This window comes from Williamsia sp. D3 (assembly GCF_000506245.1).
GTDB lineage: Bacteria > Actinomycetota > Actinomycetes > Mycobacteriales > Mycobacteriaceae > Williamsia > Williamsia muralis.
Genome location: NZ_AYTE01000003.1, coordinates 115,343 through 171,896, shown reverse-complemented (window position 1 = coordinate 171,896; position 56,554 = coordinate 115,343). Strand labels below are relative to the sequence as shown.

The 56,554-nt window shown below is 65.1% G+C and carries 54 protein-coding genes and 5 pseudogenes (2 of these 59 cut by a window edge); 32 read left to right on the top strand and 27 right to left on the bottom strand.

What is annotated here, in order from left to right; translation table 11 throughout:
* Window positions 1-873: the 5' portion of a Rieske 2Fe-2S domain-containing protein gene (locus W823_RS33085; RefSeq protein WP_023954443.1), read on the bottom strand. It extends 291 nt beyond the left edge of the window; only the first 873 of its 1,164 coding nucleotides appear in the window; its start codon is at window positions 871-873; the stop codon falls past the left edge of the window.
* Window positions 874-1,048: 175 nt separating this feature from the next.
* Between W823_RS33085 and hsaA the strand changes: the two are divergent.
* Window positions 1,049-2,216 (top strand): annotated as a pseudogene (gene hsaA / locus W823_RS33080) (3-hydroxy-9,10-secoandrosta-1,3,5(10)-triene-9,17-dione monooxygenase oxygenase subunit).
* Window positions 2,217-2,233: 17 nt separating this feature from the next.
* Here the strand turns inward: hsaA and W823_RS33075 are convergent.
* Window positions 2,234-3,777, bottom strand: a pseudogene (locus tag W823_RS33075) (FAD-dependent oxidoreductase).
* A 161-nt stretch (window positions 3,778-3,938) separates the two neighbouring features.
* Here W823_RS33075 and W823_RS33070 point away from each other — a divergent pair.
* The 6 genes and pseudogenes from W823_RS33070 (at window position 3,939) to W823_RS33045 (ending at window position 10,460) form a co-directional block, all read left to right on the top strand.
* Window positions 3,939-4,553 carry a TetR/AcrR family transcriptional regulator gene (locus W823_RS33070; protein WP_030165775.1) on the top strand — a complete coding sequence of 205 codons (615 nt, stop codon included), beginning with the start codon at window positions 3,939-3,941 and terminating at the stop codon, window positions 4,551-4,553.
* A gap of 144 nt (window positions 4,554-4,697) precedes the next feature.
* Entirely contained in the window at window positions 4,698-5,861 is a 1,164-nt protein-coding gene (locus W823_RS33065; protein WP_023954439.1) for a steroid 3-ketoacyl-CoA thiolase, read from the top strand.
* A 52-nt stretch (window positions 5,862-5,913) separates the two neighbouring features.
* Window positions 5,914-8,103, top strand: a complete 2,190-nt coding sequence (locus W823_RS33060; protein WP_023954438.1) for an acyl-CoA dehydrogenase — start codon at window positions 5,914-5,916, stop codon at window positions 8,101-8,103.
* Window positions 8,104-8,137: 34 nt separating this feature from the next.
* Window positions 8,138-9,006, top strand: a pseudogene (locus W823_RS33055) (MaoC/PaaZ C-terminal domain-containing protein).
* Window positions 9,003-9,647, top strand: a complete 645-nt coding sequence (locus tag W823_RS33050; RefSeq protein WP_023954437.1) for a PaaI family thioesterase — start codon at window positions 9,003-9,005, stop codon at window positions 9,645-9,647. Before W823_RS33055 ends, W823_RS33050 begins: the two are co-directional and overlap by 4 nt.
* A gap of 25 nt (window positions 9,648-9,672) precedes the next feature.
* Window positions 9,673-10,460: pseudogene (locus W823_RS33045) on the top strand (SDR family NAD(P)-dependent oxidoreductase).
* A gap of 133 nt (window positions 10,461-10,593) precedes the next feature.
* Here the strand turns inward: W823_RS33045 and W823_RS33040 are convergent.
* Entirely contained in the window at window positions 10,594-12,255 is a 1,662-nt protein-coding gene (locus W823_RS33040) for a class I adenylate-forming enzyme family protein (protein ID WP_023954435.1), read from the bottom strand.
* Window positions 12,256-12,445: 190 nt separating this feature from the next.
* Between W823_RS33040 and W823_RS33035 the strand changes: the two genes are divergently transcribed.
* From W823_RS33035 to W823_RS32995, 9 genes are all read left to right on the top strand, one after another.
* Window positions 12,446-13,639 carry an NADH:flavin oxidoreductase gene (locus W823_RS33035; RefSeq protein ID WP_023954434.1) on the top strand — a complete coding sequence of 398 codons (1,194 nt, stop codon included), beginning with the start codon at window positions 12,446-12,448 and terminating at the stop codon, window positions 13,637-13,639.
* Window positions 13,640-13,722: 83 nt separating this feature from the next.
* The gene (locus W823_RS33030; protein ID WP_031331182.1) at window positions 13,723-15,351 is read left to right on the top strand and encodes an AMP-binding protein; all 1,629 of its coding nucleotides are present in this window, start codon (window positions 13,723-13,725) and stop codon (window positions 15,349-15,351) included.
* A gap of 52 nt (window positions 15,352-15,403) precedes the next feature.
* The gene (locus tag W823_RS33025) at window positions 15,404-16,570 is read left to right on the top strand and encodes an acyl-CoA dehydrogenase family protein (protein WP_023954432.1); all 1,167 of its coding nucleotides are present in this window, start codon (window positions 15,404-15,406) and stop codon (window positions 16,568-16,570) included.
* Window positions 16,567-17,502, top strand: coding sequence for a bifunctional MaoC family dehydratase N-terminal/OB-fold nucleic acid binding domain-containing protein (locus tag W823_RS33020; RefSeq protein ID WP_023954431.1), 936 nt, complete (start codon window positions 16,567-16,569; stop codon window positions 17,500-17,502). Before W823_RS33025 ends, W823_RS33020 begins: the two co-directional genes overlap by 4 nt.
* Complete coding sequence (locus W823_RS33015; RefSeq protein ID WP_023954430.1) at window positions 17,502-18,605, top strand: acyl-CoA dehydrogenase family protein; 1,104 nt, start codon at window positions 17,502-17,504, stop codon at window positions 18,603-18,605. The genes W823_RS33020 and W823_RS33015 overlap by 1 nt, the downstream gene beginning before the upstream one ends.
* Window positions 18,602-19,006, top strand: a complete 405-nt coding sequence (locus tag W823_RS33010) for a MaoC/PaaZ C-terminal domain-containing protein (protein WP_023954429.1) — start codon at window positions 18,602-18,604, stop codon at window positions 19,004-19,006. The genes W823_RS33015 and W823_RS33010 overlap by 4 nt, the downstream gene beginning before the upstream one ends.
* Complete coding sequence (locus tag W823_RS33005; protein WP_023954428.1) at window positions 19,006-20,181, top strand: lipid-transfer protein; 1,176 nt, start codon at window positions 19,006-19,008, stop codon at window positions 20,179-20,181. Before W823_RS33010 ends, W823_RS33005 begins: the two co-directional genes overlap by 1 nt.
* Window positions 20,181-21,017, top strand: a complete 837-nt coding sequence (locus tag W823_RS33000; RefSeq protein ID WP_023954427.1) for a MaoC/PaaZ C-terminal domain-containing protein — start codon at window positions 20,181-20,183, stop codon at window positions 21,015-21,017. Before W823_RS33005 ends, W823_RS33000 begins: the two co-directional genes overlap by 1 nt.
* 80 nt (window positions 21,018-21,097) lie before the next feature.
* Window positions 21,098-22,153, top strand: coding sequence for a ferredoxin--NADP reductase (locus W823_RS32995; RefSeq protein ID WP_031331181.1), 1,056 nt, complete (start codon window positions 21,098-21,100; stop codon window positions 22,151-22,153).
* Between the two features lie 12 nt (window positions 22,154-22,165).
* Here the strand turns inward: W823_RS32995 and W823_RS32990 are convergent, their stop codons facing one another.
* The 4 genes from W823_RS32990 to W823_RS32975 are packed head-to-tail and all read right to left on the bottom strand — an operon-like array spanning window position 22,166 to window position 25,491.
* Window positions 22,166-23,005: a mycofactocin-coupled SDR family oxidoreductase gene (locus W823_RS32990; protein WP_023954425.1), complete on the bottom strand. Its 840-nt coding sequence runs from the start codon at window positions 23,003-23,005 to the stop codon at window positions 22,166-22,168.
* 46 nt (window positions 23,006-23,051) lie between these two features.
* Entirely contained in the window at window positions 23,052-23,795 is a 744-nt protein-coding gene (locus W823_RS32985; protein WP_023954424.1) for an SDR family NAD(P)-dependent oxidoreductase, read from the bottom strand.
* Window positions 23,792-24,673, bottom strand: coding sequence for a TIGR03619 family F420-dependent LLM class oxidoreductase (locus W823_RS32980; protein WP_023954423.1), 882 nt, complete (start codon window positions 24,671-24,673; stop codon window positions 23,792-23,794). The genes W823_RS32985 and W823_RS32980 overlap by 4 nt, the downstream gene beginning before the upstream one ends.
* 5 nt (window positions 24,674-24,678) lie before the next feature.
* Window positions 24,679-25,491, bottom strand: coding sequence for an SDR family oxidoreductase (locus tag W823_RS32975; protein WP_038252145.1), 813 nt, complete (start codon window positions 25,489-25,491; stop codon window positions 24,679-24,681).
* A 232-nt stretch (window positions 25,492-25,723) separates the two neighbouring features.
* On the opposite strand from W823_RS32975, the gene W823_RS32970 reads away from it, so the two are divergent.
* Complete coding sequence (locus tag W823_RS32970; RefSeq protein WP_023954421.1) at window positions 25,724-26,485, top strand: SDR family NAD(P)-dependent oxidoreductase; 762 nt, start codon at window positions 25,724-25,726, stop codon at window positions 26,483-26,485.
* Window positions 26,486-26,783: 298 nt separating this feature from the next.
* Here the strand turns inward: W823_RS32970 and W823_RS32965 are convergent, their stop codons facing one another.
* The 11 genes from W823_RS32965 to W823_RS32915 form a co-directional block, all read right to left on the bottom strand.
* Entirely contained in the window at window positions 26,784-27,323 is a 540-nt protein-coding gene (locus W823_RS32965) for a DinB family protein (protein WP_023954419.1), read from the bottom strand.
* 76 nt (window positions 27,324-27,399) lie between these two features.
* Entirely contained in the window at window positions 27,400-27,819 is a 420-nt protein-coding gene (locus tag W823_RS32960; RefSeq protein WP_369792564.1) for a PaaI family thioesterase, read from the bottom strand.
* 97 nt (window positions 27,820-27,916) lie between these two features.
* A complete protein-coding gene (locus W823_RS32955; protein ID WP_038252095.1) occupies window positions 27,917-29,341 on the bottom strand; it encodes an MFS transporter in 1,425 nt (474 codons plus the stop codon).
* A gap of 26 nt (window positions 29,342-29,367) precedes the next feature.
* The gene (locus W823_RS32950; RefSeq protein WP_023954413.1) at window positions 29,368-30,483 is read right to left on the bottom strand and encodes a DNA alkylation repair protein; all 1,116 of its coding nucleotides are present in this window, start codon (window positions 30,481-30,483) and stop codon (window positions 29,368-29,370) included.
* 44 nt (window positions 30,484-30,527) lie between these two features.
* Window positions 30,528-32,405: a propionyl-CoA synthetase gene (locus W823_RS32945; RefSeq protein ID WP_023954411.1), complete on the bottom strand. Its 1,878-nt coding sequence runs from the start codon at window positions 32,403-32,405 to the stop codon at window positions 30,528-30,530.
* Between the two features lie 51 nt (window positions 32,406-32,456).
* Window positions 32,457-33,332, bottom strand: a complete 876-nt coding sequence (locus W823_RS32940) for a metal ABC transporter permease (protein WP_023954409.1) — start codon at window positions 33,330-33,332, stop codon at window positions 32,457-32,459.
* Complete coding sequence (locus W823_RS32935; RefSeq protein WP_023954407.1) at window positions 33,329-34,117, bottom strand: metal ABC transporter ATP-binding protein; 789 nt, start codon at window positions 34,115-34,117, stop codon at window positions 33,329-33,331. Before W823_RS32935 ends, W823_RS32940 begins: the two co-directional genes overlap by 4 nt.
* Window positions 34,114-35,043, bottom strand: a complete 930-nt coding sequence (locus W823_RS32930) for a metal ABC transporter substrate-binding protein (protein WP_051406312.1) — start codon at window positions 35,041-35,043, stop codon at window positions 34,114-34,116. The genes W823_RS32935 and W823_RS32930 overlap by 4 nt, the downstream gene beginning before the upstream one ends.
* A gap of 55 nt (window positions 35,044-35,098) precedes the next feature.
* The gene (locus tag W823_RS32925; RefSeq protein ID WP_023954403.1) at window positions 35,099-35,908 is read right to left on the bottom strand and encodes an alpha/beta fold hydrolase; all 810 of its coding nucleotides are present in this window, start codon (window positions 35,906-35,908) and stop codon (window positions 35,099-35,101) included.
* Window positions 35,909-35,921: 13 nt separating this feature from the next.
* Window positions 35,922-36,347: a hypothetical protein gene (locus W823_RS32920; RefSeq protein WP_030165686.1), complete on the bottom strand. Its 426-nt coding sequence runs from the start codon at window positions 36,345-36,347 to the stop codon at window positions 35,922-35,924.
* 61 nt (window positions 36,348-36,408) lie between these two features.
* Window positions 36,409-37,317, bottom strand: coding sequence for a LysR family transcriptional regulator (locus W823_RS32915; RefSeq protein WP_023954399.1), 909 nt, complete (start codon window positions 37,315-37,317; stop codon window positions 36,409-36,411).
* A gap of 83 nt (window positions 37,318-37,400) precedes the next feature.
* On the opposite strand from W823_RS32915, the gene W823_RS32910 reads away from it, so the two are divergent.
* Entirely contained in the window at window positions 37,401-38,513 is a 1,113-nt protein-coding gene (locus tag W823_RS32910; RefSeq protein WP_023954397.1) for a TDT family transporter, read from the top strand.
* Window positions 38,514-38,642: 129 nt separating this feature from the next.
* On the opposite strand, the gene W823_RS32905 is transcribed toward W823_RS32910, so the two are convergent.
* The 4 genes from W823_RS32905 to W823_RS32895 all read right to left on the bottom strand — a co-directional run bounded on the left by W823_RS32905 (window position 38,643) and on the right by W823_RS32895 (window position 42,619).
* Complete coding sequence (locus W823_RS32905; RefSeq protein ID WP_031331176.1) at window positions 38,643-39,857, bottom strand: HNH endonuclease signature motif containing protein; 1,215 nt, start codon at window positions 39,855-39,857, stop codon at window positions 38,643-38,645.
* A 312-nt stretch (window positions 39,858-40,169) separates the two neighbouring features.
* Window positions 40,170-41,708: an L-aspartate oxidase gene (gene nadB, locus W823_RS0127550; RefSeq protein WP_038252092.1), complete on the bottom strand. Its 1,539-nt coding sequence runs from the start codon at window positions 41,706-41,708 to the stop codon at window positions 40,170-40,172.
* 18 nt (window positions 41,709-41,726) lie between these two features.
* Window positions 41,727-42,203, bottom strand: a complete 477-nt coding sequence (locus tag W823_RS32900; RefSeq protein WP_023954393.1) for a helix-turn-helix domain-containing protein — start codon at window positions 42,201-42,203, stop codon at window positions 41,727-41,729.
* Window positions 42,204-42,259: 56 nt separating this feature from the next.
* Entirely contained in the window at window positions 42,260-42,619 is a 360-nt protein-coding gene (locus tag W823_RS32895) for a VOC family protein (protein ID WP_023954391.1), read from the bottom strand.
* Window positions 42,620-42,680: 61 nt separating this feature from the next.
* On the opposite strand from W823_RS32895, the gene W823_RS32890 reads away from it, so the two are divergent.
* Window positions 42,681-43,340 carry a hypothetical protein gene (locus W823_RS32890; protein ID WP_023954389.1) on the top strand — a complete coding sequence of 220 codons (660 nt, stop codon included), beginning with the start codon at window positions 42,681-42,683 and terminating at the stop codon, window positions 43,338-43,340.
* Between the two features lie 12 nt (window positions 43,341-43,352).
* Here W823_RS32890 and W823_RS32885 read toward each other — a convergent pair whose 3' ends face one another.
* Window positions 43,353-44,021 carry a TetR/AcrR family transcriptional regulator gene (locus W823_RS32885; RefSeq protein WP_023954387.1) on the bottom strand — a complete coding sequence of 223 codons (669 nt, stop codon included), beginning with the start codon at window positions 44,019-44,021 and terminating at the stop codon, window positions 43,353-43,355.
* Window positions 44,022-44,204: 183 nt separating this feature from the next.
* On the opposite strand from W823_RS32885, the gene W823_RS32880 reads away from it, so the two are divergent.
* The 7 genes from W823_RS32880 (at window position 44,205) to W823_RS59455 (ending at window position 49,994) form a co-directional block, all read left to right on the top strand.
* Window positions 44,205-44,822 (top strand): hypothetical protein, encoded by a 618-nt coding sequence (locus W823_RS32880; RefSeq protein ID WP_235189344.1) that lies wholly within the window; start codon window positions 44,205-44,207, stop codon window positions 44,820-44,822.
* The gene (locus tag W823_RS32875; protein ID WP_023954383.1) at window positions 44,819-45,628 is read left to right on the top strand and encodes an SDR family NAD(P)-dependent oxidoreductase; all 810 of its coding nucleotides are present in this window, start codon (window positions 44,819-44,821) and stop codon (window positions 45,626-45,628) included. Before W823_RS32880 ends, W823_RS32875 begins: the two co-directional genes overlap by 4 nt.
* The gene (locus W823_RS32870) at window positions 45,625-47,046 is read left to right on the top strand and encodes a cytochrome P450 (protein WP_023954381.1); all 1,422 of its coding nucleotides are present in this window, start codon (window positions 45,625-45,627) and stop codon (window positions 47,044-47,046) included. Before W823_RS32875 ends, W823_RS32870 begins: the two co-directional genes overlap by 4 nt.
* Window positions 47,047-47,204: 158 nt before the next feature.
* Window positions 47,205-47,504, top strand: coding sequence for a metal-sensitive transcriptional regulator (locus tag W823_RS32865; RefSeq protein WP_023954379.1), 300 nt, complete (start codon window positions 47,205-47,207; stop codon window positions 47,502-47,504).
* Between the two features lie 13 nt (window positions 47,505-47,517).
* Window positions 47,518-47,721 carry a heavy-metal-associated domain-containing protein gene (locus W823_RS32860; protein ID WP_023954377.1) on the top strand — a complete coding sequence of 68 codons (204 nt, stop codon included), beginning with the start codon at window positions 47,518-47,520 and terminating at the stop codon, window positions 47,719-47,721.
* A gap of 87 nt (window positions 47,722-47,808) precedes the next feature.
* Window positions 47,809-49,473, top strand: coding sequence for a heavy metal translocating P-type ATPase (locus W823_RS32855; RefSeq protein ID WP_369792568.1), 1,665 nt, complete (start codon window positions 47,809-47,811; stop codon window positions 49,471-49,473).
* A complete protein-coding gene (locus tag W823_RS59455; protein ID WP_369792563.1) occupies window positions 49,455-49,994 on the top strand; it encodes an HAD-IC family P-type ATPase in 540 nt (179 codons plus the stop codon). The genes W823_RS32855 and W823_RS59455 overlap by 19 nt, the downstream gene beginning before the upstream one ends.
* A 14-nt stretch (window positions 49,995-50,008) precedes the next feature.
* On the opposite strand, the gene W823_RS32850 is transcribed toward W823_RS59455, so the two are convergent.
* The gene (locus W823_RS32850; protein ID WP_023954375.1) at window positions 50,009-50,443 is read right to left on the bottom strand and encodes a MarR family winged helix-turn-helix transcriptional regulator; all 435 of its coding nucleotides are present in this window, start codon (window positions 50,441-50,443) and stop codon (window positions 50,009-50,011) included.
* 147 nt (window positions 50,444-50,590) lie between these two features.
* Between W823_RS32850 and W823_RS32845 the strand changes: the two genes are divergently transcribed.
* Complete coding sequence (locus W823_RS32845; RefSeq protein ID WP_235189343.1) at window positions 50,591-51,019, top strand: hypothetical protein; 429 nt, start codon at window positions 50,591-50,593, stop codon at window positions 51,017-51,019.
* Between the two features lie 25 nt (window positions 51,020-51,044).
* Here W823_RS32845 and aqpZ read toward each other — a convergent pair whose 3' ends face one another.
* Window positions 51,045-51,815 carry an aquaporin Z gene (gene aqpZ, locus W823_RS32840; protein ID WP_023954371.1) on the bottom strand — a complete coding sequence of 257 codons (771 nt, stop codon included), beginning with the start codon at window positions 51,813-51,815 and terminating at the stop codon, window positions 51,045-51,047.
* Between the two features lie 209 nt (window positions 51,816-52,024).
* On the opposite strand from aqpZ, the gene W823_RS32835 reads away from it, so the two are divergent.
* Both W823_RS32835 and W823_RS0127540 read left to right on the top strand, forming a co-directional pair.
* Window positions 52,025-52,999, top strand: a complete 975-nt coding sequence (locus W823_RS32835) for a pirin family protein (protein ID WP_031331171.1) — start codon at window positions 52,025-52,027, stop codon at window positions 52,997-52,999.
* A 41-nt stretch (window positions 53,000-53,040) separates the two neighbouring features.
* Window positions 53,041-53,394, top strand: a complete 354-nt coding sequence (locus W823_RS0127540) for a GNAT family N-acetyltransferase (RefSeq protein ID WP_031331169.1) — start codon at window positions 53,041-53,043, stop codon at window positions 53,392-53,394.
* 29 nt (window positions 53,395-53,423) lie between these two features.
* On the opposite strand, the gene W823_RS32830 is transcribed toward W823_RS0127540, so the two are convergent.
* Together W823_RS32830 and W823_RS32825 are read right to left on the bottom strand one after the other, a co-directional pair.
* Window positions 53,424-53,750 (bottom strand): AzlD domain-containing protein, encoded by a 327-nt coding sequence (locus W823_RS32830; protein WP_023954367.1) that lies wholly within the window; start codon window positions 53,748-53,750, stop codon window positions 53,424-53,426.
* Window positions 53,747-54,458, bottom strand: a pseudogene (locus W823_RS32825) (AzlC family ABC transporter permease). Before W823_RS32825 ends, W823_RS32830 begins: the two are co-directional and overlap by 4 nt.
* A 100-nt stretch (window positions 54,459-54,558) precedes the next feature.
* Here W823_RS32825 and W823_RS32820 point away from each other — a divergent pair.
* The 3 genes from W823_RS32820 to W823_RS32810 all read left to right on the top strand — a co-directional run.
* Complete coding sequence (locus W823_RS32820; RefSeq protein ID WP_023954365.1) at window positions 54,559-55,110, top strand: helix-turn-helix domain-containing protein; 552 nt, start codon at window positions 54,559-54,561, stop codon at window positions 55,108-55,110.
* Between the two features lie 79 nt (window positions 55,111-55,189).
* On the top strand, window positions 55,190-56,053 hold the full coding sequence (locus W823_RS32815; protein WP_023954363.1) for an LLM class flavin-dependent oxidoreductase: 864 nt from the start codon (window positions 55,190-55,192) through the stop codon (window positions 56,051-56,053).
* Between the two features lie 75 nt (window positions 56,054-56,128).
* Window positions 56,129-56,554: the start of an FAD-binding protein gene (locus W823_RS32810; RefSeq protein WP_023954361.1), read on the top strand. 1,026 nt of this gene lie beyond the right edge of the window; the window shows 426 of its 1,452 coding nt (coding positions 1-426); it begins with the start codon at window positions 56,129-56,131; its stop codon lies beyond the right edge, outside the window.

The following is a 56,554-nucleotide window of genomic DNA, read 5'->3' as shown; positions in this document are numbered from 1 at the left end:
GGCCATCTCGTCTGCGGCGGCTCCTTCGAGCCGCTTGGATTTCTTGACGATCATGCCGTACTGCAGCACGAACTGGTTGGCACTCACCGGGTAATGGCAGTTGATCAGGATGGACTCGACGTCATGGTCCTCGTACTGGTACACGAGGTCGTCGATCATGAAGGAGGGGCCGAAGTACGTGGCATCCGAACGACTCCCGAGCATCTTCGGTTGTCCAGAGGCGTGAGGACGCATGTCCTCACGGGCCTCGCCACGCATGAACTGGCTGGCCACATGCCCTTCGAACACGTTCTTGAAGTAGGTGGGAAACGAGTAGTGGACGTAGAAGAAGTGGGCCATGTCGACGATGTTGTCGACCACCTCGCGGCAGTTGGTGTCGACGGTGACCTGGTACCAGACCCAATCCGACCACTCATCGCTGAGCGCTCCCTCGATTCGGGGAATGGTCACATCTGCCGGCGGTGGCTTGCCTTCGGGATCGTTCCAGACGAACAGCATGCCGTCCTGGTCGAGCACCTTCCAGCTGCGCGTCTTCGCGACCGGGGGCACACGGCGCGCGTACGGGATCTTCTTGCACCGACCGCCCGCGCCCCATCGCCAGTCGTGGAACGGGCACGCCACCTCGTCGCCCTTGATGGTGCCCTGACTCAGGTCACCACCCATGTGCCGGCAGTACCCGTCGAGGACGGCCAATTTCCCTGAGCTGTCGGCGAATACCACGAGTTTGGTGCCAAATGCCTGGACGGAATGGGGCCGACCATCCTTGAAGGATTCGGAGAGGCCGAGGCAGTGCCAGCCGCGGGCGAATCGTGTGGGTGGGGCCCCCGTGTCGATCTCACGGATCTCACCTGTTTCGGACTGCGAGGTGGTCACGATGCGTCCGTCCTTTCCTTGAGGAGTTGCGGCAGAACAGTTGTGACCCGAACGCTAGGTGACCACGGCCACATTCACGGCGGAGGTCTCACTAACCGAGACCTGGTCAATGCGGCGCCCGGGCCCGTCGGCCTACCATCGCGAAACCACTGCGCTGCATCGATGGGGTTCGAAAATGACAAAGGAGACGCTGCACTCGGTCCGAGACCTGCTGCCCGGCATCGCCGACCAAGCGCGGGTGGTCGACGAGACACGTCGGGTGTCCGACGACGTGATCGAGGATCTGCAGAACACCGGCGTGCTGAGGATGTTGCAGCCCAAGCGGTATGGGGGATCGGAGATCGATCCGGTCGAGTTCTACGAAGTGGTGCGCGCCATTTCGGGGGCCTGTGGTTCCACGGGCTGGATCGTGTCGGTACTGGGTGTGCACCCGTGGCACCTGGCCCTGTTCGACCAGCGCGCACAGGAGGACGTCTGGGGCCACAACCGGCTCGAACTCGTGTCGTCGGCCTACGCGCCGATGGGCCAATTGCTGCCGGTGGAGGGTGGATACGAGCTCTCGGGTACCTGGAAGTTCTCGTCGGGATGTGACCATGCATCGTGGGCGCTGCTCGGTGCCCTGCAGTTCGGGGCAGAGGGCCGGCCGGTCGACTTCATGACCGTGCTCGTGCCACGCGCCGACTACACCGTCCAGGACGTCTGGGACGTGGTGGGAATGCGGGGCACCGCGAGCAACGAGATCACCGTGACCAAAGCCTTTGTGCCCGAATACCGGACGATCCGCAACTACGAGACGGCCCAACTGCGGGGCCCTGGCCAGAAGATCAACTCAGGTCCGCTGTACCGGCTGCCGTTTGCCACGATCTTCACCTCCGCCATCGCGGCGCCGATCGTGGGTGTGGTCGCGGGGTCTCACGAATCCTACGTGAACGTGATGCGTGAGCGGGTGCGGCTCAGTCTCGGCGGCGGACGATTCGCCGAAGACCACGTCGCCCAGGTGTCGGTGGCCCGCGCTGCATCCGAGATCGACGCCGCGACACTGCAGATGGATCGCAACGTCCGCGACATGTGGGACCTCGCACGCGCCGGGGGAGGATGTGCCTATGTGGATGCGACTGCGGGCCCGCCGCGATCAGGTGCGAGCCACCGAGCGCGCGCTCGAGGCGATCGACCTGCTGTTCAAGACCGCGGGAGGCAATTCGCTGACCCGCGGCAACCCCATCGAGCGAGCATGGCGGGACGCCCATGCCGGCAGCGTCCACGTCGCCAACGAGCCAGAACGTGCACTGGCCCTATACGGCCGCGGCGCATTTGGGCTGCCCGTCGAGGACAATCTCGTCTGAAGCCGGCGTGGGATCGGTTATCGGATCATGTGCTGGACGGCCCGATAGGCGAACGCCATCGCGGTCCCGAGAGGTACTCCGGGTCCCGGATAGAACCGGCCGCTGAGTGAAGCACTCGTGTTACCGGCCGCGTAGAGGCCGTCGATGGCAGTGCCATCCTGACGTAGCGCGCGGCCGTCGACATCGGTTCGCACACCTCCCTTGGTGCCGAGGTCGCTGAGGATGATCCGGGCCGCATAGAAGGGTCCGGTGGAGATCGGCCGCAAGGCCGCGTTGGGTGCTTCTGCAGCCTTGCTCGGTCGGCAGAAGAACGTGTCGTAGGGGTCTTCGCCGCGTCGGAACTGCTCGTCGACCCCGGCCTTGGCGTAGCCGTTGAACTGCTCGACCGTGCGGCGCAGCGTGCCGGAGGGAACGCCGATCTTGTCTGCGAGCGCCTCGATCGTGTCCGCCTGGACCCAGGTGCCGGCGTCGAGATGTTCTGCGGCCGATGCCTGGGGGATCGAGATGGCCGGCAGCACCGGGCCACCTTCGGCGGAGTCGAAGACGAAATACGAGGGGATGGCGGAGTCGGCGCCCCGGGCGATCATGGCCCGACCGAATTGGTCGTAGGGGAGTGACTCGTTGAGGTACCGTTCGCCCGATCCGTCGACCAAGATGCCGCCGCGGACGCAGACCATGAAAGCGCCGGAGCCGTCCGGCATCTCGACGCCCGGGCACCACCACGCCTCGTCGAGAAGGGCGGTGTCGGCGCCCGCATCCACTGCCGCCCGGATGAGGTCACCCGTGTTGGCACCGTTGGGGCCCATCGTCCATGCGGCGCGGCCGGGTGTGCCGTTGGCCGCTCGCAATTCCGCATTGCTCTCGATGCCGCCGGCAGCGAGGAGGACGCCGCGGTCGGCGCGGATGGAGAAGGTCTCGCCGGTCGCGGTGACGGCCTCGACCCCGACGACCCGTCCATCGTCGACGATGAGTCGGCGGGCCGCGGTGCCGGTACGGAGATCGGCGTGGCCGGTCCCTCGCAACGCCAGGAGCAAACGGCCGATGAGTGCACGTCCACCGATCAGGGTTTCGTCGGGATGTGATCGGCCGGCCCGATCGACATCGGGTTCGGGCCGGATCAATTCACGTAGGTCGCCGATCTCGGCGCTGGGCAGATCGAGGGGATTGATCGCCCGGCCGGCGTCCATCCTGCCCGGGGCGCGGTAGTAGTCGGGGAAAGCCCGCCATTCGAACTCGATGTTCGGGTCGCTCTCGAGGAAGTCGACGAGGGTCGGAGCGGTGGCCAGGTAGGCCTCCTGGCGATCGACGTCGTTGTCTCCGACCACGGCGCGCAGATAGGTGCGCGCCTTCTCTGGGGTGTCGCCGATCCGGGCCCGTTCCTGCACGGCCGTTGCCGGCAGCCACACAGCGCGCCCGAATAGGCAGATGTGCCACCGAACAGGCTGGTCTTCTCCAGGACGACCGTGTCGAGGCCCTGTGCCGCCGCCGTGTATGCGCCGGTCAGGGCGCCGCCGCCGGAACCGACGACCAGTACGTCGCATCGGATGGTCCAGTCCTGCATCGTCATTGCCTCCATCGGGTCTGTCGTTCGTTTTCACGCAATCCCAATACGCGGGGCATTGCTCCGCAGGTCCCACTCACCGGGAAAAGTGCGCAATTTCCTACGGTGATGAGAGAGTCAGTCACCACATGATGTTGGTGTCGCACGACGGGAGATGGACGTTGCCGAGAATTGGCGAGGCGAGGGACGCGGCGGAACCCAGTTCCGACGATCAGCGGGCCCGTCATGTGCGGATGCTGGAGGCCGCGGCCGAACTCGCGACCGAGAAAGAGCTGGCGCGGGTTCAGATGCACGAGGTGGCCAAGCGTGCGGGTGTCGCGATCGGCACGCTCTACCGGTACTTTCCGTCCAAGACACATCTGTTCGTCGCCGTCATGGTGGAGCAGATCGATCAGATCAGGGACAACCTCGACAGGCGACCACCCGCGGGTCAGGGTCCGGATGCGATCTACGAGGTACTGGTCCGAGCGACCCGTGCGCTGCTTCGCCGCCCCGCGCTCTCCACTGCGATGATCCAGTCGAACAGCACGGCCAACGCCGCCACCGTGCCGGACGCGGGGAAGGTGGACCGCGTGTTCCACCAGATCCTGCTCGAGGCCGCGGGCATCGAGAATCCGTCCGAGGACGATTCCACCGCGGTCCGGTTGATGATGCAGCTCTGGCTGGGCGTCATCCAGTCGTGCCTCAACGGCCGCATCTCCATCCCGGATGCCGAGTCGGACATTCGTACCGCGTGCGACCTCCTGCTGACGCGGTTGTCCACGAACTTGTACTGAAATACATTCTTGCTCGCCGCGCGCCGCGGTAGGGGGCTCTCCAGGAATGCAGGCGATTGTGCGCATTGCTGAATCGTCGGAACTAGAATACATTCTAGAAATCTGACGCCGCTCGTTCGGCTCAGGCCAGTCGAAGGAGCCAGAATGAGCAACGTTGTCATCGTGGAAGCAGCCCGCACGCCGATCGGCCGACGCCGGGGAGCGTTGTCGGGGGTGCACCCGGCCGTCTTGCTGGGCGCAGCTCAGCAGGCGGTACTCGACCGGACCGGCCTGCCCGCCGGCGACATCGGCCAGTTGGTCGGCGGCTGCGTCACCCAGGCCGGGGAACAGTCCAACAACGTCACCCGTCAGGCGTGGCTGCACGCCGGCCTGCCGTACACCACGGCCGCGACCACGATCGATTGCGCGTGCAGCTCCTCGCAGCAGGCCGTCCACATCGTCGCCGGACTGATCGCCTCCGGCCAGATCGACGCGGGGATCGCCTGTGGCGTCGAGGTGATGAGTCGGGTCTTCCTCGGGCAGGCCAACACTCCCGAAACGGGCAACCCGTACCCCGATGACTGGGCAATCGACATGCGGGATCAGTTCACCTCGGCCGAGCGCATCGCCGAACGACGTGGCATCAAACGCGGGGATGTCGACGCACTCGGCCTCCTCTCGCAACAGCGCGCAGCCGCCGCCTGGGCCGAGGGCCGATTCGAGCGGGAGATCGTGCCGGTCGAGGCGCCCGTCGTCGACAAGCAAGGCACCCCGAGCGGCGAGATCGCCACGGTCACCCACGATGGTGGCCTGCGCGAGACCACCGCCGAAGGGCTTGCGGCACTCAAGCCGGTCATCGAGAACGGCATGCACACCGCGGGCAACTCGTCTCAGGTCAGCGACGGCGCCGCAGCCGTGATGCTGGTGAGCGAGGACAAGGCGGCCCGGTCGGGTCTGCGGCCACGGGCCCGGATCGTCGCGTCCACCATGGTCGGCGCCGATCCGTACTACCACCTTGATGGACCGGTCGACTCCACCCGGGCCGTACTCGAGAAGTCGGGAATGTCGTTGGGCGACATCGACATCGTCGAGATCAACGAGGCCTTCGCCTCGGTGGTGCTCTCGTGGGCGCAGGTGCACGAAGTCGACATGGCCAAGGTCAACGTGAACGGCGGAGCCATCGCGCTGGGCCATCCGGTCGGATCCACCGGATCGCGGTTGATCACCACCGCGCTGCATGAACTCGAACGCAGCAACAAGTCCACCGCGCTGATCACGATGTGCGCCGGCGGAGCGCTCTCGACCGCCACCATCATCGAACGCATCTGACAACTCGCCGGATGCCCGGCGGACACCGCGCACGACAGGAATTTGAACCAATATGGGAATTGAACTCAGCGACGACCACCGCGACCTGCGCGATTCGGTGCGGGGGTGGGCGGAACGCCACGCCACGCCCGCGGTGATACGCGATGCCGTCGAAGCCAAATCCGAAGATCGGCCCGTCTTTTGGAACTCGCTGGCGGAACTCGGCATGCTGGGACTGCACCTGCCGGAAGAATTCGGCGGAGCGGGAGCCGGATTCGTGGAACTGGCCATTGTCACCGAAGAGCTCGGTCGATCGATGGTGCCCGGGCCGTTCTTGCCGACCGTCATCGTGTCGGCGGTTCTCCACGAGGCCGGACGTACCGCCGATCTGGCATCTCTTGCCGACGGTTCCATGATGGCTAGCGTTGCGCTGCAACCAGGCTCACTGCGGCTGATCCGCGACGGCGACACCGTGACACTGGCCGGAAGATCTGGTCACGTTCTCGGTGGTCAGGTTGCAGACCTGTTCTTGGTGGCCGCCGACGACAACGGCGACCGTGCGTTTGTGGTGGTTCGCCGCGACCAAGTATCGGTGACAGAACTGCCCAGTCACGATCTCGTGCGACGAAATGCGCAGATCGAGGCCGAGAACGTGGAACTCGACCCCGAAGACGTCCTCGATCTCGATCCGCAGCGGGTACTCGACCTCGCGTCGACACTGTTCTCTGCAGAAGCCGCAGGTCTGGCCGGCTGGGCCACCAACACCGCGGCTGAATATGCCCGGGTACGACAGCAATTCGGCCGGACCATCGGTCAGTTCCAGGGTGTCAAGCACAAGGCCGCGCGGATGCTCGCCTCCACCGAGCAGGCCCGGGTGACCGCGTGGGACGCCGCCCGCGCGATGGAGCCGCCGACAAACCGATCCGAGGCGTCGTTGGCCTCCGCTGTCGCAGGGGCCGTGGCCCCGGAGGCGGCCTTCACCGTCACCAAGGACTGCATCCAGATCCTCGGCGGCATCGGGTACACCTGGGAACACGACGCTCACCTGTACATGCGACGCGCCCAATCCCTCCGGATCCTGCTCGGATCCACCGCCATCTGGCGACGACGGGTGGCGAGCCTGACGATCGATGGGGTCCGTCGGGTACTCGGCATCGACTTGCCTGCGGAGGCCGAGGCTATCCGTGCCGACATCCGGTCAGAGCTGGCCGACGCCACGTCGCTGGACACGAGTGAGCGAGCAAGCTACCTGGCCGACAGAGGTTATACCGCACCGCATTTCGCCGAGCCATGGGGTAAGGGGGCCGACGCGGTGACGCAGTTGGTCATCGCCGAGGAATTGCGCGCGGCGGCTCTGGAGCCGCACGACATGATCATCGGCAACTGGGTGGTCCCGACGCTGATCGCCCATGGAGACGACCAGCAACTGCAGCGCTTCGTGCCGCCGTCTCTACGGGGCGACATCGTCTGGTGTCAGCTGTTCTCCGAACCAGGGGCCGGATCGGACCTTGCCGGGCTGAGCACCAAGGCCACCAAGGTCGACGGCGGCTGGAGACTGCAGGGACAAAAGGTGTGGACGTCCGGTGCGCGCGACGCCCACTGGGGCATCTGCCTGGCCCGCACGGACGGCGACGCCGCGAAACACAAAGGTTTGTCGTACTTCCTGGTCGACATCCAGAACAGTCCTGGCCTCGACATCAGGCCACTGCGCGAGATCACCGGCGAGTCACTGTTCAACGAAGTGTTCCTCGACGACGTGTTCGTCCCCGACGACTGCCTCGTCGGCGAGCCCGGCGAAGGCTGGAAGCTCGCGCGCACCACACTGGCGAACGAACGGGTCTCACTGTCGAACGACTCGTCGTTGGGATCGGGTGGGGAAACGCTGCTGAACCTGGCCGCGTCGTTGCCCGGTGGTCTCGACGACGAGCAGCTGACCGTTCTCGGAAAAGTGCTGTGCGACGCACAGTCTGGCGGCTTGATGGCGCTCCGGACCACACTGCGCTCGCTCGCCGGAGGACAACCCGGAGCCGAGTCGTCCATCGCCAAGCTGCTGGGCGTCGAGCACATCCAGCAGATCTGGGAGGTGGCGATGGAGTGGACCGGGCCTGATGCGCTACTCGGAGAACAGGACCGGTGGTCGCCCACGCAGCAGTTCCTGAACTCGCAGTGTCTGTCCATCGCCGGTGGTACCACCAACGTCCAGCTGAACATCATCGGTGAGCGGATCCTCCGCCTACCTCGCGACCCCGCGCCCGGCCAGTGAGGCAACCCGTTCGCACCACAAAGGAGCCCTGACCGTGGCTATCGATCGACTCGCAGCACTGGCCGCTGAGCCCTCCGTTCGAGAGGTGTCCTGGACCGAGCGGGACGTGTTGCTGTATCACCTCGGGATCGGTGCGGGCGCCGATCCCGTCGATCCGGCGGAATTGCGCTGGGTGTACGAGAAGAACATCAGCGTGCTCCCTACGTTCGCCATGGTTGCGGGACAGGGTGTTTCGGCGGGGGACATCGCACCGCCCGGGATGAACCTGCCGGGAATCGACATCGATCTCCGCAAGATCCTGCACGGCGGTCAGTCGCTCACGATGCACGGCCCCATCCCCGCTTCGGGGTCAGGGGTACTGTCCTCCCGCGTCGCGGATGTTTGGGACAAGGGCAAGGCGGCGGTCATCGTCTTGGAGCAGGCGGCCGCGACGTGGACGGGAACCCGTTGTGGACCAGCGGGATGCAGATCTGGGCCAGGGGTGAGGGAGGATTCGGAGGCCCCGCGGCCCCCGAGACGTCCGCAGTCGCCCCGGACCGTGCGCCGGACAAGGTCCTCAGGTCGCAGACCACCGCCCGACAAGCCCTCGTCTACCGTCTCAGCGGCGACATGAACCCGCTGCACGCGGATCCGGATTTCGCCGCGCACGCCGGTTTCGATCGGCCCATCCTGCACGGCCTGGCATCCTACGGTGTGGTCTGTAAGGCCGTCGTCGATGACATCCTCGGCGGTGATGCCGATGCCGTAGAGACTTTTTCGGCGCGCTTCGCCGGTTCGATCTATCCCGGTGAGGCCATCGAGACATCGGTGTGGCGCGAGGACAACCGGCTCATCCTGCACGCTGCCTGCCCGGACCGTGATGGTCAGGCGGTATTGACACACGCCCACATGGAGATCCGATGACCCTTCACCCCACCGTCGGTAATGCGCCTGACGGAACCGTGCTCACCTCGGCGCCTCAGGACCGGCCCGTCGACCGCGCCACGGCTGCGGCGCGTCGGGTCGTGGACGCCCTGTTGCGCACGGACCGGACGAATGCCAATCTGCAACGGGTCGCCGAGGAGCTGGACAACATCGCCGAGCACCTCGAGGAACACTCGCCGGAGATCGCCGAGCGGCTGATCGACATGTGGCACGGCGAGGGCGTCACCCGTCACGACCCGGTCACCGGACCAGAGAATGCGATTGCGCCGCCGCTGACACTGGCCGGCCGCAAGGACGGTTCAGTAGAAGGTGAAGTGACACTGACTTTTCCATACCAGGGACCACCCGGACACCTTCATGGCGGCGTGGCAGCAATGCTTCTCGACCACACCCTCGGTGTGGCGAATGCCTGGGCGGGCCGTAGCGGTGCCACAGCACAACTCAACGTCCGCTACCACCGTCCTACGCCTCTGTTCGAACCGCTGAGCGTGAGCGGCCGGATGGTCGCCGAAGAGGGGATCAAGATCAATACCGTCGGCGACATTCGCACTGCCGACGGCACCGTATGTGTCTCGGTCGAGGCACTGTTCATCGACAAGACGGTGCCGCGCCCTCGATAGGTGCGGGCCGATGAAGGGGTGTGTCATGGCCACACTGAACGGAAGGGTGGCGTGGTCACCGGCGCCGGTATGGGGATCGGCAAGGGTGTCGCCGGGGCGCTCGCACGCGAGGGTGCATCGGTGATGGTTGCCGAGATCGACCGCACGGCAGGTGAAGCCACCGCGGCGTGGTTGCGGGACGAGTGGGGTGCGGAGGCGGAATTCGTGTCCACCGACGTCACAGACAAGGCGCAGGTCGTCGGAATGGTCGACGCCGCTGTGCGCCGTTTCGGCAGGCTCGACGTCCTGGTCAACAACGCTTGGCGAGGGTCGGGTTACGCGCGGCTGGAGAACATGACCGACGACCAGATGCGTGGCGGTTTCGACATGGCCGTGATGGCGGCATTCTGGGCGATGAAGGCTGCGCTGCCCGAATTGCAGCGGCACGGTGCCGGGCGGGTCATCAATCTGTGCTCCCTCAACGGAGTGAACGCGCACATGTACTCGGTGCAGTACAACGCAGCCAAAGAGGCACTGCGCACCCTGACCCGCACCGCCGCCCGCGAGTGGGCGCCAAAACAGGTGTGCTGCAACGTCATCTGCCCCGGTGCCCAGAGTGAGGCATATCGGCGCATGGCTGATGGGAATCCGCAGATGGCTTCGGCGATGGCTTCAGCCAATCCGATGGGCCGAATCGGTGACCCGCTCGAGGACATCGGACCCGTTGCGGTGTTCCTGGCCGGCGACGCCAGCCGGTACCTGACCGGAAACACACTGTTCGTCGACGGCGGTGCGCACATCAACGGTGTGCAGTGGGCGCCGGCAGTCGACTAGGCGCTGCCCTCTGAGAGAGCCTGGTTGCACACAAGTCGGGGTCGTCCGGCCGGATGTGACGTTGCGGGGCATCTTGTGTGCATCTGGACCCGCGAGGTCCGGCGCCGGCGGTTGACCACCGGCGCCGGAGAACTCACAACGCGATCTGCCTACGCATCATCTTCCCGGTTGCGTTGCGCGGCAACGGCTGGTCGGTGATCCGCCACTGCGTCGGGACCTTGTAGTACGAGAGTCGTTCGGCTGCGAAGGCGCGTAATCCGTCCTCGGTGGTGGTGGATCCAGGGCGGGTCACCACCACTGCGGCCACCTCCTGGCCGAGGTCCGGATGCGGTACGCCAACCACGGCGCATTCGGCCACGTCCGGATGTTCGTCGAGACACTGCTCGATCTCTGTCGGGTAGACATTCTCGCCGCCGCGCAGGATCAGGTCCGACCGGCGGCCGGTGAGCCGCAGCCTGCCGTTGTCGATCAAGCCGAAATCGCCTGTGCGAAGCCAGCGCCCTGGGGCGATGGCGGCTGCTGTGGCCTGCTCGTCTTCCCAGTAGCCGAGCATCACGAACGGGCTGCGCACGCAGACCTCTCCCTCGGTCCCGTCGGGCACCGGGTCTCCTGACGCATCGCGGATCTCCATGCTGACGGTGATGATCGGCCTTCCGAGTGTCCCGGGGAAGGCTTCGATGTCGGCTGGGGTCGCGACGGCGATGGCAGTGCTGCACTCGGTGAGGCCGTAGCTGTCGACCAGCGCGCCGCGAGCGAAGGGGAACTTCTCCTGCAAGCGTTCTTTGAACGCCACCGATGACGGCGCCGAAGCCAATGCAAACGACGCCAGGGACGAGAGGTCGTACTTCTCTACGTTGTCGTGCTCGAGGAGCCGGGTGGCCATGGTGGGCACGGCACCCCAATTGGTGACCCGTTCACGTTCGATGAGCCCGAGCACGGTGTCGGCGTCGAAGGCACCCTGATTCATCACGACCGTGCCGCCGGTCGCCAGGCGCGGGACCACGAGATTGTGCAGACTCGCGATATGGAACAGCGGCGAGGTCAGCAGGTGGCGTGCAGAGCTGGGCGCAGACGGGTCAGGAGTCTGTCCGCGTAGCTCGGCCGTGAACGCTTCGGCGAACCGTTGGTAGTCCACGACCGCCAGGAGGTTGCGCTGTGAGTGCAGAGCGCCCTTCGGGCGTCCACTGGTACCGCTGGTGTAGAGGATCACCGATGGGTCGTCTTCGTCGATGTCGACGGTCGGGAGGTCGGCGCCGCTGAACTCCGCGATCAGCGCGGGGAGGTCGTCTTCCATGGTCAGGACGGTGACGGTGTCCGGCAGTTCCGGCAGGGCGGCAGCCCTTTTGGCGTCGACCACCAGTACCTTCGGTCTGCTGTGCTCGACTCCATAGATGACCTCGCGAGGCACCCACCAGCCGTTGAGGCCAACGGTGATGGCCCCGAGCGACTGTGTGGCCCAGAAGGTCATGACCCACTCCGGGGTGTTCGCCGCCAGGATTGCGACGCGGTCGCCCTTGCCCACCCCGTACCTCTCGGCGAACCCAGCTGCCAGGGCGGCAACTGCAGCCAGATGGTCGGCGTAGGAGATCCGTCGGTCGGTGGTGACGAGGTAATCCTTTGTCCCCCATGTCGCCGACAACGGGAGCAGTTCGGCCACGGCGCGCCTGCGGTGTTTCATCACCGACATGCTGGCACCGAGGACCTCCTCGTCGACCAGCTCGAACGGCCCTCCCGGGCCGACCAGGCGGGCCATCACCTGATCAAGATGCTGCTGGAGATCGGTGGACGCAGTCATGCGGAGGCCTTTCGGTAGTACTGCTGTGCTCGCCACGCTCGGGCTGCTCATCGGGACTGGGATTCTGGTCACAAAATGTCATGGCGCCACGTATTCATGGTGACCGTTACCACTCACCGAGACTTGCCTGTTCGGTATCGGTGGGCGGCGATACGGTTCGGCCCAGTCTCGCAGCTGGAGGAATATCATCATGACCACAGAACTCGGGTTTCCCCCGGTGCACGCCGATCCGCTTGCACCGGCAAAATTGGGGCCGATCTCCCTACGTAACCGGGTCATCAAGGCCGCCACCTTTGAGGGTCTGACCCCCAAAGGGCTTGTCACCGACGAATTGATCGAATTCCATCGCCGTCCGGCCGCAGGTGGCGTCGGGATGACAACCGTTGCTTACTGCGCGGTGTCGTACGAGGGCCGGACCTCGCCCGCCCAGATCTACTGGCGCGATGAGGCCATGCCAGGTCTGCGCAAGCTCACCGATGCCATCCACGACGAAGGTTCGGCGGTGTCTGCTCAGATCGGTCACGCCGGCCCGGTGGCAGGCTCGAAATACCTTGGTACACCTGCTCTAGGGCCTTCCCGCGCCTTCCGGATGACCACACAGAACTTCTCGAAACCGGCCTCCACGGCGGACATCACACGGATCGTTGAGGCACACGCGGATGCCGCACGCCGCGCCATCGAGACCGGTTTCGACGCCGTCGAGCTCCATTTCGGTCACAACTACCTGGTCAGCTCATTCCTGAGTCCACGGGTGAACAAGCGCAAAGACGACTATGGCGGGTCCCTGAAGAACCGGGCGCGTTTCGCCCGTGAGGTCGCTCGTGCGGTGCGCGACGCCGTCGGCGACAGGATCGCGATCCTGGCCAAACTGAACATGGACGACGGTGTGCCCGGTGGATTCTGGGTCGACGAAGCCATCCAGGTTGCGCAGTGGCTCGAGCAAGACGGATCCCTGGACGCGCTCGAACTCACCGCGGGCAGTTCACTGCTCAACCCGATGTATCTGTTCAAGGGTGACGCGCCTCTGCGCGACTTCGCCGCCGTGATGCCACAGCCGACCAAATTGGGAATCCAGCTGGTGGGCAAACACTTCCTGAAGGAGTACCCGTACAAGGACGCCTATCTCCTCGACGACGCCCGGCACATCCGCGAAGCCGTGAAGATGCCCCTGGTCCTGCTCGGTGGGATCACCGGCCGCGAAACCATGGACCTCGCGATGAGGGAGGGCTTCCAGTTCGTGGCCGTCGCCAGGGCGCTGCTCCGTGAGCCCGACCTCGTGAACCGGATTTCCGCTGACACCCACTCGCCGGGCCTGTGTAATCACAACAACAAATGCATGACGGCGATCTACGGCGGCACACACTGTGTGCTGCGTCCACGATGAGGACTGATGTCTTGAACCCGACCACCACCGACGCCGGCTCGGCGGCATCCTCAGCGACAACCCACCACCCTGACGTCGCCCGGATGCTGATGGAGCGGGTAGGCGACCAGCACCTCGGGCTGCGTACCCGCGCCCGGGACTGGACCTGGGATGAGGTGGTGCGGGAGAGCGCGGCACGCGGCGCGCTGGCGCAGTCGCTGCGACGGCCCGGTCCCTTCCACATCGGGGTCCTGCTGGAGAACACTCCCGAGTTCGTGTTCTGGCTGGGTGCAGCGGCGTTGACCGGGGCCACCATCGTCGGCATCAACCCGACCCGCCGAGGCCGAGAACTCGAGGCCGAGGTCCGCTACGTCGACTGCCAGCTCATCGTCACAGACCACAAAGGACGGGAGAAGCTCGCGGGCCTCGACCTGGGCCTCACCGACGGCAGATTTGTCATGGTCGACGCCGATTCGTACATCAACACGGTGTCCGAGCACGCCACCGAACCCTCCGTGGCAGAGGATGTCGACGCCACCACGCTGTTTCTGCTGCTGTTCACCTCGGGCACCACCGGCATGTCAAAAGCCGTGCGGTGCAGCCAGGGTCGGATCACCCGGCTGGCCTACTCGAACTGCGCGAAGTACGACATCGACAGGGACGACGTCTGCTATTGCTGCATGCCGCTGTTCCACGGCAACGCGTTGATGGGTCTGTGGGCACCGGCCCTGTCTCAGGGTGCCACGGTGGCCCTGGTGCCGAAGTTCACGGCCTCGGGCTTCATGTCGGACGTTCGATATTACGGGGCAACGTATTTCACGTACGTGGGCAAGGCGCTCGGTTACCTGATGTCCACCGAGGAATCGCCCGATGACCATGTGAACACGCTGACCCACGGGTTCGGGACGGAGGCGTCCCCCGGTGACAAGGCCGAGTTCGTCCGCCGTTTCGGGGCGAAGCTGTACGAGGCATACGGCTCGAGCGAGGGCGCAGGCTCGGTGAAGCTCGATCCCGATGCGCCCGCCGGAGCGCTGGGTCGGCCGGCCAACGACAACGTTGTCATCGTCGACCCGGAGACACTGCAGGAGTGTCCACGCGCGGTGCTGGACGAGCACGGCCATGTCGTCAACCCCGATGTTGCCATCGGGGAGATGATCGACAAGGCAGGTGCCGCGCGATTCGAGGGCTACTACAAGAACGAATCGGCGGTCGCCGAGCGAATCCGCCACGGCTGGTACTGGACTGGCGACCTGGGATATGTCGACGAAGCCGGATTCCTTTACTTCGCCGGCCGCAAAGGGGACTGGATTCGGGTGGACGGGGAGAACACCTCTGCCCTGATGATCGAGCACATCCTGCGTCGCCACCCCAAGGTGATTGCCACCGGTGTGTTCGCAGTCCCGGACCCCCGATCCGGTGACCAGGTGATGGCAGCCGTCGAAGTGGCCGACCTGGCCGACTTCGACCCCGATGAGTTTGCCGAATACCTCGCGGCGCAAGCAGATCTCGGAACCAAGGCGGCACCCCGGTTCGTCCGGGTGTCGACCGACCTCCCGGTCACCGGGTCGAACAAGGTGCTCAAGCGTGCACTGCAGTCCGAGGGCTGGCGGTGTGAGGAGCCGGTGTTCCACTGGGTGGGTCGAGGAACGCCCCGGTACACGCTGATGACCGACGCCGATCGCCGAGCGCTCGAGCAGGACTTCCGCGGCCACGGTCGCGCTCGCTTCCTCTGACTCCACGCCCCGACTCGACCTTGTGCCCCTGAAATTCTCGAGGAGAACCACGATGGATCTGACCGAATCGCCTGAGCAGCAGCAGCTCAGGAGGGAATTGCGCGCCTACTTCTCCACGCTGCTCCCCGAAGACGAGCGCCGCGCTGCCGGAGAACAAGGTGTGGGCGGTCCGAGATTCCGGGAGATCGTCAAGATGCTCGGACGGGACGGCTGGCTGGGCATCGGCTGGCCGACGGAGTTCGGTGGCCAGGGCCGGTCGATCGAGGATCAGTTCGTCTTCTTCGACGAAGTTCAGCGCGCGGGATTGCCGTTCCCGTTTGTCACGGTCAACACCGTGGGGCCGACGCTGCAGAAGTACGGAACCGAAGAGCAAAAGGCGCGGTACCTCCCCGGAATCCTCTCGGGAGACATCGTTTTCGCGATCGGATACACCGAACCCGACGCGGGCACCGACCTCGCGTCCCTCAAGACCCGGGCAGTGCGCGACGGCGACGAGTGGGTGGTGGATGGCAACAAGATCTTCACCTCCGGTGCCAACACCGCCGACTACGTGTGGCTGGCTTGTCGGACCGACCCCGAAGCGCCCAAGCACAAGGGTATTTCGATCCTCATCATCCCCACCGACGACGCCGGCTTCTCGTGGTCACCGATCCCGACGGTCGGGGGACTGATGGTCACCTCGACCTACTACAGCGGAATCCGGGTCGGTGAGGATGCGCTGGTGGGGAATCTCAACGGCGGCTGGAGCCTGATCACCGCGCAGCTCAACCACGAGCGGATCGGACTGGCGGCCCTCGGTGGACGCACCGAAGGACTGTGGGCCCAGGTGATCGACTGGGCGCGGGAGTCTGGTGCCATCGAGATTCCCTGGGTACAGCAAGAATTCGCGCGCACCCACGCCAAGCTCGTGGCGATGCGGTTGATGAACTGGAAGATGACGGCCGCGGTCGCCACCGATACCCTCTCCGGGGCAGACGCTGGATCGGCAAAGGTCTTCGGCACCGAAACCCACGTCGACGTGTACCGCACGCTGCTGGGCATCCTCGGTGCGGCAGGAAGAATCCGCCCCGACAACCCGGGTGCCATCCTGGCGGGACAGATCGAGCAGATTTCCCGCCAAGGCGTTGTCAACACGTTCGGCGGAGGCGTGAACGAGGTGCTCCGCGACATGGTTGCGACCATCGGCCTGGGGACCGCGAAACTCGGACGGGCGAAATGATCGAAACCCGAGTGCTCGACGAGTTCGTCGGGCGCGAACTCGTCCCGACCACGTGGGCACAGGACCCGGTGAACGTCCCCATGATCCGTCATTGGGTGGAGGCGATGGGAGACACCAACCCGATCTACCTCGATGACGCGGCCGCTCGCGACACCGGACGTGCCGGAATCATCGCCCCTGCGACCATGGTTCAGGCATGGACGATGCGGGGCTACGGGGCAACGATTACCGGAGGCGCGGCCTCGGATACTGCCACCCAGCTGCTCGGCGTTCTCGCCGATGCGGGCTTCACCTCCGTGGTGGCAACAGATTCCGAGCAGGAGTACTTCACCGAACTCCGACCCGGAACGCGGATCAATGTCACCGAGGTGATCGAATCGATCTCCCCGGAGAAGAAAACCGGTCTGGGTGTCGGACATTTCGTGACCACGCTCAAGACCTACCGCGACGAGGACGGCGAGGTTGTTGCCACACAGCGGTGGCGAACATTGCGGTTCCGGCCCGCGGAGAAGCAGAAACCACGACCGCCACGTCCTCGACCGGCGCTCAACCAGGACAACGCTTTCTGGTTCGAAGCCGCCAGAGCGCACCGTCTGGTGATCCAGCGTTGTTCCAACTGCCTCACGCTGCGTCACCCGACCGGGCCCATGTGCGGGCAGTGCCGGTCACTGGAGTGGGACACCATCGATGCGTCCGGCAAGGGCACTGTGTACAGCTTTGTGGTGAACCACCACCCGAAGATCGATGCCTTCGACTACCCGCTGATCGTTGCGGTGATCGAACTGGAAGAGGGCACCCGGCTGATCGCCAACATGGTCGGAGTGGCCCCGGACGAAGTGACCATCGACATGCCGGTGGAGCTGGAGTGGATCGACGCCGATCCGGACCTGACGCTTCCCGCGTTCCGGCCGTCTGTACCCGAGGAGAACTGATGGACTTCACCTTCAACGAAGCGCAAACCGCGATCGGTGACCTGGCTGCGAACATCTTCGCGCAGAGGTCCGGCATCGACCGTGTCAAGGCAGTCGAGGCCTCCGACGAGCGGATTGACCGCGACCTCTGGCGAGAGCTGGCACAGGCAGGACTGGTGGGAATCGCCCTGCCCGACGAATTCGGTGGCGGCGCCATGGGTTTCATTGAACTCTGCGTGGTGCTTGAACAGCAGGGACGATGCGTGGCACCGGTTCCGCTCTGGGAAACGGCGCTCGCCGCTGCGGCCATCGCACAATTCGGCACTGCGGAGCAGCAACGGATGTTCGTGGCCCCGGCCGCCGCCGGCGAAATCTTCCTCACCGTCGGCATCGAGGAGTTCGGACCCCACGATCCGACCGAGCCGACGATGAGTGCCCGCGAGGACGCGACCGGGTCGTGGACGTTGCACGGCACCAAAGCGGTTGTGCCGTCAGCGCACGTCGCCGCCGGCGTTGTGGTCTCGGCCGTGACCGCAGCAGGAACGGGTCTCTTCCTGGTCGACCCGGCCGATCCCGCGGTGCACGTGCAGAACAACGAGACGACCACCCGCGCGATCGCTGCCAACATGACCTTCGACGCCGCGCCGGCACAGCTGCTGGCGGGAGGCGATGCGGTCAACTGGCTCGTCGATCGGGTCGAGGTCGCCCTGGCCGCACTGCAAGTCGGAGTGGGTGCCGGGGCCGTCGAACAGGCGGTGACCTATCTGAACGGCCGCGAACAGTTCGGTCGTCCGCTGGCGACGTTCCAGGCGGTGAGCCACCAGTTGGCGGACTGCTACATAGATCTCGAGGCCATGCGTGTCACATTGTGGCAGGCGGCCTGGATGCTGACGAACGGAGCTGCTCCGGGTACGGCCGTGCTCGTCGCCAAGTGGTGGGCAACCGACGCTGGTCAACGTGTGGTGCACCGAACCCAGCACGTCCATGGCGGAATAGGGGTCGACACCGACTACCCGGTGCATCGGCATCTGCTGTGGGGCAAGCAGATCGCCGCATCACTGGGTGGGTCGAGTGCCGACCTCGCGCGGCTCGGAGCGCAGCTTGCGCTGGGCGCGGCCTCGTGATCACCGATGTGGCGGTGGGTCACGAACTGCCCGAACTCGTTGTCCCGATCACGCGCACGATGATCGTGGCGACGGCCATCGCGAGCCGCGACTACCAAGATGTTCACCATGATCCGGCGCTGGCAGTCGAGCGTGGATCCCCAGACGTGTTCATGAACATCCTCACGACCAATGGTCTTGTCGGGCGGTTCATCACCGACTGGGCGGGCCCCGGTGCATCGCTGCGCAAGGTCGCGATACGGCTTGGTGCGCCCAACTACCCCGGCGACACCATGACCCTCGCCGGGAAGGTGATCGCGAACTACAACGGCGTGGTGTCGGTCCACGTCCGCGGTGTCAACAGTATCGGCGCGCATGTCACCGGCACTGTGACGGTCACCGTCATGAAAGGAGGCAGGTGATGTCCAGCCCACTGTCCGGGTCGGCGGCCATCGTCGGGATCGGGGCCACCGAGTTCTCCAAGGACTCGGGCCGAAGCGAACTGCAGCTCGCGTGTGAGGCGATCGTGGCCGCTCTGTCCGACGCGGGCATCGACCCATCCGAGGTCGACGGCGTCTCGACATATACCGCCGAGACGAACGGAGAGGTGCTCGTGGCCCGCAACTGCGGACTCGGTGAGTTGAAGTTCTTCTCCCGCATCGGATATGGCGGAGGAGCGGCGTGCGCGACCGTACAGCAGGCCGCGATGGCCGTGACCACCGGCGTCGCGGACGTGGTGGTCTGTTATCGCGCTTTCAACGAGCGATCAGGCGTCCGGTACGGGCTGGGCCAACACGATCGCCCGATGGACAGCACCGCAGACCGCGCCGCCTACGCGTGGATGACACCTCAGGGACTGTCGACGCCGGCGCAGTGGGTCGCGATGTTCGCTCGGCGGTACATGCATGAACACGGCGCCACCAGCGAGGATTTCGGGAGGGTTGCGGTGGTGGCCCGCAAGCACGCGGCGAACAACCCCGAGGCGTGGTTCTACCGCCGGCCGATCACACTCGACGACCATCAGAACTCGCGCTGGATCGCCGAACCCCTACATCTGCTGGATTGCTGTCAGGAAACCGATGGGGGCCAGGCACTCGTCATCGTCTCGGCCGAGCGGGCCGCGACCCTCGACAACAAGCCGGCGCTCATCAAAGGCGCGGCACAGGGCAGCGGCAGGGACCAGCACATGATGACCAGCTACTACCGTCCCGACATCACCGGCATTCCGGAGATGGGTCTGGTGGGCCGCCAGCTCTACGCCCAGAGTGGGCTGGGGCCCGAGGACATCGACGCTGCGATCCTCTACGACCACTTCACGCCTCTGGTGTTACCTCAACTCGAAGAGCTCGGGTTCTGCGCCCGGGGCGAAGCGAAAGACTTCATCGCCGACGGCAACCTGGAGGTCGGTGGACTGTTGCCCTCCAACACTCACGGCGGACAGATCGGTGAGGCGTACCTACACGGCGTCAACGGCATAGCCGAAGCGGTCCGTCTCATCCGGGGAACGTCGACCAATCAGCCCGACACGGCCGAGAACATCATCGTCACCGCAGGCACCGCAGTTCCGACCAGCGGCCTCATCCTCGGGGTGGCGTAGTGAAGAGCTGGGAGAACGCGGGCCGGTGGCGAGGCGTCGACCTCGGTACACGCACCGTGTCCTACGACGAACGCGATGCGATCATCTACGCGTTGGCCGTGGGCGCGAAAGCAACCGAGCTGGACCTGGTGTTCGAGGACCAGCTGAGGGTGCTGCCCACGTTCGCCCTCACCCTCGCGCAGTGGGCCCCGGACGAGCTCGGGTCGCGGGGTGCGTTCGACACCCGCACGGCACTGCATGGGTCACAACAGCTGACGGTAATGGCACCTTTGCCACGCAGCGGCGACGTGACACTGTCGGCGTCGGTCGGCAATGTGTGGGACAAGGGCGCCGCAGCGGTCTTCGAGGTCGAGGTCCGCAGTGAGTACTGCATCGCGACGTGGTCGTTGTTCGCACCGGGCGCAGGAGGTTTCGGTGGCGAGCGAGGGCCGGCGAGACCGGTTGATGTGCAGGGCGATCCGGCTTTCGAATCCGTCTTGCACACGCGTGAGAACCAAGCGGCACTCTATCGACTCACCGGCGACCGGCACCACATCCACATCGACCCCGACGCGTCGGAGCGAATCGGTCAGCCGCGGCCGATCATGCACGGACTGTGCACCCTGGCCGCCGGAGCGCTGGAATGCGCCCGTCTGACCGGCGCACATCCGGCAGACCTGGTGAGTCTCGACGGCCGATTCGCAGCGGCGCTCCATCCCGGCGAGTCCCCGGTGTTACGGGCGTGGGGCGATGACTCGGATCTCACGTTCGAACTCGTCAAGAACGGACGGCCGGCGATCTCCGGAGGCAGGGTGTCGTTTGCCGCCACGACAGGGGCACCGAGCGCGTCCCGTTGAGCGGGAGCGGCGGCGCACCGAAGCGCCCGTTCATCTAGTTTCGGCGAGTCGTGTCCACGCAGGGAGAGGCTACACCGGCGATGACAACTGCTGTATCTCAACATAATTCGCGGTCAGTGATGGTGACCGTGGCTGCCGTCGTCGAGGAGACGGCCGAAGCGCGGTCGCTGGTGTTCGACGTGCCCGCCGACCGCAGCGGCGACTTCAGATACAAGCCGGGGCAATTCCTCACCCTGCGTATCCCCAGCGACCGGACGGGGTCGGTTGCCCGGTGCTATTCACTGGCCAGTTCGCCGCTGACCGACGACCGACCGAAGGTCACCGTCAAGCGCACCGACGGTGGATACGGATCGCACTGGCTGTGCGACAACGTCAACGTCGGTGATGTCCTCGAAGTGCTGCCCCCGTCCGGCGTCTTCACCCCGGCGAATCTGGACGACGACTTGCTGCTGTTCGCCGCGGGCAGTGGGGTGACGCCGGTGATCTCCATTCTCAAGACCGCGCTGAGCGGGGGCGCCGGCAAAGTTGTTCTGCTCTATGCGAATCGGAACGAGAGTTCGATCATCTTCCGGCAAGAGCTCCACGACCTCGCAACCCGGTTCGCCGACAGGTTGCTGGTGCTGCACTGGCTGGAGAGTGTGCAGGGTCGGCCGACCGTCGACCAGCTTGTGCCCCTTTGCTCGGCATTCGGGAACCACCGGGTGTTCATGTGCGGTCCCAAACCGTTCATGGACATGGTGCACAAGGCAACCGCGCGATCGGGCCTCCCCCGGGGCCGGGTGCACGCCGAGGTCTTCACGTCACTGTCCGGCGATCCCTTTGCCGAGGTGGAGGTGCCGGATCTGTCCGATGGTGAACACGGCGATGCGCCGACGGTATCGGTGAGTCTCGACGGTGAAGCGCACGAGCTGAGCTGGCCGCGGTCGGCCACGCTTGTCGATGTTCTGCTGTCCAAGGGACTGGATGTGCCGTACTCGTGCCGCGAAGGCGAATGTGGTTCCTGTGCATGCACTCTTGTCGACGGCGAGGTCGACATGGGTGATACGTCGGTCCTCGATGATGAGGACATTGCGGACGGCTACATCCTGGCCTGCCAGGCCCGCCCGCTCAGCGAGCACCTGACCATCGAGTTCTGATAGAGCTCTACCTCACCCGGTGACGCGTGCCGCATTCCCGGCGTCGACCGGAATGACCGTACCGCTGATGTGCGCACTGGCCTTGTCGGTGAGGAACAGCACCACCCGGGTGATCTCGTCGGCATCGAGCCACGGCACCGGCTGGGCGTGCAGTGATGCGAAGACGGGTTCGACGTCCTTGTCGGTCGGATGGTCGAGATCGGGCCGCATCATCGCGTACAGGGCGTCGTTGTGAATCATCGGAGTCGAGATGTTGCCCGGGGCAATTGCATTCACAGTGATGCCATGCGATGCGAGATCGAGGGCAGCGCTCTTCGTCAGGCCGATGACGCCCCACTTGGACGCGGCGTAGCCGACCATGCTGACGTTCCCCGCTCGGCCGAGCATGGAGGAGATCGTCACGATTCGACCGTAACCGCGCTTGATCATTCCCGGTGAGACTGCGCCGACGGTGTTGAAGACACCGGTGAGGTTGGACGAGATGACTTCTGACCATTGCTGCTCGGTCATCGACTGGACGGGCGCGGCGACCGAGACGCCGGCGTTGGCCACTGCGATGTCGATCCGTCCCAGTTCTGCTTCGGCCCGGCCGACCAGAGCGTCCATCGCCGGGCGATCGGCAGTGTCGGCTTTGACCGCAATGCACTGTCGTCCGGCGGCTTTCACAAGACGCACGGTCTCGTCGAGGTCTGCTTCGGTGGCCAGCGGGTAGGCGACCGAAGGACTGTCTTCACATCTGTCACACACCACGATGTCTGCGCCGCGTTCGGCGAAGGCGATGGCGTGGCTACGGCCCTGGCCGCGGGCGCCGCCGGTGATCAGGGCGACCTGTCCGTCGAAACGCTCTGTCATGTGCTGACTCCTTGTTGTTCGAGAGCTGACGCAGTGGTTTGCAGACCTACCGCAGTTTGATGATGCCGCCGTCTGCCATCAGAGTCTGCCCGGTCATGTACTTGGAATCCTCGGAAGCAAGAAAGACGACGATGGGTGCGATATCGGTCTCAGGGTCCCCGATACGTCCGAGGGGCACCTTGGCAGCCGATTCGGCGGCCCGCTCGGGGAAGGCCTTCTGCCAGGCCATGACACCCTCGGTGGCCGCAAACGGACAGATCACGTTCACGCGGATGCCGTCGGCCGCCCACTCGTTGGCGGCGACCCGGCTCACGCCCCGAATGGCTTCTTTGGCTGCGGCATAGGACGTCTGGGTCGGCATCCCTTCCAGGCCCGACCCGGAAGCGAAGTTGATCACCGAACCCGACGCAGCCTTCAGCTGTTCGTAGCAGGCCTGCATGAGATGCACCGTCGGGTAGAACCCGGTGTTGAAGGACAACTCGAACATCTCGGCGGTGTGGTCGACCAGCAACGCCTGGCGCGACGCATGGGCGTTGTTGACCAAGATGTCGACCGAACCGAAATGCGACACGGCGGTGTCGCGAATGGTCACCGCAGCTTGTGGTTTCGAGATGTCCACATTCAGGAATCGTGCTGACGGGCCGAGGTCGCGTTCCAATTCGTGCCCGCGCTTGTCGTCGATGTCGACGAACAGGACGCCTGCGCCCTGCTCGACGAACACGCGGGTGACAGCGCTGCCGATCCCGCCCGCGCCGCCCGTGACAATCGCCGTCTTTCCCTGCAGTTTCATGGTCTGTCCTCCGAAGTGAAGTCGATGTCGAGCTCGGTGCAGGCCTCGTGCAACGCGTCGAGCTGGTCGCAGTAATGGGACACGCTGGTGGCCGAGATACTGACGCTCACGATGGTGGCCCCAATCGCCCTGCGCCGCTCCAGCGATCTGAGGGCACCCGACCGGTTGCCGAGCGGGTCGATGTGACTCGCGGGGAGGACCACTGTGAAGTCGTGGGGCAGTTCGGCGGTCTCGAGGAGCTGCTCGAGGTCCAGCAGCGGCAGGCCGAACGGAACCCATCCGTCTCCGAGCGTGACGGCGCGGCGAAGAGAACGGGGAGTGCGTCCGCCGATCCACATCGGAACGTGCGGCTGTACTGCGTGGGGCTCGACGACAACATTGCCGAAGTTGTAATGAGGGCCGTGGTAGACGGGGTTTGGACGAGAGAGCGAAGCACGCAGCGCGGCGAGGGCGTCGTCGGCGATGCGACCCCGGCCGGCGAAGTCTGCACCGAGTGCGTCGAACTCTTCGCGCAAGCTGCCCACGCCGAGGCCCAGCACGAGGCGGCCGCCGCTGACCAGATCGAGGGTGCCGTACCGCTTGGCGATCTCGAGGGGATGGTGATAGCCGAGGACCAGCACCTGGGTGGCGAGTTTGATCCGAGACGTGTGCGCCGCAACGAAACCGAAGGTGGCGAGCGGGTCCCAGTAGGTACCCCCACGTTCGGCGGCGACGTCGATGGGGACAGCGACATGCTCGCTGCACGTGAGGTGGTGGTAGCCCAGTCGATCGGCCGTCTGGGCGATACGGATCAGCTCTGCGGGCCCGGCGTCACGCTCCCATGCGGATGCGGCGGCCGGGTGCTGGACGACGATGGGTGATGTGATCCCGATACGCATGGCGGTCAGCGCACGCCTTCCAGTGTCACCGAGCGGTCGCGGACACGGCTGTGGGTGGCGACATACCGAGCGGGGTACTCACCACCGCCGTGGACGGCGAGGTCTGCACCGTTGACGTAGGACGCCCATCGGCTCGCGAGGAACAGGCAGGCGTTGGCGACGTCGTCGGGGACGGCCATCCGGCCCATCGGGAGTGTGTTGATGACGGCTGCCCCGCCGTCGTCGCCGTATACCGAGGCCGCGCTCTCGGTGCGAATGAGACCCGTGGTGACGTGATTGATGCGAACGGCCGGCGCCCATTCCAGAGCCAGGGCTTTGGTCAGGACGAGCAGGCCGGCCTTGGCGGCGCTGTACGCGGCAGTGCCCGGCTGGGGGTCGTGGGCCGAGACACTGCCGATGTTGATGATGGAACCGCCCTCGGGATTGGCTTGCATCACCGAGTTCGCGGCTTGGGCGGCGTAAAAGGGCCCGAGGAGATTGAGTGCGAGGATTTTCTCGACAAATCGCGGCGAGACGGTGGCGGCATCGGCATCGGGGGAGCCGCCGGCATTGTTCACCAGCACGTCGAGCCCACCGTGTGCCGCGACGGTGTCGTCGATCAAGCCGACTGCATCCGAGGGATCCCGGACATCGGTGGCGCGGAACGATGCCGTTCGGCCGGCGTGGTGCGGCAGCGTGGCGGGGGTGTACCGACCACAGACCATCACGTCGGCACCGGCCTCCAGGAACGCCGTTGCCACGACAAATCCGATGCCTTTGGTGCCGCCCGTCACGACAACACTTCTGCCTGAGAAGTCCCAGTCGGTGCGCGGATCCATCAGCATCCCTTCCCAGTCGGTGCGCTCTGCGGCGCCTGACACGGACGCTAGGTGTTGTGGTGGTCGCGGTTGGTCGCAGTCCCGCCCACCGGGATCTGAGCAGGGTCTCGGTGAACGGGAGTACAGCACCGCCGGCAGACCTCGGCCATTACCGTCCTGGCCCGTGAGATCTCCCGCCCGTGCCCGCGCAGCACGTGATCAGATCTGACAGAACCTTGAAAGGAAGTGCAGCATGGGAACACTCGACGGCAAGGTGGCACTCATGACCGGAGCAGGTCAGGGGATCGGGCAGGGCATCGCGCTCGCCTTGGCCAAGGAGGGCGCTGCGATCGCAGTGGCCGGCCGAACGGAGTCGAAGCTGCTCGACACCTGTGCGATGCTGACCGATCTGCGCGCGCGTGCTGAACCGATCGTCTGCGACGTGAGCGATCGCGAGGACATCGCGCGCGCGGTCGATGGCACGGTGGCCGCTCTCGGGTCGGTCGACATCCTGGTGAACAACGCCAACGACTGCAAGCCGGGCCCGATCCTGTCGATCGTCGACGAGGACTACGAACGGTCGTTTGCCACCGGGCCGCTCGCGACCCTACGGATGATGCAGCTGTGCCATCCCCACATGAAGGCACGTGGCGGCGGCGTCATCATCAATCTCGTGACCTCAGCGGCAGTGCGCTGGGATGCAAGCAATTACGGCGCCTACGGGTCGATCAAAGAAGGCATGCGGTCGCTCACGCGGGCGGCAGCATGCGAGTGGGGTGGTGACGGAATCAGAGTCCTGTCGGTCGCCCCGCACGCCGCGTCGCCCGCCCTCGACCGGTGGATGGAGAAGAATCCCGAAGAAGCAGCTGCGTTTGTGGCGGGTATCCCGCTCGGTCGTGTAGGTGACCCCGAGAGCGACATCGGCCGGGCCATCGTCTTCCTGGTGGGGCCAGATGCCGGGTATCTCACCGGAGCAACCATTCCACTCGACGGTGGTCAATCACGTTGGGGATGAACCACATCGGCCGGCGACGATGACAGGGCTCCTCATCTGCAGCAGAGTGCTGACAGTATCCGCCGACAACCGCAGCTCGGTGACCTCTGTCCAAGGTGAAGAAGTGAACCACCGTCCGGTGCCCTGACCGTCACTGATGTAGGTGACCGCCACGGTGGACATCATCCAGTCACCGACGGTTCGCGAGACGCAGGAGCTGAGCCGAGAGCGCATACCGCAATGATGCAGTGACCCAGCGCACAGGTGCTGCGCAGTCTCACTGAACGGAAGTCGCTGCGGACAAGGGTGATTCGAGGTCTCACGACGAGCTGTGGAAGCGGGTGCCCGTCACATCGTACAAGTGGTGAACCGGGTCGTGTATGAAGTAGAGCGCGAGCGAGTCCACGGTGAACTCGCTGCCGTCACTGCGGCGGCCGCGTCGGCTGAGCGCTTCATCGGGGACGTTGGCGAACGCGTCCGCGAGTCGGGCGGCGCCCGCGGTCAATTCGTGGGACACCGCGGCCGGATCCTGGTCGTTGTAGCGTTCGGCAACTGCGGTGGCGTCCTGATCCCAATTCTCGAACGCCGGATTGTCGTGCGAGAGCATCGCCTCGAGACGCTCGTCGAACTTGATGAACACATCTCGGACGTGGGCGGCGTACTCGAGCGGCGACCATGTGGAGTCGTCCGGTCTCCGGTGGGGATCAGACCCGGCCAGGGCCGGAGGCCATTGGGCGGCGTTGGCTCTGATCAGTTCCGGGATATCCCGGAAAGCTATCTCGGAGGGGTCGAATCCACAGTCGAGACAAGGACGTTCGAGCACCCACGTCCAGTTCTTGGTGTCGGGCACGATGGCCATGGAGTCTCCCGTCGTCAGGTTGTCTCAGCCTATCGTCCGCGAGCGGGGCGTGGTCCGATTGCTCGCGATCGTGTGGTCAGGACGGTATGTCGAAGACGAGCAGTGCGCTCGATGCGGTCGCGACAGTCTTGCCGCTCTCATCGGTGATCTCTGCTTCGGCGAAGGCAACCCGCCGCCCCGGTTTCTTCACCCAGCCACGCGCTGTGAGCCGGCCCGAGTCGAGTGTCACCCCACGCATGAAGTTCACCTTGATCTCGATGGAAGTGTACCCGGTGCCGCGCGGCAAGGTGGTGTGCACGGCGCACCCCGCAGCCGAATCGAGCAGTGTGCAGATGATGCCGCCGTGCACTGCGCCGATCGGGTTGAAGTGAGATTCGTTGGGCTCGAGGGTGAATACGGCTGTGCCCGAGTCCACCGATGCCAGCTGGGCGTCGATCAGACCGACGATGGGCGGTGCGGGGATCGTCCCGGCCGCCAGGGCCTGAAGATAGTCCAACCCGGCCATCGTTTGCGATACGGCAGCGGGTTTCGACGGGTCGTGCCACGTGACGGTCCGGGATCGGGGCTCACCCCACTCTGCGGATGCAAGTGGGTCACCCATGTGAGGGCCTGCTTCGGACGAAGACGGAGGTCGGGATGGCCACGGTGACAAAGACTGCGGCAGCCACCAGTGCGCAGGTGTGGAATGCCGACTCAAACGCTTCGTCGGCGGGGCGGGTCAGCAGACCGGAAGCGAGCTGCGAGGTGAGTATCGACCCGAGCACGCTTGTGCCGAGTACGCCACCGAGCTGGCGGAACATGTTGACCGTGCCGCTGGCCATCCCTGCCTGAGCGGGCGCCACACTGTTCATGGCGGCAGCGGTGGCCGGCGCGATCAGAGAACCGAAGCCGACTCCCAGGACCACCAGTGCCACGGTCAGGTTTGTCCAACCCTCGTGCGGATGGACTCGCAGCAGCAGTAATGATCCGAGCGCTGTGATGATCAGCCCGGTTGTGAGCATGACCTTGAATCCGATGCGCGGCAACAACCGTGGCGCGATCGCACTGACGACAACGTAGGTGCCCATCAGAGCGAGCAGATGCAGCCCGGTGGTCCAGGCGCTCAGCTTTCCTATCCTTTCGAGAAACAACACGGAGATCAGGGACAGTCCGGTGAAGCCGAAGAGCACCGTCGCGCTGACCACCATGACGGTGGAGAAGGACGCTGACCGAAAGAGGCGCAGATCAAGCATCGGGGCGTTCGTCGAGCGCTCATAGAAGATGAAAAAGGCCAAGGCGCAGGCAAATACGATGATTGCGATGATCGCGTGGGTGGACGTGAAGCCGCTGTGTGAACCGTCGATGACCCAGTAGGTGAGCGCGGCGATGGCTGTGGTGGCGGACAGAAGGCCGGGAACGTCGAGTCTGGCTCCTTGAATTTTGCTGCGTGGCACAACAATCGGGGCGATGACCACGACGACGAGGGCGGCGATGGCGTTGACGAGGTAGACGGCATTCCATGAGAATGCCCCGAGGACCGCTCCGGCTGACAGGGGTCCGATGGCGAGGCCAAGGCCGGAGCAAGCAGCCCAGACGCTGATCGCCTCGGTCCGCTCCTTCGGGTCGGGGAAGCCGTTGCTGATGATGGCCAGACTGTTGGGCAGTACCAGCGCGGCTCCCACACCGGTGATCGCCTGAGCGGCAAGGATCATGCCGCTGCTGTGCGAGAGGAACGATGAGAGGCTGCCGAGCGACATGATCGCAGAGCCGGCGATGAACGCGGTTCGTCTGCCGATGACATCACCGACGGTGCCCGCAGAAAGCACCAGGCTGGCCACCACCAACGCGAAGATGCTCGGGATCCACACCATCGTGGCACTGTCGGCAGCGAGATCGGATTGGATCGCGGGAACGGCCGAAATGGTGGCCGTGATGTTCAGGAACGTGAGCATCATGCCGAAGCACACCGCTGCCAGCGCAAACCACCGGGTGTTGTCGCTGCCGGTCGCCGGCGCGGCCGACTGACTACTAGTAAGCATAGTCAGAAGGTACGGCCTGACTATGGTCAGCGCAAGACAGTGGGATCTACCGCGCCGAGAAGATCGAATTCGGCCTCACCCATGCGCCGGCCGTTCACCTGCACGGCCAGTTCATGGCGGCCGGGGTGGTACCGGCGGGTGGTGACGGGGACAAACGAATGTGACTTGCTCAAACGTAGGTGTTCACCCGGTCTCATCGTCTTCGTGGCCAACTTGAACACCTTGTGGGTGATGGCGCCGTTGGCCTTGCGGAATCCGATGCTGTAGTCGACGACCACGTTCACCGGTGACTCGCCGGAATGCGCCAGAGTTACCGCGAACGCCAGTTTGTCCCCGGTGTCCACGGTTGGGTCGACGATCAACTCGGTGAGGTCGAGACCGGTCGGCGCATCGAAGCCCAGCAGCGCCAGCGCGTCAGGGTCGCCCTTCTTCACCAGCGTCCGCAACGCGTGCCGCACCAGCCTGCCGGTGTTGGCGTCGGGTGCACTCTGCCAGCGTGCCGCAGTAGAGACCACCAGGTCGGGGTGGTGCCGGCTGAGGTCGTTGACGTGATTGGCCACGGACCGTCGAACGTACTCGCTGGGATCGCGGTAGAGCGCATCGACGATCGGGAGGGTTGCCTCTGGATGCCTAAGTAAATCGGGTATCCGGCGTGCCCACGGCAGGTAATGCCGGGTTCCTTCGCTCGCGAGCCGCCGCACGTGGTGGTCCGGTGATTCCGCCCAGGCGCGCGCCGCGGCAAGGGTGCGGTCGAGATCGGCCAGAAGCATGGTGCGCAGAGCGAACTCGGATGTGAGTCGGGGAGTGAGCTCGGCGAGCAACGCCAGGCCGGTGTCGAAGGCTCTGGTTGTCCGTTGCGCGGTGGCACGCAAGGCCACTGCTTCGGTGATCGGCCAGACCATCCACCCGGTGCAGCCCGGCTGGTCGATGAGTTTGTTCACCGCGCCGACGAACTCGGTGAACGGCTCGGGCAGATCGCCGATCAGGGCATCACGGACGAGATCTGATCGATTCTTGAGCGCCATGCCGTCGAACTCGTTGACGGTTGCCGACGTGCGGGCGGTGTCGTAGCCGGCGAGCATCAGGCACGTCGTCAGGCCCTCGACCGCGGAGGCGCCCAGGAGTTCGTCGGCGAATGGCATGGTGCAAATCTACGGGTGGCCACCGACACGTCCCGTGACCACGATCATTCGAGTTGGCTCTTCAGTGCCTCGAGAACCGCCGGGTCCTCGATTGTCGATGGCACCGTGAAGGATTCGTGGTCGGCGATCTGACGCATCGTCTTGCGCAGGATCTTGCCCGACCTCGTCTTGGGGAGCGCATTGACGACGGTGACATCGCGGAAGGTCGCGACTGCGCCGATCTGCTCGCGCACCATGGCGACCAGTTCGGAACGGAGACTCTCCGGATCGATGTCGACCCCTTCTTTGAGAACCACATATCCGCTGGGCCGCTGACCCTTGAGTTCGTCCTGTATGCCGATCACCGCACATTCGGCGACCGCCGGATGTGCCGCGACCACGGCCTCGATACTCCCCGTGGACAGCCGGTGGCCGGCGACATTGATCACGTCGTCGGAACGTCCGAGGACAAACACATAGCCGTCGGAGTCGATGTATCCCGAGTCGCCGGTCAGGTAGAAACCGGGGAATGCCTTGAGATACGAATCGTGGTAGCGCGCTTCGTCATTCCACAGGCCGGTAAGAGTTCCGGGCGGAAGTGGGAGTTCGATGACGATGTTGCCTTCACCGCCTGCCGGAACAATTTTTCCTTCGGCGTCGACAACCTGCACCCGGAAGCCCGGCACCGGCACGGTGGGCGACCCGGCCTTGAGTGGCATGGGTTCGAGGCCACGGAGATTGGCCGCGATCGCCCAGCCGGTCTCGGTCTGCCACCAGTGGTCGACCACCGGGACGCCGAGCACCTTCGTCGACCACTCGTATGTGTCCGGATCGAGTCGTTCGCCGGCGGCGAAGAGTGTCCGAAGCGATGAGATGTCATACTGCGCAATCAGTTTCGCCTCCGGATCCTGCTTTCGGACGGCGCGGATGGCAGTGGGGGCGGTGAACAGCGCCCGCACGCCGTAGTCGTCGATGACCCGCCAATAAGCGCCCGCGTCCGGGGTGCCGACCGGTTTGCCCTCGTACATCACGGACGTGGCGCCCGCGAGGAGCGGGCCGTAGACGATGTACGAATGGCCCACCACCCAGCCGACATCGGATGCCGTCCACCACACGTCGCCGGGGGCGATGTCGTAGATGTTGCGCATCGACCACGTCAGTGCCACGGCGTGGCCACCGTTGTCGCGGACGACGCCCTTGGGTTTGCCGGTGGTCCCGGAGGTGTAAAGGATGTAGAGCGGGTCGGTGGCCGCGACCGGAACAGGTTCTGCGGCAGGCGCTTCGGCAATCAGATCATCCCAGTCGAACCAGCCGTCGTGGTCTGCCGCGCTCCCGGTGACCTGCTCGCGATTCTTGACGATCACCGTGCTGGGTGGGTGATCGGACAGCTCGAGTGCTGTGGTCACCATCGGCAGGTACTCCACGGTGCGCCCCGGCTCGAGTCCACCCGAAGCGGTGATGAGCGCAACCGGGCGGGCGTCGTCGATGCGGGTGGCGAGTTCCTTTCCGGCGAACCCACCGAACACCACCGAGTGCACGGCGCCGATCCGTGCGCAGGCCAGCATGGCGATGGCGGCCTCCGGGATCATCGGCATGTAGATGATGACGCGGTCACCGGCGGTGACACCTCGCTCACGCAGGGCGCCTGCGAATGTGGAGACCTCGGCCAGCAGGTCGGAGTAGGAGAAGGTGCGTGAGACACCGGTCATCGCCGAATCCCAGGTCAGGGCCGGCCGATCGCCGTGGCCGGCGTCCACATGCCGATCCAGCGCGTTGAAACTCGTGTTGAGGGTTGCTCCGGGAAACCACTGGTACTGCGTCTCACCCCGTCGGCCGAGAGCGACGGTTGGGGCGGTGTACCAATCGACAGCTTTGGCCGCGTGAAGCCAGAACTCGTCCGGGTCGTCCACACTCTGCGCAAAAGCCTCCGCGTACAGCCCCATCACTCGCCATCCTCTCGCCGATCAGGACGGCCCTGAAGGGCCGGCCCTGCGTCAGGACGCCGCGAGAGCCGTGGAGCGTCGTCGCTGCGCCCGGTTGATCGCCTTGATCAACACGCCCTGGCGAGGTGCGAACAGATAGATGACCGCAAACGCCAGTCCCTGGGCGAGTACCACCATCGCGCCGGGTGCCACGTCCAGGTAGTACGCATAGTAGATCCCCAGGACTGCGCAGGAACAGGCCAAGATCGGTGCGATGATCAGCATCCGGTTGAAGCGATCGGTGAGCAGGTAAGCGGACGCACCCGGGATGATCAGCATCGCGACCACCAGAACAACGCCGACGATCTGCAGCGCCACAACACATGTGAGAGCCAGCAGTCCGAGCAGCAGCGCGCCGAGGCGACGAGGTGACAAACCGATCGCGTGAGCGTGGGTGGGGTCGAAGGCAAACAGGGTGAGGTCTCGTCGTTTGAGCGTCAGGACCACCACGGCGACCACGGCCAGTCCGAGGATCTGCCACAGGTCTGATTGCGAGACCCCGAGAACGTTGCCGAAAAGGATGTGGTTGAGGTCGGTCTGACTCGGCGTGATCGAGATGAGCACCAGGCCCAGGGCGAACAGTGTGCTGAAGACGATGCCGATCGCGGCGTCTTCTTTGACCCGGCTGGTGTCGCGGACCACGCCGATCAGCAGGACGGCACCGAGGCCGAAGATCAACGCACCCACCGCAAACGGCGCGCCGAAGATGTACGCGAGCACCACGCCGGGCAGAACCGCGTGGGACACGGCATCACCCATCAGCGACCAGCCGATCAGAACGATCCAGCAACTGATCATGGCGCACACCGCGGCCGCGACCGTGGTCGCGAGAAGCATGTTCACCATGAAGTCCTCGGCAAGAGGATCGAGCCACCAGTCGATGATCATGACCGCACTCCCCGTCCCAGCACATCCATACCGAAGGCCAGGGCAAGGCTCTCCGGCCGTAGTACGACGTCGGGCTCGTCGTGCATCAGGACCGTGCGCATCAGCAGTACCGCCTCGTCGCAGAAGGTCTCGAGCGAGCCGAGGTCGTGGGTGGAGATGAGGATCGTCTTGCCCTGTGAGGCCAGGGACGTCAGGAGGGCGATGATCGTGGCCTCCGACTTCTTGTCGACGCCTGCGAAGGGTTCGTCGAGCAGCAGGACGTCCGCCTCTTGGGCGATACCACGGGCGACGAATGCCCGCTTGCGTTGTCCACCGGAGAGTCGCCCGATCTGACGGCCGGCCAACTCGGTCAGCTCGACCTGGGCGAGGGCGTGGTCGACCGCTTCTTTGTCGGCTCGACGTGGCCTGCGGGTGAATCCCTGACGGCCGTACCGCCCGGTCATCGCGACTTCGCGGACCGAGATGGGGAACGTCCAGTCGACGTCCTCGGACTGCGGGACGTAGGAGATGAGACCGTTGCTGCGCGCCTCTGCCGGTGTACCTCCGGCGATCTCGACCGATCCGGAGTCGGGTTTCACCAGCCCCATGATGGTTTTGAACAGTGTCGACTTGCCCGAACCGTTCATCCCGATCAGTCCGCAGATGCGCCCCGGCGCAATGTTGATGGAGACGTTGTCGAGGGCGTGTACGTCGCCGTAGAACACGCTGACCCCGTTGATCGCGATGGCGGGGGTCTCGTCGTGAGGGGTTCGGCCCGGCTGAGGCTGGGAAGGAAGTGTGGTCATTGAGATCCACCTCGGGTCAGTGCGTTGACGATCGTGTCGGAATCGTGGCGGATGAGGTCGAGATACGTCGGCACCGGGCCATCGGATTCGGACAGCGAGTCGACGTAGAGAACGCCCCCGAAGTCGGCGTCGGTGGCGCGCTCGACCTGGCGCATCACAGAGTCACTCACGGTGGACTCGCAGAACACCGCGCGGATGTTGTTCGCGCGCACGAAGTCGATCGTGGACTGCAATTGCTTCGATGTGCCCTGCTGTTCTGCGTTCACAGGCCATACGTATTTCTCCTGCATACCGGTGTCGCGGGCGAGGTATGAGAAAGCGCCTTCGCAGCTGACCAGCGCTCTGCTCTGCGGTGGCAGCTTGGCCAATTCGGAGACCATCCGGTCGTGGACCTCTTGCAACTGCGCCTTGTAGGTGACGGCATTCTGGCGGTACTCGGAAGCATGGTCGGGATCGAGTTCGGCGAGTGCCGATGCGATGTTGTCGGCGTACGTCTGGACGTTCAAGGGAGACATCCAGGCGTGGGGGTTCGCGGTACCGGCTCCGGCGTCGTCGCTAATCGGGATGGGCTGGACTCCCTTGCTGGCGACCACGTGTTCCACGTCGAGCCGGTCGACGAACTGCTCGAACCAGGCTTCCAGGTGCAGGCCGTTGTCGATGATGAGGTCCGCTTCCGCGGCCCGTCGCAGGTCGCCCGGTGTCGGTTCGTAGCCGTGGATCTCCGCGCCGGCCTTGGTCACCGACTCCACCCGGACTTCTGGCCCCGCGATGTTGGCGACGATGTCCTGGAGCACCGTGAACGTGGTCAGCACTGTCAGCCGACCGTCGTTGCGCTCGCGTTTGCCGACACATGCACTGAGGGCCAACACGCTCAGGGCGATGACGAACACCGAGGTCACCCGCACTACCCTGGACCGAGTTCGCATCCTCTCACCTTAGAGTTCGGGTACCCGAACTTTCAACTTCAACCGAGCGGCAGACTCACCCGTCCAGGAAGTCTGCGACCCCTTGCGGCCACTCGCGGAGCTGACCCGGGGTGTCGGCGATGCACAATCGCGCGCCCGGGATGACGGTTGCCAACCGACGTGCGGTGGACAGTGGATGGCCAGGGTCTCCTGACCACGCGAGGACCAGGGTGGGTATACGCAGTGCACGCAGCTCCACGTCCGCCGGCAGATCCGACCGCGCGGCGCCCCGCAGGACCGATGGCAGCAGGGATTCGGGCACAGCGATCGGAGTTCGGGCGTCGGCAAGACCCGACAACACCGCAGGCGGGGGCCCTGCGGAAGCTGCTTCGTAGGCGGCCAGCCCAATGCGTTCGATGAGGTCGGCGCCTGCCCGGTAGGCGGCAACGTGTGCGGCCCGGACCTGCCCGGCGGTCGGTGGGGTGGTCAACACGAGGTGGTGGAACCGATGGGGTTCGGCGGCCGCCGCCCACAGCAGTGTGGCTGTCCCCATGGACGAGCCGATCCCGGCGACCGGCTCGTCGGGGCTCACCGAGTCGAGGAGGCCGAGCAGGTCACGGCCGAGGTTCGGCCAGGTGTACTGCTTCGGATCGGCACCGCCCGTCGATCGGCCGTGGCCGCGGGCGTCGTACCGGATCAGCCGGTGATCGCGGGTGACCGGCGACCAATCGAACATGCCGACGGTCTCCTGGGCGGTGGCGCTGGACGTCAGCCCATGCGCCCAGATGGCGGTCCGGCCTGGCCTGGAGGCGTGGCCCTCCTCTGTCCAGGCGAGTTCGGCGTCCCCGATCGCGGTGGTGTGGATGGATGCAGGCGGACCGCTCACCGGCAGGCCGCCGTTATTTCGACCGCACCTTCTCGCCGAGAGCGTCAACCATCAGGCCTACGCCGATGCCCAGCATCCAGACATCCTTGGCTAGCGCGGTGCCCTGCTGCGTGGGGGCCAGGGTGCCCGGTTCCCGCATGCCGGGGGTGTTCAGGTAGAGGCCGAGGAGACTCGCCGAGAAGGCGGTCAGACCCGCGCCGGCAACGGCGGTGGGGACGATGGGGAGCAACAACGCGGCGCCGAGGGCGATCTCGCCGGTCGAGACAAACCGGATGAACGCAGGTGGGCTGAGCTTGGTTGCCAGTGGGTATGTCCCGGCGGTGAGGCCGTGGAGCTGTGTGGCGGTTTCCTCGTCGGCCTGTCGCTTGGCCAGACCCGAACTGAGGATGAATGCGCCGGTGGCGACCCGGGTGGGGATGTGGCGAACTTTGAACTTCATGATGGCTCCTTTCGGCAGCATCCACTGCCTCAGCCGATGGTATTGCCCGACGGCACCTCAGTCAGGGCGAAGCGGAAGACCGGGTGATCGCGAGGTCGACCAAATCCCTTGCTGGCCCGTGCAACCCGCGATTTCGATCCCATACTGCGCGCAACACCCGCGGCATTGCGACGCCGGACACCTCGATGCGGACCAACTTGCCGTCCGCCAGCTCGGGCGCGACGGACAGACTGGACAGCACGGCCGGTGCGTCGGAACTGAGGACCGCGGCCTTGACCGCAGCTACCGACGTCAGCTCGAGCAACGGATCCGCGGCCTCACCGAGCGCCGCCTCGAAGGTGACTCGCGTGCCCGAGCCGGGTTCACGTTGAACCAGCGGGGTGCGCATCAATTCGGCAGGAGAGATGGCGCGGCCGGCTCGCGCCCAGGGATGATCCGGCCGGGTGACCACCACTAGCTCGTCGTGCGCGACAGCCCGGTGATCCAGACGCGAATCGGTGTGTGGCCCTTCGACAAACCCCACGTCGACGGATCCTGCCAACACATCCCGAATGACATCGGCGGAGTTCATCGGCTGCACCCGTATCCGTGTTTCGGGGTGGAGGCGCCGGAGGGCCAGGGCCCAGGACGGAATCAGAATCTCGGCAACCGTCATCGAGGCCGCGACCGTGACCGTGGCGCGCTTGCTGCCCAGCAACGAGTCGATTCCGGCCGAGAACCGTTCCGCAGCGTCGAGCAGACCCGACGCCCACTCCAGGACTGCGACGCCTTCGGGCGTCAGCTCTGTGCCCGACGGCGACCTGTGGAAGAGCACCACACCCAGTTCGCGTTCCACGGCATGGACGCGTGCGCTGATCGCCTGCTGGCTGAGGTTCTGTTCGCGGGCGGCGGCGCTCATACTGCCTTGCCGTGCCACTGACACGACAACGTCGAGGGCGGAGAGGTCGGGGACTCGGGCGGGCAACACCATCTGCCGAGGCTACAAGCCTGACTTGTACCCGGACAACAACAAGCCCTCTACCTGTCTGGACGAGACGAGGTGACGATGAATCCATGACGCCGAACTGGTTCTCTGCAGTGATGGGCACGGGCATCGTGGCCACGTCGGGTGTGGCGTTGCACTCGGCCTGGCCGGCGATGGGAGTTCTCACCACCTCTTTCTGGGTGATCGCGCTGGCCGGTCTGGTGGTCGCGTCGTGCCTGTTCCTCGGCAAGGGGCCTGCCGATCACGCCGCAGACCCCGGTATGGCTCACTTCTACGGCGCCCCAGCCATGGCCTTGCTCACGGTCGGGGCCGGGACGGTCGAGCTCGGACCGCAGTTCGTCGGTGACTCAGCCGCAGTGTGGGTCGGCGGTGCGTTGTGGGCGGTGGGTACCGCCGCGGGCGTGTTCACAACCGTGTGGGTTCCATTTCGGACGATCACCGGTACGCAGAGTTCGGCGGACGGTGCCATGCCGAGTTGGTTGATGCCGGTGGTTCCGCCGATGGTGTCGGCAGCCACCGGCCCGTTGCTCCTCCCGCACCTGCCACCCGGAGACATCCGATCAGGACTTCTCGCAACGTGTTACGCGCTCTTCGGGCTGACCTTGATTGTCGGGTTCTTGACGATGTCGATGGTCTACTCGCGTCTCATCCATCGCGGACTGCCGTCTGTGCAGGTTGCACCGACGGTATGGATCATGCTCGGGATGATCGGCCAATCCATTGCAGCCGCAGTGTTACTCGGGTCGAGTGCCCACCTCGTGTTCGACGGCGAGCAAGCCTCGATCGCAAACGGTCTGCGCGTCCTCGGTATCGGCTACGGATTGGTCATGTCGGGGTTTGCAGGGTTCGTCTTTGTCCTCGCGGCGCTGATCACCGTGCACAACGTCCGACGGGGACTGACCTTCACGCCCACCTGGTGGAGCTTCACCTTTCCGATCGGAACGTGCGTGACTGGTTCGGCATCACTTGCCGTTGCGGTGGGGTCGACACCCTTGAGCGTCATTGCTGCAGCGTTGTTCGCGCTACTGCTGGTCACGTGGGTTGTGGTGGCGGGATGGAGTTCGGTCTACCTGCGCAGAACAACCATTCAGCGACAGCACTTTTCACGTCTCGAAGTCGCCAACGCAAGTGGCCCTGATCGTGCTCCTGAGCCGGCCCGTGTTGGTAGGGCTGTCGCCTGACCTGCGCCAGTCGGACAGGCGACAGCCCCTGACGCGGTTTCACACTATGGAGTTGTCAGGGCGCGTCCGCGGTTCCGGCGATGTGTCGGGTGCGGTGTTGTGCTGGCTGCGTGGGTCAGGCAGCCTGAGTCAGGCTGCGTGGGTGAGGGTTCGGCGGTTGTAGGCCGGTAGTGGTTGTCGGGTGGGGTCGATGTCGGCGGGTGGGATCAGCCAGGGATGTCCGTCGGCGCCCATGGTGATGTCCCAGTCGGTGTGGTGCACGGCCCGATGGCACGTCCGACAGAGCAGACACCCATTCGCGAGGGTGGTCGGCCCTCCGTCAGCCCAGTGGACGATGTGATGACAGTCCGACCAGGTCGCCGGTGCCCCGCATTTGATGCAGCAGGTATCGCGGATCAGGATCGCTTTGCGCACTGGTCCGGTGAACAGCCGTTTGGGTGGGCTCAGATCGATTGGCACCTGCTGCCCGTCCAGGGTGATCGAGGTGATCACCGCATCACACGCAGCTGCTGCCGCGGTCGCTTCGGTGACCGGACCCATCCACCGCAGTGACGCTCGGTCGGGATGATCAGCCGGAACAGTCACCGCCACTTCCGTTCTCGGCGCCGATATCAACGCCTGCCCACCGCCACCACAATCGAGGAGTTGGTGCAGAGCGTCCGCCCGCCGCTGCGACGGTGTGCGAGTATCGGCGCTCCCGTCCGGTTCAGGACGCGGCCTGGACCACACATCCAGCGCGGACATCATCTTCTCCCCGATCACCGCATCCACATCAAACCTGCCCGACAACCGGCCATCGCCGGTGATCACGTAGTCCAGGCTGTTCAACGAAGCGTCCTCGGCGGCCGGCACCCCACCCGACACCTCGGCGACCTCATTACCCATCGTCCGGGCGATCCTTCCGATCTCCGCGGGCGGTGCACCAGAGAACGCATGAGCCACGAGTTTTCCCTCGACCTCACACCGGAAATTGTCACTCATCACACCCACCATGCGGCCCCGCACATGGCTGATACCCCGAACTATTGCATCGACGTGCTCAGCGGAGAGGAACCCGTCCCGAAAATACCCGGCCGTACGATCCAACCCCGCCAGGCCGGTGCCGATGCGTAACCATCGTGCCGCCGTCACCGGAGCAGCACCATTGGCCTGCAACAACTTCGACGTCGTCGATCCCGCCCGTTTCGCCAACCCCAACCGGTCGATGATCGCCGCACCGGCCGCCAACCGCGCCTCGACAGCATTACGCAGGGTGATCAGATCTTTCACCACCGCCACCACCCCGGCCGGATCATCAGGAAACTCCACACCGATGACCTCATCCACCAGATCAGCAACAGCCATCACCACACCCCCTCCAAGACAACAACACTGGGACAACAGAATTGGGACAGCCGATCACAATGGTGGCGTAGTCACACGTATCTCAGAGTCAGGTCTTGCGGACGATCAGCGTGGTATCAGTCTACGCTGTTCGAACATGCATTCGATAGTCATCTGTTCGGATGAACCTGGCCGGGAACCCGCGCACAGGCGAGAACGTCAAAGGGGGGAAGACGATGAGCATCTACGAAAACTGAAGCAGGAGAGCCGTTATGAACAGACTGAGGAGCCAAAGCGCTGTACATCCACCTGACGATCGGCGAGTCGCGTGCGTCAACCCGCGATGGGTGCAGAGGCCTCGGGGTAGTCCACCCGATGGTGGCAACCCCGCGACTCTTTTCGGGCCAAAGCGCCGGCGACCACCAGTCGTGCGGTGGCGGTCAGGGCAGCATCTTCGTGGTCGGCACCATCCAGCAGTGGTCGACGCGGCACCGCATCGAGGTGGTCGGCGAGAGCCATCAGCCCTGAATGGTCGCGAGACAGGGCCGCGCTCGCAGACATTCGGTCCTGGAGGTCTCGACGTGGGGCGACAGGTGCATCGAGTTCGGGCGCGACGTCCGGTCGCAAAGCGTCGGGGTGCCCGGTTCGGCCGGCGGCTGCCCGCGCGACCCGTAGTCCCATCACCAGTCCTTCGAGCAAACTGTTGGACGCCAACCGATTTGCACCATGCAGGCCTGTCCGGGCGACTTCGCCTGCGGCAAACAACCCAGGAACGGTGGTGGCGCCCTCGGTATCGGTGACAACACCTCCACAGAGATAATGAGCGCCGGGCACCACCGGGATGAGGTCGGTGGTGGGATCGATCCCGATTGCTGCGACACCGGCGGTGACCGTGGGGAAGCGGTGGCCGAAGTCGGCGATGTGGCGGGCGTCGAGGTAGACGCAGCGGTGGCCGGTGCGCGCCATGGCGGCACTGACCGCGTTGGCGACCACGTCGCGCGGAGCGAGATCACCGAGGGGGTGTACGCCTTCGGTGACCGAATTGCCTTCGCTGTCAACGAGTCTTGCGCCCTCGCCGCGTAGTGCCTCGGTGATGAGTGTGCGCCTGCCTCGCTGACCGGGGCGGTACAGCATCGTGGGATGGAATTGGATGAACTCCATGTCCGAGACCGCCGCACCAGCCCTGTGTGCCAGGGCGATGCCGTCGCCCGTCGAACCGAGTGGGTTGGTGGTGGCCGCATAGAGGTGTCCGACCCCGCCGGTCGCGAGAATCACCGTGGGCGCCAAGATGTCTCGGAAGGAGCCACCGGAGCGTCCGACGCGCACCCCGACCGCTGTGCCGTGCTGGTCCTGCAAGATCTGCTGGGCATACGATTCGTCGAGCACGGTGATGGCGGGTTGGGCGAGCGCGCGCACCGCCAGGGACCGTTGCACCTGCGCTCCGGTGGCGTCGCCGCCGGCGTGAATGATCCGACGAACGCTGTGGCCACCTTCTCGCGTCCGCAGGAAGCGCCCGTCGTCTCCGATGTCGAAGTGCGCACCCCAGCTGACCAAGGCCGAGACCGCGGCGTGGCCCTCCGAAAGGATGGACTCGGTGGCTGCAGGGTCGGTGAGACCGGCACCCGCGACCACCGTGTCGCGGGTGTGCAGCGCGACCGAGTCCTCCGCATTGCTGGGCTCGACAACGGCGATGCCACCCTGCGCGAAGTAGGTGGCGGTGTTGGGTGCCGGATCGTCGGGACGCCAGCCGCTGCCCTTGTTGAGAACGATCACCGCGAGCCCGGATTCGGCGGCTCGAACCGCCGCGGTGAGGCCTGCGACACCCGCACCGACCACCACGAGATCAGCACGCAGCGCGGCGTCGGCAACCATGGCTGAGGAGTCTATCCGTCAGCGTTTGACCAGCGATATCCGCAAGTCGTCGAGGGGGACCTCGGTGCCGTCAGGCGTGGTCAGTCCCACGTGCACGGGCTCACCCGTCACGTTGGATTGCAACTGCAGCGGCTTGCCCTTGGGCTGGAAATACTTGTCTCCCCACTGCATGAGTCCGAACAGGACGGGAACCAGGTCGGTGCCCATCTCGGTGAGCCGGTACTCGTAACGGGTGCGTTGACCAGGTTCCTGATACGGCGACTTCTCCAGCAGACCTGCTTTGACAAGTGCTTTGAGCCGCGCGGATGCGACTGCGTCACTGACTCCGACCCGCCGCGCGAATCCGTCGAAACGAGTCGTGCCGTACATGGCCTCGCGCATGATCAGCAATGCAGTCTTGGTCCCGACCACCTCGAGGGCGCGGACTATCGAGCACCGGTCGCCCGGCGTCCACCGATCGAGGTCGGCCAACTTCTCGTCGAGAACTGCAACCATGGCAGCAACTATACGCGGCCTGACTTCGTCCGACAGCAGTCAGAAGAAAGCCTCGGCTACTCCAAGACAAGGCAGAACGGGTGGCCCACCGGGTCGAGGTACACCCGGAAACCGGGATGTTCCTGACCCTCGACCTTGCGCGCTCCGAGGTCGAGTATCTGTGGTTCGGCCGACTCGAAGTCGTCGACCTGGATGTCGAGATGGAACTGCTGACTGCCGTTGGGGTCGGGAAACTTCGGGGGGACATAGCTGGTTGATGGTTGAAATGTCAGTTTCGCTTTACCCAAACCACAATCCAGCGTGACCCATTCGGGATCGCTTGTATCCAGCTCGCCACCGAGAACTTGCTGGTAGAACTGCGCGAGCCCGACCGGATCCGGTCCGTCGAGGGCAATGGCATTAACGAAACCGATCATCAAAACTCCCAACTCGTGTGTCGGACTCGCCACCGCATCGCGATGAGGCCAAGATGTAGCGGTGGCGACCGAATTCGACCTGTGCTGGTCCACGGTAATCGCTGCCTCCGACACGTATGAAGCGTTTGCGCGCGCGCCGGAGAACGGCTGGGTTCAACGATGCCGCCTGGGGCTCGGTCACGACGGGACGCACGGCAGTGACGGGGGAGCCGAGCCGCCCGATGCGCGGCGGACCTGGGTGCTGTGGCTCGACGGCCAGTCCGGCCAGCGTCTGGCGGAGCTCGAGAGCTGTGTGGCATCCGACGGAGTTCACGGAGGCAGTTGCGTTCTGTTCGCCGACCACGGTGGGCCCCACCGATTCGCCCCGCCCTCGAAGATGCGTGGCTTCGGGGCACCGTACCGGCCGGAGCCGCAAATCAGCCGGAACGGTTCTCGCAACGGCACCCTCGTCACCGTCAGTGATGTCGCGCCTCGCGAAATGGCACCGCAGGCCCCACCTCGTCGACACCGCGAACCTGACCCGGAGCAGGTGGAGACGGCGGACTCGCCCCGGGACCCCGCGTCGAGCGGAGTGAGTCCGGCCGGTGATCAACCTGAGTCGAACCGGGAAGCCGGCCACTCGCGTACGCCCACGGTCGACGAAGCGCTACTCGCGGTCGCGGATGCCCTGACCGATCTGGCGCGCGCGTTGCGTCATCGCCCTGCCGAACCCCAACGGTGAAACTCGGGACAGTTACTCACCCGGCCTGGCATCGAGCCTCGACCGCGCCATGTCCGACGCGCTTTCGCCGAGCGATAACCAGATTGCGGCGATGTCGTCGATCAACTGATCGCGCTCGACCGGAAGGTCGCCGTTGACCCACGACAAGATCGTCTGTGCGGTACCGCCGATGACAAACGCCGGGGCCGTGAAGGCCAAAGAGTCCTGTTCCAGTTCGACGTCGTGGATACGCCGTGCATGGTCCACGAGGATGGCCGTCAAGCCACCGATGGCAGCCCGTCGCGTGTCCTCCTGACCTGCGGAGGTCGGTACGCCGCCGAGTAAGACAAGCGCTTTGCGCCGATCGGTGCCAAGGACGTCGACCAAAGCGCTCACAGTGTTCTTGGCCTGCACCTCCAGAGGCGAGTCGAGTGTCGCGAGATACGCCGCAACGGCCGCACCACCGACGTCGGCGGCGACGCTGTCGATGACTGCGTCGGCGAGCCGGTCGAGGTCGTCGAAACTCTCGTAGAAGTACCGCTTGTTCAGTCGGGCCTGAACACACAGGCTGGCGACGGTGGCAGACCGCCAGCGATTCTCGGCCATCTCTGTCAAAGCCGCATCGATGAGGCCGGACCGGCGCTTCTCGACACGTGCAGATGCGGAAGCGCCCCCGTAGTTCCGCGTGCTGCCGCTAGTCACGCCCACAGTTTTGCATCTTCGTCCGCCAACGGTCTTGACTGCCCACGTCTATCTGGTACCGTCACGTTCCAGATAAGAACTGGAACAGAGTTGTACCAAAATTGGGAGGCACGTATGTCGGTACAAGAGCAAGAGGTCGACTCGTCGACGAGGGATGGGAAGTCGGCTTCTGCCGTGTGTTCCATGGCCTCGGAACTGCGGGAGTTGGCAGTCGCACGTCCGACTGTCGCCCGGGGAGCGGCGTGGCAATACATCAAAGAACTCGGTGCCCGAAACGACCGAGAAGCGTTGGCGGAGTTGTTCGGTGAAGGCACGGCCCCCGACGGACCGGACGGCAAGATGGAGGGACTGATCGTCGGCAAGCTGTTCGGGATACCCGAGGCCCACCTGGCCAATCCTTTGATGCGCGTCAACCCGACATGGCGGGGAAAGACCTTCGACCTGGGCGCCGGAACGGGATTCAACAGATTGGCACCTATCGCTCGGCTGGCAATGCCGGTTGTCGCATTCGGGTACCGCGGGCTCCGGCGTGGACGCGGAGAGGTGGAGGGTTTCGACTTCGACCATGCGGTCGACAAAGGCCTGATCGAGCCACGAGTCATGGTGCGCGCGCTCGATTACGGTGTGCCGCAGTACAAGAATCCCAGCGTCCGCACGTTCCCCATCAAGAGGACACGCGATGAGATCGTCGAGCTGGTCCCGGGGGTGTATCTGGGGCGCGCACTGCTCACCATGCCCACCGGGGAGGTCCGACTCATCGCCTACTTCGCGCTTCGTGAGCCGATCGGAAGCCCCCTGTGATCGACCTCGATGGTGCCCGCGTCGGTGTCACGGGCGGTGCTCGCGGGATCGGCCGAGCCACTGCAGCCGCCTTGGCCCAGAAGGGTGCCATCGTGACGATCGGCGACATCGATCTCGATGCCGCATCGGCGACGGCCGACGAGCTGGGAATCCGGGCGGTAGCTCTCGATGTCACGGATGAAAAGAGCTTTCGGGAGTTCTTGCTGGCCGCCGCGGACGGCCACGACATCGACATGCTCGTGAACAACGCCGGAATCCAGCTGATGGGTCGCTTCGTCGATTCCGAACTCCAGGCGCTGCACCGCGAACTGGCCATCAATCTCGGCGCAGTGGTGACGGGGACCCATCTGGTGCTGCCCCACATGATCGTCCGCGGCCGGGGTCACATCGTGAACGTCTCATCGATGGCAGGCAAGGTCTCGACGCCAGGCATGGCGACCTACTGCGCTTCCAAGTTCGGAGTGGTTGCACTCTCGCGTGCCATCCGCGCCGAGATCGTCGGCACCGGGGTGAGCGTGACGACAGTGATGCCCGCTGCCACCCGGACCGACCTGACCTCGGGGGTGACTTTGCGCCTGCAACCGACACTGGAGGCCGACGACGTCGCGGCAGCGATTGTCGCCAGCGCCGGCCACGGTAGATCAGAGGTGACGGTCCCTCGTTGGCTGACGCCGATGGGCGTGGTCGAACAGGGTGTGCCGGAACGGATTCTGCTGCAGGCCAAGCGAATCGTGGGTGGCAAGGAACCGGGTGCGTTCGATCCGGGGGGTCGCCGGGCATACCTCGACAGGACCCAGATCCGATGAGGCCGACGCGGGCAGGGGTCACCGACACTCTGCAGCGGGGTTCGGCCCGCCTGGCCTCGCTGTACCCGTCTTCGGCGGAACCGCTCGCCGCACCCCCCGAAGGCAGTGGACTCGAACCCGTCATGGGCAGCTACGGCATTCCCGGTCTGGGGCACGTCCTGGAGAGCATCGCCCATCCTCTCGACTTCGGGCGTGAGCGATACCGCCGGTTCGGGCCGGTGTCGTGGACCGGCGCCGTCGGCTTCAGGGTTGTCACCGTGACGGGTCCGGAAGCGCTGCAGGAGGTCTGGCTCGACAAGAACAAGGTGTTCTCGAGCGAGCGGGGTTGGCACCCCGTGATCGGCCCCTTTTTCCGTCGGGGCCTCATGCTGCTCGATTTCGACGAGCACATGTTCCATCGACGGATCATGCAGCAGGCGTTCACGCGTCCCCGTCTCGACGGTTACCTCGCGTTGTCGCGGCCGCTCGTCTCCGGGATCCTCGACACGTGGGCACCTGGTGAGCAGCTCCTACTGTTCGACCACACCAAGGAGTTGCTGCTCGCGATGGCGAGTCAGGTGTTCGTCGGCGAATCCCCCGACAGCTCGACCGCAACCGAACTCTCGCGCGCGTTCGACGATGCGGTCCGGGGCGCGCAAGCGGTTGTCCGGCAGCCGGTTCCCGGCGGGCTGTGGGCTCGCGGCCTACGGGGGCGACGGCATCTCGAGCGGTACTTCCGGACGGCAGTACCGAGTCGTCGTGGTCGAAATGCCGACGATCTGTTCACCGTGTTGTGTCAGTCGCGCACCGACGAGGGCAACGTCTTCACCGACGAGGACGTCACCAACCACATGATCTTCCTGCTGATGGCGGCGCACGACACCAGCACCATCGCGCTGTCCATGCTGCTCTATCACCTCGGCAAAGACCCTGAGTTGCAGCAGAACCTGCGAGACGAGGTCGCAGGGCTACCTGCCGATGCTTCGATGGCCGAGCTCAATTCCGCGCATCTGCTGGACTGCGCCTTCAAAGAGTCATTGCGGATGTATGCGCCTGCCGGGACGCTGTTCCGTCAGGCCGTGTCCGACACCAGCATCCTGGGCCATCACATACCTGCGGGCACCGAGATCGCGCTGAACGTGCATCTGTCGATGCGATTGGACACGTGGTGGTCGCGGCCAGACGTCTTCGATCCCGGTCGCTTCGATGACCCTGCGGTTCTGAAGGAGATGCATCGCTACGCGTGGTCGCCCTTCGGCGCCGGCGCCCACAAGTGCATCGGGATGCACTTTGCGGCCATGACCGTCAAAGCGGTGCTGCATCGCCTTCTCCTCGACTTCTCTTGGACGGTGCCCCGCGACTATGTCCCTCTGATGACCTGGGGAACCGGTCCGATGCCCGCCGACGGACTGCCGGTTCGGCTCCGCCGGATCCGATGATCACGCCGCGGCCCATCGGCCCGGCCTCACGTCCCCGCGCCTGAGGGGCCGATCGACTCGATCGCCGCACCTGGGCAGTTCCGTCCGCTCCACTCCTCGACTTAGGTACGGTAGGGGGGTATGGTAAACCGGTACGAACAACGGGCGAAAGAGGGCACATGGCCGACGAGCAGCAACACCACGGCTACATCAACCGTAAGGACGACTACCTCAAGCGGCTGCGCCGTATCGAAGGGCAGGCCCGCGGGTTGCAGCGGATGGTCGAAGACGAGAAGTACTGCATCGACATCCTCACCCAGGTGGCGGCGATGACCAAGGCATTGCAAGCGGTGAGCCTGGGACTGCTCGAGGAGCACATGTCGCATTGCGTCGTCGACGCGGCCCGCCAGAGCGAAGAGCAGGGTCAGGAAAAAGTCAAAGAGGCCACCGAGGCGATCGCCCGGCTGGTCCGGTCGTAGAAGGAGGGCGAACATGAGCGCGCAGACCTACACGGTGGTGGGGATGACATGCCAGCACTGCGTGGCATCGGTCACCGAGGAAGTGTCCGAGGTGCCTGGTGTGGACAAGGTGGACGTGGACCTGAACAGCGGCGGGCTCACCGTCCACAGTGAGCAGTCGGTGGGCCGGGACGAGATCGAGGCCGCGGTGCACGAGGCCGGATACCGGCTGGGCTGAGCAATGAGTTCGACTACGCCGACGAGTTCTACCGGAGACGCGAAAGCGGCTGTCCCACAAGCACATGTCGATCTCGAGATCGCTGGGATGACGTGTGCCTCGTGTGCCAACCGTATCGAACGCAAGCTCAACAAGCTCGACGGCGTGCAGGCGACGGTGAACTACGCGACCGAAAAGGCAAACGTCACCTATTCAGATTCGGTCGCCACCGGCGACTTGATCGCTGCGGTCGAGGCGGCCGGCTACCGGGCGAAAGCGATCGAGGAGCATCCCGATTCCGCCGACGACAACGATGACGACGGTCATGATCAGGAACTGAACCGCCTGCGTCATCGCACACTGGTCAGCGCCGCTCTCTCCGTTCCCGTGATCGCCATGGCGATGATTCCGCCTCTGCAGTTCGACAACTGGCAGTGGCTCTCGTTGACACTTGCAGCGCCTGTGGTGGTGTGGGGAGGCTGGCAGTTCCACCGGGCGGCAGCGATCAACCTGCGTCACGGCGCTGCGACGATGGACACACTCGTATCGGTGGGAACCATTGCCGCGCTGGGCTGGTCGCTGTACGCGCTGTTCTTCGGAGCAGCGGGTGATCCCCAGACCGCACACGGCGGGATGGAGATGAGCTCCTCGGACGGGTCGGCCAACATCTACCTGGAGGCGGCGGCGGGAGTCACCACCTTCATCTTGGCCGGCCGGTTCTTCGAGATGCGATCCAAACGCCGTGCGGGAGCGGCCTTGCGAACGCTTCTCGGTCTCGGCGCCAAAGACGTGACCGTGCTCAGGGGTGACACCGAATCGCTGGTGCCCATCGGAGACCTGGCCGTCGGTGACCTGTTCGTGGTGCGGCCGGGCGAGCGGATCGCAACCGACGGTGTGGTGGAAAGTGGCTCGTCTGCAGTGGATGCGTCGATGTTGACCGGTGAATCGGTGCCGGTCGAGGTCAACGAAGGCGACGCGGTGGTCGGCGCAACGGTGAACGCCGGAGGTCGGATCACCGTACGCGCGACCAAGATCGGCAACGACACACAGCTCGCGCAGATGGCGAGACTTGTGGAACAGGCGCAGAACGGCAAGGCGCAGGTGCAGCGTTTGGCCGACCGGATCTCCGGTGTCTTCGTGCCCGTGGTCATCGCTCTCGCGCTGGGCACCCTGGCTGTGTGGCTGCTGCTCGGATATGACGCTGCCGATGCCTTCACCGCGGCGGTCGCCGTGTTGATCATCGCGTGCCCCTGCGCACTCGGGCTGGCGACGCCGACCGCGTTGATGGTCGGGACAGGCCGCGGGGCCACGATGGGAATCCTGATCAAGGGACCCGAGGTACTCGAGTCCACCCGGCAGGTCGACACCGTGGTGCTCGACAAGACCGGCACCGTGACAACCGGTCAGATGACCTTGACGGAAGTTGCCGTCGCCGACGGTGAAGAGACCGATCATGTTGTGCGCGTGGCCGGAGCGGTCGAGAACGCGTCCGAACATCCGATCGCGCGTGCCATCGCCGACGGCGCACGCGAGCGCACCGGGCCGCTGCCCGCAGTTCGTGATTTCGTCAATTCCGCGGGCCTCGGGGTCCAGGGTGTCGTCGACGAGGTGGAGGTGCTCCTCGGTCGACCACAATTGCTGACCGAGCGAGGCAACGAGATACCCGGTGAGCTGGTCGCCGCATTGGAGCGGGCGGGTTCGGAAGGCCAGACTGCGTCGCGGTCGCCTGGGGCGGACGCGCCCGCGGCGTGCTCGTGGTCTCCGACGTGGTGAAGGCGACGTCGCGGCAGGCCGTTGCGGAGTTGATGGACCTCGGTCTCGAGCCGGTGTTGCTCACCGGTGATCACGACAGTGTCGCCAAAGCGGTTGCCGCACAAGTGGGTATCAATACAGTGATCGCGGGGGTGTTGCCGTCTGCGAAGGTCGATACGATCAAGGACCTGCAGGCACAGGGAAAGGCCGTGGCGATGGTCGGCGACGGTGTCAACGACGCTGCCGCTCTGGCTCAGGCCGACCTGGGACTGGCGATGGGAACGGGTACCGACGCCGCGATCGAGGCTGGGGACATCACCCTGGTCCGAGGTGACCTGCGAGCCGCCGGCGATGCGATTCGCCTGTCTCGCGCAACACTTCGCACCATCAAGGGAAATCTGTTCTGGGCGTTCGGATACAACGTGGCCGCACTGCCACTGGCCGCACTCGGATTGCTCAGCCCCATGATCGCCGGCGGGGCGATGGCGTTGTCATCAGTGTTTGTCGTCGGAAACAGCCTGCGCCTGAGGAGGTTCCGCTGACGTGGGACACCGGCCTACTGGCTGTCGAGGGCGGTGATCAGGGTGCGGACGATGGTGCGCGTGCTCTCGAGTTCGTCCACTGTGATGTGTGTGCGGGTGAGCAACCGGGACCTCTCGACGTCCGACTCCCGCACCAGTTCGGCCAGGATCGCCCCGCCGGCGCTGGTGAGTCGGAGTAGGGGTGAGGTCTGATGGTCGGGATTGTCCTGGCTCTCCAGAAGCCCTTCACGTACGAGGTCGCCGCAGATGCGATGCACGCTCTGGCGTGACAGGCCAAGGCGTCGTGCAGCTCCGGCCACCGTCGACGGTTCCGACAAGACGCTGAGCACGTGCCAGCGGGCAACGGTCTGTCCGGCCCGTCGAGCCACGTCCTCGCTCGTCCGGCGCGATACGCCGGCGAGTTCGTAGACGTCGGCAATGAGTAATCGGTAAGCCTCCGCCTTGTTCACCTACCCAGCCTGGCATATTCGTCAGCAATCTGACAACATGTCAAGATGCTGACGGATTTCAGAGACGGCGACGGCTTGGCCGCCCACTTGCATTCCCCTGGCCCGGCTCGGGGCGCAACTGAGCACTTGCGGGCGTTCGGAAGATTCGTGGGATCCTGGCATATCCGCTGGATACCGGCGGCAACGGACTCTCCCGAACTCGACGGAGAGCTCCACTTCGGGTGGGTCCTGGGCGGTCGTGCGATCCAGGATGTGTGGATGGTGCCCGGGGCTGCTCTTGCGCCACCGGAACGGGGGTTTCGAGCATTTCATGGGTCAACCATCCGGTTCTACGATCCGTCGATCGCAGCCTGGAGATCAACGTGGGTGGAGCCGATCAATGCACGTGTTCGAAAGTTCATCGGCGAAATAGGCGACGGGGATATCACTTTGACCAGCACAGATGACGAACCAACGCTTCGGTGGCGCTTCACCGACATCACCGACAACACCTTCACATGGACAGGGGAGTTCTCCGACGACGGCGAGAACACCTGGACTCTCGAAGAGACGATGCACGCCACCCGGGTTGCGTGACGCCGGAGCCGTCGACCGGGCAAGTTCAGGCAGGCACCGTTGGATTGGGGATCTGATCGAGTTCGGGTTCGTTTGCACCCTTGTCGAAGACGAGCGGGTAGAGAATGCCGGCCAACAGTGCGCCCACGAGCGGCGCGACCCAGAACAACCAGAGCTGACCGGGCGCGCCATTGCCGTTGAAGAACGCCACCGCCGTCGATCGCGCGGGGTTCACCGAGGTGTTGGTGATCGGGATGCTGATGAGGTGAATGAGGGTGAGGGCCAGGCCAATTGCGATGCCCGCGATACCTTGTGGCGCTCGGGTGTCGGTGGCACCCAGGATGACGATGACAAAGATGGCGGTCAGCACGATCTCGGCCACGAGTGCGGCCCACAAGGTGTACCCGCCCGGCGAGTGGTCGCCGAAGCCGTTGGCGGCCATCGAACCCTCGGCCTCGAACCCTTCTTTGCCATTGGCGATGAGAAGGATGATCGCGCCGCCGATGAGGCCACCGATCACCTGCACGACGACGTAGCCCGGTACGTCCTTCCACTGGAAACGCCTGGCCAGAGCGGCGCCCACCGTGACGGCCGGGTTGAAATGTCCACCCGAGATGTGACCGAGAGCGTAGACGCCGGTCAGGACGGTGAGGCCGAAAGCGATGGATACGCCGAGGAACCCGATGCCGAGCTGGGTCCCGTCGTCGTCCGCGATCACCTTCGCTGCGAAAACGGCGCTGCCGCAACCCCCGAGAACAAGCCAGAACGTTCCCAGTGCTTCGGCAGCTAACTTTTGAACTGTCGTCGGAGCAGACATTTTCGGAATACCTCCACTAGTGGTCTAGCTGTGGCACACGATTTAGACTCGGATGGAACGACGCGGTCACCTGACGATTTTCAGTTGAATCGGCTGGTTGCTCATCGAAAGTATTACCACCGTCACCCAATTCGTGAGCCCAGGATTGCGGATTGAAATGTCACGAAATGAGAAATGCTCGCCGACAAGGTGAGGAATGAGGCGTCAGTATGAGCAACGTAATCAACGGTCCGGAAATCGATTGCTCACCGGCCCCGGGAGATCGGCATCACGTGCAGATCCTGACGTCGCGCGACGTTCCGCTGGGCGGTCCGCGTGCCATGACCGTCCATCGCACATTGCCGCAGCGTGCCCGGTCCCTGATCGGGGCCTGGTGCTTCGCCGACCACTACGGCCCGGCGGATGTCCGGACCACGGGTGGAATGAACGTGCCACCGCACCCGCACACCGGGTTGCAGACGGTGAGCTGGCTCTTCACCGGCGAGATCGAGCACCGCGACAGTTTGGGTGTGCACGCCTTCGTCCGGCCGGGCGAGGTGAACCTGATGACTGCGGGTCATGGGATCGCCCACTCGGAGGTCTCTACGCCCGACACCACCACGTTGCACGGCGTCCAGCTGTGGGTGGCGCTTCCTGACGAATCGCGCGACACGGCGCGGAACTTCGAGCACTTCGTTCCCGAACCGATCGCACTCGACGGCGGCCGGGTGAGTGTCTTCATCGGCGATCTGCTCGGAAAGTCGTCGCCGGTCACCACGTTCAGCCCGCTGTTGGGCGCTCAGATCGATCTCGACATGGGTGCGTCCGTCACCATCCCGGTGCATCCCACGTTCGAGCACGGTGTGCTGGTGGACCAGGGCTCGGTCAGTGTGGAAGGAGCCGAGGTGGGGCAGACGGAGTTGGCCTACCTGGCTCCCGGGCACCACCACATCACATTGCAGAGTTCCGATGAACGCCCGTGCAGGATGATCTTGTTGGGCGGCACACCATTCGGCGAGGATCTGGTGATGTGGTGGAATTTCGTCGGACGCAGCCACGAGGAGATCGTGGAGTACCGGACGCAGTGGCAGGCGCAAGCCGACCGGTTCGGACACGTCGAGGGCTACGTGGGTGGCGTGGACCGCCTGCCTGCACCGACATTGCCGAATGCCCGGATCAAACCACGTCTGACGGCTGAGTCCTGATGTCGGTGGAATAGCAGATACCTCGGAAAGGTTGTCGTGGCATGACTCAAAATAGCTCCACCATCACCGACAAGACCGGCGCGCCCGTGACCGTTGCACCCGATCCGGACAAGCGCCGGTACACGGTCTCCGTGGACGGCGAGGTCGTCGGGATCGCAGCCTACGCAGACCGCGAACAGAGTCGGGTTTTCTATCACACCGAGGTCCAAGAGGCGTTCGGAGGACGCGGACTGGCCACGATCCTCGTCTCAGAGGCGCTCGATGATGTTCGTGCACAAGGCAAGCGGATTGTTGCGGTGTGCCCGCTGGTCTCGGCCTTCCTGAAGAAGCATCCCGCTTACGCCGACATCACGGACCCGGTCACCAAAGACATCTTGACCTGGCTGGGCGCCTGACAGTCCGGCTCGGCGCCCGAAGGCCGGTGTCAGGGGAGACCGGCCAGGCGCAGTAGCGCTGCACACGCGGCTGCGGCTGCCACGACAACCACGAAAGGCGCCCGGCGCCAGGCGAGGACGCCGCCGACGGCGACGCCGACGATGCGGGACGGCTCCGCGAAGTGCTGATCGTCGATGAGTGTGGAGGTCGCCACGAGCGCGGCCAGTAGGACCACGCTGCCGACGGTGGTGAGCCGGTGGACGTCCGGAGGCATCGTCACCCGCGCTGCGAGCACCGGTCCAACGAACCGAAAAGCGTACGTACCCAAGGCCAGTACGGCGATACCGACGAGCAGGGCGGGCGTCGAGGTGTTCATCCGCTGGCCGCACGTCGACGGCGGGGAATCGGAACGACGAGCACCAAAGCAGCCAGAGCGAGTAGTACCGGTACGCCCACCGGGGTGAAGAACGATGCACCGACGGCGATAACGGCTCCGGCGAGCGCGGCGTTGCGGGTGGCTCGCTCGCGCATCGCGGGCAGGATGAGGGCGAGGAGGACCGCCGGGAACGCGGCGTCCAATCCGAAGGCGTCGGTGTCGGTGATGAGTGTGCCGCCCGCCGAACCGGCGAGGACTCCGACGTTCCAGGCGACGAAAAAGTCCTGCGCCGCACGCCCAATAGATCGCTCGGCGCATCTTCGGTGCGTCCTGCGTAAGCGTGAAGGCAACCGATTCGTCGATCATCAGGTGCGATCCGAGCAACCGCCATCCGAGGGACTTCCCGAGCACGTCGCCGATCGAGAAGCCGAACAGGATGTGCCTGGCATTGGCCAGCAACCCGGCGGCGACCGCGGCGAAGATCCCACCGCCGGCGGCCAGGATCGCGACGAACGTGAACTGAGACGCTCCGGCGAACACGACTACTGACATCAGCATCGGCATCCACAGGGGGAAGCCGCTGCTGACGGCGATCGCGCCGAAGGACAGTCCGACAACGCCCACGGCGACGCAGACGAGTGCGACGTCGCGGGTAGTGGCGGCATCAAGGGAGATGCCGAGCCGCGGTGTTCGCCATATCGAACGCATGATCAACATGGTGAACGATGTCCGCGGTGTTCGTCAAGCCGAACGAAGGTAGTCTGAGCCGAACGGCACGGGGAGTTGTCGGCGAGACCGGAGGTCGGACATGGCTGGAGCGCCACTGCAGGCGATTGCGGCAGCACTGCAACGCGAACGGAAACGAACGGGGCTCTCGCTCGCCGAAGTGGCTCGCCGCGCGGGAGTCGCCAAATCGACGCTGTCGCAACTCGAGGCGGGCAACGGCAATCCGAGTGTGGAGACGCTGTGGGCGCTCAGTACCGCCCTCGATGTGCCCTTCGCCCACCTCGTCCAGCCACCGACCCCACGCGTGCAGGTGATCCGATCCGGTGAAGGTCCTGCAGTGGCGTCGGAGCAGTCCGACTACATGGCGACTGTGCTGGCTGCGTGCCCGCCACACGCCCGCCGCGACATCTACCTGATCACGGCGCAACCGGGCGAACCGCGGGTGTCCGACCCCCACATGGCCGGAGTGGTCGAGCATCTGGTGATGGGCAGTGGTCGCGCGCTTGTCGGACTCATCGATGACCCGGTCGAACTGGGCCCGGGCGACTACATCAGCTACCCGGGCGATCTGCCGCACACGTTCGAAGCCCTCGAACCGGACTGCACCGCGGTGCTCATCTCCGAACACGTGTGACAGGTGTCGATGAAGAAACGCCGCCGCACCGGTCCATACGGGTGAGAACAACAACACCTGGACCGAAGGAGGTGCGGCGATGGCGGCAATCCGCCGCGGTATCAGCTTGCCCACCTTTGGCCCGTGGGCCGGACCCGATTCGGTGGCGCAGATCGCCCGCACCGCCGATGACCTCGGCTTTCACAGTGTGTCCTCGGCCGACCGTCTGTTGCTACCGGCCGACGCCGGACCCCTCGGCCAGGCCTGCCAGACGCCCCGACCGGTGTGGGATTGCATCGAGATGCTGACCTGGGCGGCCGCGCACACCACCAGGGTTCGGCTCGCGACCACCGTGGTGCATGCGCTGTTCCAGCCGCCGGTGGTGTTGGCCCGGCGGCTCGCCACCCTCGATCGGCTGAGCGGTGGGCGTCTCGATGTGGGGATAGGCCAGGGGTGGACCCCGCACGAACACGAGTCGGCGGGGGTGGCGATGACTTCCCGGGTGGAAGCACTCGCCGAACATCTGGAGTTGATGCGTCGATGCTGGCGCACCGGCGCGGTTTCCTTTCAAGGCGAGCACTATCGGCTGCGACCGAGCTGGGTGGAGCCGAAGCCTGCCCAGCCGACACTGCCCGTGTACATCGCGGCGATGACGCCGCAAGGCATCGCGCAGGCGGCGGCCATTGCAGACGGCTTCATGTATCCGGTCACCACCTGGACCTCGGCCACCGAGGCGATCGGCCTGTACCGGGAGGCCGGGGGCCGCGGCCCGGTTGCGCTACGGCTCAATCCGATCCGCGACTCCCTGCCCGGTGCACTCGACCGGTTCGTCGAGACCCTGCCCGCCGATCTGGCACAGGCGAGTGAACTCGGCGCGAGCGAAGTGCACTGGGAGCTGAACCAATCGACGATGACGCTCACCGAACAGTGCAAGGCCATGGCACTCATCACCGAAATGACCTAAATTAGAACGAGTTCTAGTTTGACGATTAGTCCGATATGGCGGTCGTCCGACGGTCAAACAAGTGAGGAAGTCGCGATGCAGGCGGAGTTGCCCGAGGTAGTGCCCGTTTCCGAGGTGTCGGAATGGTCCGATGAGGTGGACGTCGTGGTGGTCGGGTGCGGCATCTCGGGCGGCAGCGCGGCGGTGGAGGCCGCGTCGGCCGGTGCCCGTGTGCTGGTCCTCGAGCGGGCAGCAGCGGCAGGCGGGACATCGGCGATGGCCGGTGGCCACTTCTACCTCGGTGGCGGCACCCCGGTGCAGCAGGCGACCGGGCACGAGGATTCCCCCGAGGAGATGGAGAAGTACCTCCTCGCCGTTTCCCGCGATCCCGAACCGGACAAGATCCATGCCTATTGCCAGGGCAGTGTCGAGCACTTCAACTGGCTCGAAAGTCTCGGTTTCGAGTTCGAGCGGTCGTACTACCCGGAGAAGGCCGTCATCCAGCCCGGTACCCAGGGCCTG

Bases quoted from the DNA above. Each gene is read 5' to 3' on its own strand.
- W823_RS33065 (WP_023954439.1), top strand. From the start codon at position 4,698: ATGAGCAACGTTGTCATCGTGGAAGCAGCCCGCACGCCGATCGGCCGA.
- W823_RS33060 (WP_023954438.1), top strand. From the start codon at position 5,914: ATGGGAATTGAACTCAGCGACGACCACCGCGACCTGCGCGATTCGGTG.
- W823_RS33050 (WP_023954437.1), top strand. From the start codon at position 9,003: ATGACCCTTCACCCCACCGTCGGTAATGCGCCTGACGGAACCGTGCTC.
- W823_RS33040 (WP_023954435.1), bottom strand. From the start codon at position 12,255: ATGACTGCGTCCACCGATCTCCAGCAGCATCTTGATCAGGTGATGGCC.
- W823_RS33035 (WP_023954434.1), top strand. From the start codon at position 12,446: ATGACCACAGAACTCGGGTTTCCCCCGGTGCACGCCGATCCGCTTGCA.
- W823_RS33030 (WP_031331182.1), top strand. From the start codon at position 13,723: ATGCTGATGGAGCGGGTAGGCGACCAGCACCTCGGGCTGCGTACCCGC.
- W823_RS33025 (WP_023954432.1), top strand. From the start codon at position 15,404: ATGGATCTGACCGAATCGCCTGAGCAGCAGCAGCTCAGGAGGGAATTG.
- W823_RS33020 (WP_023954431.1), top strand. From the start codon at position 16,567: ATGATCGAAACCCGAGTGCTCGACGAGTTCGTCGGGCGCGAACTCGTC.
- W823_RS33015 (WP_023954430.1), top strand. From the start codon at position 17,502: ATGGACTTCACCTTCAACGAAGCGCAAACCGCGATCGGTGACCTGGCT.
- W823_RS33005 (WP_023954428.1), top strand. From the start codon at position 19,006: ATGTCCAGCCCACTGTCCGGGTCGGCGGCCATCGTCGGGATCGGGGCC.
- W823_RS32995 (WP_031331181.1), top strand. From the start codon at position 21,098: ATGACAACTGCTGTATCTCAACATAATTCGCGGTCAGTGATGGTGACC.
- W823_RS32990 (WP_023954425.1), bottom strand. From the start codon at position 23,005: ATGACAGAGCGTTTCGACGGACAGGTCGCCCTGATCACCGGCGGCGCC.
- W823_RS32985 (WP_023954424.1), bottom strand. From the start codon at position 23,795: ATGAAACTGCAGGGAAAGACGGCGATTGTCACGGGCGGCGCGGGCGGG.
- W823_RS32980 (WP_023954423.1), bottom strand. From the start codon at position 24,673: ATGCGTATCGGGATCACATCACCCATCGTCGTCCAGCACCCGGCCGCC.
- W823_RS32975 (WP_038252145.1), bottom strand. From the start codon at position 25,491: ATGGATCCGCGCACCGACTGGGACTTCTCAGGCAGAAGTGTTGTCGTG.
- W823_RS32970 (WP_023954421.1), top strand. From the start codon at position 25,724: ATGGGAACACTCGACGGCAAGGTGGCACTCATGACCGGAGCAGGTCAG.
- W823_RS32965 (WP_023954419.1), bottom strand. From the start codon at position 27,323: ATGGCCATCGTGCCCGACACCAAGAACTGGACGTGGGTGCTCGAACGT.
- W823_RS32955 (WP_038252095.1), bottom strand. From the start codon at position 29,341: ATGCTTACTAGTAGTCAGTCGGCCGCGCCGGCGACCGGCAGCGACAAC.
- W823_RS32950 (WP_023954413.1), bottom strand. From the start codon at position 30,483: ATGCCATTCGCCGACGAACTCCTGGGCGCCTCCGCGGTCGAGGGCCTG.
- W823_RS32945 (WP_023954411.1), bottom strand. From the start codon at position 32,405: ATGGGGCTGTACGCGGAGGCTTTTGCGCAGAGTGTGGACGACCCGGAC.
- W823_RS32940 (WP_023954409.1), bottom strand. From the start codon at position 33,332: ATGATCATCGACTGGTGGCTCGATCCTCTTGCCGAGGACTTCATGGTG.
- W823_RS32935 (WP_023954407.1), bottom strand. From the start codon at position 34,117: ATGACCACACTTCCTTCCCAGCCTCAGCCGGGCCGAACCCCTCACGAC.
- W823_RS32930 (WP_051406312.1), bottom strand. From the start codon at position 35,043: ATGCGAACTCGGTCCAGGGTAGTGCGGGTGACCTCGGTGTTCGTCATC.
- W823_RS32920 (WP_030165686.1), bottom strand. From the start codon at position 36,347: ATGAAGTTCAAAGTTCGCCACATCCCCACCCGGGTCGCCACCGGCGCA.
- W823_RS32915 (WP_023954399.1), bottom strand. From the start codon at position 37,317: ATGGTGTTGCCCGCCCGAGTCCCCGACCTCTCCGCCCTCGACGTTGTC.
- W823_RS32910 (WP_023954397.1), top strand. From the start codon at position 37,401: ATGACGCCGAACTGGTTCTCTGCAGTGATGGGCACGGGCATCGTGGCC.
- W823_RS32905 (WP_031331176.1), bottom strand. From the start codon at position 39,857: ATGGCTGTTGCTGATCTGGTGGATGAGGTCATCGGTGTGGAGTTTCCT.
- nadB (WP_038252092.1), bottom strand. From the start codon at position 41,708: ATGGTTGCCGACGCCGCGCTGCGTGCTGATCTCGTGGTGGTCGGTGCG.
- W823_RS32900 (WP_023954393.1), bottom strand. From the start codon at position 42,203: ATGGTTGCAGTTCTCGACGAGAAGTTGGCCGACCTCGATCGGTGGACG.
- W823_RS32895 (WP_023954391.1), bottom strand. From the start codon at position 42,619: ATGATCGGTTTCGTTAATGCCATTGCCCTCGACGGACCGGATCCGGTC.
- W823_RS32880 (WP_235189344.1), top strand. From the start codon at position 44,205: ATGGCCTCGGAACTGCGGGAGTTGGCAGTCGCACGTCCGACTGTCGCC.
- W823_RS32870 (WP_023954381.1), top strand. From the start codon at position 45,625: ATGAGGCCGACGCGGGCAGGGGTCACCGACACTCTGCAGCGGGGTTCG.
- W823_RS32865 (WP_023954379.1), top strand. From the start codon at position 47,205: ATGGCCGACGAGCAGCAACACCACGGCTACATCAACCGTAAGGACGAC.
- W823_RS32860 (WP_023954377.1), top strand. From the start codon at position 47,518: ATGAGCGCGCAGACCTACACGGTGGTGGGGATGACATGCCAGCACTGC.
- W823_RS32855 (WP_369792568.1), top strand. From the start codon at position 47,809: ATGACGTGTGCCTCGTGTGCCAACCGTATCGAACGCAAGCTCAACAAG.
- aqpZ (WP_023954371.1), bottom strand. From the start codon at position 51,815: ATGTCTGCTCCGACGACAGTTCAAAAGTTAGCTGCCGAAGCACTGGGA.
- W823_RS32835 (WP_031331171.1), top strand. From the start codon at position 52,025: ATGAGCAACGTAATCAACGGTCCGGAAATCGATTGCTCACCGGCCCCG.
- W823_RS0127540 (WP_031331169.1), top strand. From the start codon at position 53,041: ATGACTCAAAATAGCTCCACCATCACCGACAAGACCGGCGCGCCCGTG.
- W823_RS32830 (WP_023954367.1), bottom strand. From the start codon at position 53,750: ATGAACACCTCGACGCCCGCCCTGCTCGTCGGTATCGCCGTACTGGCC.
- W823_RS32820 (WP_023954365.1), top strand. From the start codon at position 54,559: ATGGCTGGAGCGCCACTGCAGGCGATTGCGGCAGCACTGCAACGCGAA.
- W823_RS32815 (WP_023954363.1), top strand. From the start codon at position 55,190: ATGGCGGCAATCCGCCGCGGTATCAGCTTGCCCACCTTTGGCCCGTGG.